General features: G+C 71.9%; 48 protein-coding genes and 1 pseudogene (1 of these 49 only partly in view). 13 read left to right on the top strand and 36 right to left on the bottom strand.

Annotated elements, in window-relative coordinates:
- From rimM to ABGB21_RS15165, 6 genes are all read right to left on the bottom strand, one after another.
- Positions 1-166: the start of a ribosome maturation factor RimM gene (rimM, locus tag ABGB21_RS15190; RefSeq protein ID WP_347653912.1), read on the bottom strand. 395 nt of this gene lie to the left of the window's left edge; 166 of the gene's 561 nt are visible here — the first part of the coding sequence; its start codon is at positions 164-166; the stop codon falls past the left edge of the window.
- Between the two features lie 9 nt (positions 167-175).
- Complete coding sequence (locus ABGB21_RS15185; RefSeq protein WP_199853371.1) at positions 176-436, bottom strand: RNA-binding protein; 261 nt, start codon at positions 434-436, stop codon at positions 176-178.
- On the bottom strand, positions 411-860 hold the full coding sequence (rpsP, locus tag ABGB21_RS15180) for a 30S ribosomal protein S16 (protein WP_331216055.1): 450 nt from the start codon (positions 858-860) through the stop codon (positions 411-413). Before rpsP ends, ABGB21_RS15185 begins: the two co-directional genes overlap by 26 nt.
- 418 nt (positions 861-1278) lie before the next feature.
- On the bottom strand, positions 1279-2145 hold the full coding sequence (locus ABGB21_RS15175; RefSeq protein WP_347653844.1) for a carbohydrate ABC transporter permease: 867 nt from the start codon (positions 2143-2145) through the stop codon (positions 1279-1281).
- Positions 2142-3140, bottom strand: a complete 999-nt coding sequence (locus ABGB21_RS15170) for a sugar ABC transporter permease (protein ID WP_347653843.1) — start codon at positions 3138-3140, stop codon at positions 2142-2144. Before ABGB21_RS15170 ends, ABGB21_RS15175 begins: the two co-directional genes overlap by 4 nt.
- A complete protein-coding gene (locus ABGB21_RS15165) occupies positions 3137-4324 on the bottom strand; it encodes an extracellular solute-binding protein (protein WP_347678233.1) in 1188 nt (395 codons plus the stop codon). The genes ABGB21_RS15170 and ABGB21_RS15165 overlap by 4 nt, the downstream gene beginning before the upstream one ends.
- A 265-nt stretch (positions 4325-4589) precedes the next feature.
- Here ABGB21_RS15165 and ABGB21_RS15160 point away from each other — a divergent pair, with 265 nt between their 5' ends.
- Positions 4590-5633 carry a LacI family DNA-binding transcriptional regulator gene (locus tag ABGB21_RS15160; protein WP_347678231.1) on the top strand — a complete coding sequence of 348 codons (1044 nt, stop codon included), beginning with the start codon at positions 4590-4592 and terminating at the stop codon, positions 5631-5633.
- 140 nt (positions 5634-5773) lie between these two features.
- On the opposite strand, the gene ABGB21_RS15155 is transcribed toward ABGB21_RS15160, so the two are convergent.
- Positions 5774-6430 carry a DUF402 domain-containing protein gene (locus ABGB21_RS15155; protein WP_347653911.1) on the bottom strand — a complete coding sequence of 219 codons (657 nt, stop codon included), beginning with the start codon at positions 6428-6430 and terminating at the stop codon, positions 5774-5776.
- Between the two features lie 82 nt (positions 6431-6512).
- Entirely contained in the window at positions 6513-7919 is a 1407-nt protein-coding gene (gene proS, locus ABGB21_RS15150) for a proline--tRNA ligase (RefSeq protein ID WP_347653840.1), read from the bottom strand.
- 80 nt (positions 7920-7999) lie between these two features.
- Here proS and ABGB21_RS15145 point away from each other — a divergent pair, with 80 nt between their 5' ends.
- On the top strand, positions 8000-8572 hold the full coding sequence (locus tag ABGB21_RS15145) for a hypothetical protein (protein WP_347678229.1): 573 nt from the start codon (positions 8000-8002) through the stop codon (positions 8570-8572).
- Between the two features lie 64 nt (positions 8573-8636).
- On the opposite strand, the gene ABGB21_RS15140 is transcribed toward ABGB21_RS15145, so the two are convergent.
- The 3 genes from ABGB21_RS15140 to ABGB21_RS15130 form a co-directional block, all read right to left on the bottom strand.
- A complete protein-coding gene (locus ABGB21_RS15140) occupies positions 8637-9719 on the bottom strand; it encodes an amidohydrolase family protein (protein ID WP_347653838.1) in 1083 nt (360 codons plus the stop codon).
- A 62-nt stretch (positions 9720-9781) separates the two neighbouring features.
- A complete protein-coding gene (gene ffh / locus ABGB21_RS15135) occupies positions 9782-11326 on the bottom strand; it encodes a signal recognition particle protein (RefSeq protein ID WP_347653837.1) in 1545 nt (514 codons plus the stop codon).
- A gap of 276 nt (positions 11327-11602) precedes the next feature.
- Positions 11603-15640, bottom strand: a complete 4038-nt coding sequence (locus tag ABGB21_RS15130; RefSeq protein ID WP_347678227.1) for a discoidin domain-containing protein — start codon at positions 15638-15640, stop codon at positions 11603-11605.
- A 109-nt stretch (positions 15641-15749) separates the two neighbouring features.
- Here ABGB21_RS15130 and ABGB21_RS15125 point away from each other — a divergent pair, with 109 nt between their 5' ends.
- A complete protein-coding gene (locus ABGB21_RS15125) occupies positions 15750-16772 on the top strand; it encodes a LacI family DNA-binding transcriptional regulator (RefSeq protein ID WP_347678225.1) in 1023 nt (340 codons plus the stop codon).
- A 120-nt stretch (positions 16773-16892) separates the two neighbouring features.
- On the opposite strand, the gene ABGB21_RS15120 is transcribed toward ABGB21_RS15125, so the two are convergent.
- The 8 genes and pseudogenes from ABGB21_RS15120 to ftsY all read right to left on the bottom strand — a co-directional run bounded on the left by ABGB21_RS15120 (position 16893) and on the right by ftsY (position 26494).
- Positions 16893-17984, bottom strand: coding sequence for a putative sulfate exporter family transporter (locus tag ABGB21_RS15120; protein WP_347678223.1), 1092 nt, complete (start codon positions 17982-17984; stop codon positions 16893-16895).
- 131 nt (positions 17985-18115) lie between these two features.
- Entirely contained in the window at positions 18116-18682 is a 567-nt protein-coding gene (locus tag ABGB21_RS15115; protein ID WP_347653833.1) for a cysteine dioxygenase family protein, read from the bottom strand.
- 126 nt (positions 18683-18808) lie between these two features.
- A complete protein-coding gene (locus ABGB21_RS15110; protein WP_347678221.1) occupies positions 18809-19720 on the bottom strand; it encodes a LysR substrate-binding domain-containing protein in 912 nt (303 codons plus the stop codon).
- 121 nt (positions 19721-19841) lie between these two features.
- Positions 19842-22244 (bottom strand): annotated as a pseudogene (locus ABGB21_RS15105) ([protein-PII] uridylyltransferase); the annotation flags it as partial.
- A gap of 75 nt (positions 22245-22319) precedes the next feature.
- Positions 22320-22658, bottom strand: a complete 339-nt coding sequence (locus tag ABGB21_RS15100; protein WP_331216035.1) for a P-II family nitrogen regulator — start codon at positions 22656-22658, stop codon at positions 22320-22322.
- A 24-nt stretch (positions 22659-22682) separates the two neighbouring features.
- Positions 22683-24086, bottom strand: a complete 1404-nt coding sequence (locus tag ABGB21_RS15095; RefSeq protein WP_347653831.1) for an ammonium transporter — start codon at positions 24084-24086, stop codon at positions 22683-22685.
- A 229-nt stretch (positions 24087-24315) separates the two neighbouring features.
- Positions 24316-25146 (bottom strand): aminoglycoside phosphotransferase family protein, encoded by an 831-nt coding sequence (locus tag ABGB21_RS15090; protein WP_347653830.1) that lies wholly within the window; start codon positions 25144-25146, stop codon positions 24316-24318.
- A gap of 121 nt (positions 25147-25267) precedes the next feature.
- Entirely contained in the window at positions 25268-26494 is a 1227-nt protein-coding gene (gene ftsY / locus ABGB21_RS15085; RefSeq protein ID WP_347653829.1) for a signal recognition particle-docking protein FtsY, read from the bottom strand.
- Positions 26495-26719: 225 nt separating this feature from the next.
- On the opposite strand from ftsY, the gene ABGB21_RS15080 reads away from it, so the two are divergent.
- Positions 26720-28456: an alkaline phosphatase D family protein gene (locus ABGB21_RS15080; protein ID WP_347653828.1), complete on the top strand. Its 1737-nt coding sequence runs from the start codon at positions 26720-26722 to the stop codon at positions 28454-28456.
- Between the two features lie 12 nt (positions 28457-28468).
- Here the strand turns inward: ABGB21_RS15080 and ABGB21_RS15075 are convergent, their stop codons facing one another.
- The 3 genes from ABGB21_RS15075 to ABGB21_RS15065 all read right to left on the bottom strand — a co-directional run bounded on the left by ABGB21_RS15075 (position 28469) and on the right by ABGB21_RS15065 (position 33475).
- Positions 28469-32245 carry a CHAT domain-containing protein gene (locus ABGB21_RS15075; protein WP_347678219.1) on the bottom strand — a complete coding sequence of 1259 codons (3777 nt, stop codon included), beginning with the start codon at positions 32243-32245 and terminating at the stop codon, positions 28469-28471.
- A 151-nt stretch (positions 32246-32396) separates the two neighbouring features.
- Complete coding sequence (locus tag ABGB21_RS15070; RefSeq protein ID WP_347653824.1) at positions 32397-32606, bottom strand: DUF397 domain-containing protein; 210 nt, start codon at positions 32604-32606, stop codon at positions 32397-32399.
- Positions 32606-33475 (bottom strand): helix-turn-helix transcriptional regulator, encoded by an 870-nt coding sequence (locus ABGB21_RS15065; protein WP_347678217.1) that lies wholly within the window; start codon positions 33473-33475, stop codon positions 32606-32608. The genes ABGB21_RS15070 and ABGB21_RS15065 overlap by 1 nt, the downstream gene beginning before the upstream one ends.
- A 305-nt stretch (positions 33476-33780) precedes the next feature.
- Here ABGB21_RS15065 and ABGB21_RS15060 point away from each other — a divergent pair, with 305 nt between their 5' ends.
- The 4 genes from ABGB21_RS15060 to ABGB21_RS15045 all read left to right on the top strand — a co-directional run bounded on the left by ABGB21_RS15060 (position 33781) and on the right by ABGB21_RS15045 (position 36641).
- Positions 33781-34311, top strand: a complete 531-nt coding sequence (locus tag ABGB21_RS15060) for a DinB family protein (protein WP_347653822.1) — start codon at positions 33781-33783, stop codon at positions 34309-34311.
- Positions 34312-34396: 85 nt separating this feature from the next.
- Positions 34397-34699 carry a type VII secretion target gene (locus tag ABGB21_RS15055; RefSeq protein ID WP_347653821.1) on the top strand — a complete coding sequence of 101 codons (303 nt, stop codon included), beginning with the start codon at positions 34397-34399 and terminating at the stop codon, positions 34697-34699.
- Positions 34696-36246, top strand: a complete 1551-nt coding sequence (locus tag ABGB21_RS15050) for a hypothetical protein (protein WP_347678215.1) — start codon at positions 34696-34698, stop codon at positions 36244-36246. The genes ABGB21_RS15055 and ABGB21_RS15050 overlap by 4 nt, the downstream gene beginning before the upstream one ends.
- Before the next feature lie 11 nt (positions 36247-36257).
- On the top strand, positions 36258-36641 hold the full coding sequence (locus ABGB21_RS15045; RefSeq protein WP_347653819.1) for a hypothetical protein: 384 nt from the start codon (positions 36258-36260) through the stop codon (positions 36639-36641).
- A 22-nt stretch (positions 36642-36663) separates the two neighbouring features.
- On the opposite strand, the gene ABGB21_RS15040 is transcribed toward ABGB21_RS15045, so the two are convergent.
- Complete coding sequence (locus tag ABGB21_RS15040; protein ID WP_347653818.1) at positions 36664-37110, bottom strand: protease inhibitor I42 family protein; 447 nt, start codon at positions 37108-37110, stop codon at positions 36664-36666.
- Positions 37111-37296: 186 nt separating this feature from the next.
- Between ABGB21_RS15040 and ABGB21_RS15035 the strand changes: the two genes are divergently transcribed.
- The 3 genes from ABGB21_RS15035 (at position 37297) to ABGB21_RS15025 (ending at position 40837) form a co-directional block, all read left to right on the top strand.
- Entirely contained in the window at positions 37297-38490 is a 1194-nt protein-coding gene (locus ABGB21_RS15035) for a phosphatidylinositol-specific phospholipase C1-like protein (RefSeq protein WP_347678213.1), read from the top strand.
- 545 nt (positions 38491-39035) lie between these two features.
- Positions 39036-40190 (top strand): histidine kinase, encoded by a 1155-nt coding sequence (locus ABGB21_RS15030; protein ID WP_347678211.1) that lies wholly within the window; start codon positions 39036-39038, stop codon positions 40188-40190.
- Positions 40178-40837 carry a response regulator transcription factor gene (locus ABGB21_RS15025; RefSeq protein ID WP_347653815.1) on the top strand — a complete coding sequence of 220 codons (660 nt, stop codon included), beginning with the start codon at positions 40178-40180 and terminating at the stop codon, positions 40835-40837. The genes ABGB21_RS15030 and ABGB21_RS15025 overlap by 13 nt, the downstream gene beginning before the upstream one ends.
- 23 nt (positions 40838-40860) lie before the next feature.
- Here the strand turns inward: ABGB21_RS15025 and ABGB21_RS15020 are convergent, their stop codons facing one another.
- From ABGB21_RS15020 to ABGB21_RS15000, 5 genes are all read right to left on the bottom strand, one after another.
- Positions 40861-43467, bottom strand: coding sequence for an FtsX-like permease family protein (locus ABGB21_RS15020; RefSeq protein WP_347678209.1), 2607 nt, complete (start codon positions 43465-43467; stop codon positions 40861-40863).
- Positions 43464-44210, bottom strand: coding sequence for an ABC transporter ATP-binding protein (locus tag ABGB21_RS15015; RefSeq protein WP_347653813.1), 747 nt, complete (start codon positions 44208-44210; stop codon positions 43464-43466). Before ABGB21_RS15015 ends, ABGB21_RS15020 begins: the two co-directional genes overlap by 4 nt.
- 310 nt (positions 44211-44520) lie before the next feature.
- A complete protein-coding gene (locus tag ABGB21_RS15010) occupies positions 44521-45141 on the bottom strand; it encodes an HAD-IA family hydrolase (protein WP_347653812.1) in 621 nt (206 codons plus the stop codon).
- Complete coding sequence (gene smc / locus ABGB21_RS15005; protein ID WP_347678207.1) at positions 45141-48719, bottom strand: chromosome segregation protein SMC; 3579 nt, start codon at positions 48717-48719, stop codon at positions 45141-45143. Before smc ends, ABGB21_RS15010 begins: the two co-directional genes overlap by 1 nt.
- Positions 48720-49020: 301 nt before the next feature.
- Entirely contained in the window at positions 49021-49215 is a 195-nt protein-coding gene (locus ABGB21_RS15000) for a hypothetical protein (protein WP_101370286.1), read from the bottom strand.
- Positions 49216-49692: 477 nt separating this feature from the next.
- On the opposite strand from ABGB21_RS15000, the gene ABGB21_RS14995 reads away from it, so the two are divergent.
- Both ABGB21_RS14995 and ABGB21_RS14990 read left to right on the top strand, forming a co-directional pair.
- Positions 49693-50817 carry a CAP domain-containing protein gene (locus tag ABGB21_RS14995; RefSeq protein WP_347678205.1) on the top strand — a complete coding sequence of 375 codons (1125 nt, stop codon included), beginning with the start codon at positions 49693-49695 and terminating at the stop codon, positions 50815-50817.
- Positions 50818-50932: 115 nt separating this feature from the next.
- Positions 50933-51829 carry an endo alpha-1,4 polygalactosaminidase gene (locus tag ABGB21_RS14990; protein ID WP_347653809.1) on the top strand — a complete coding sequence of 299 codons (897 nt, stop codon included), beginning with the start codon at positions 50933-50935 and terminating at the stop codon, positions 51827-51829.
- A gap of 46 nt (positions 51830-51875) precedes the next feature.
- Here ABGB21_RS14990 and mutM read toward each other — a convergent pair whose 3' ends face one another.
- The 8 genes from mutM to rsmD all read right to left on the bottom strand — a co-directional run bounded on the left by mutM (position 51876) and on the right by rsmD (position 57573).
- Complete coding sequence (gene mutM / locus ABGB21_RS14985; protein WP_347653808.1) at positions 51876-52742, bottom strand: bifunctional DNA-formamidopyrimidine glycosylase/DNA-(apurinic or apyrimidinic site) lyase; 867 nt, start codon at positions 52740-52742, stop codon at positions 51876-51878.
- Positions 52743-52828: 86 nt separating this feature from the next.
- Positions 52829-53773, bottom strand: a complete 945-nt coding sequence (gene rnc / locus ABGB21_RS14980) for a ribonuclease III (RefSeq protein WP_347678203.1) — start codon at positions 53771-53773, stop codon at positions 52829-52831.
- Positions 53770-54747, bottom strand: coding sequence for a phosphate acyltransferase PlsX (locus ABGB21_RS14975; protein WP_347678344.1), 978 nt, complete (start codon positions 54745-54747; stop codon positions 53770-53772). The genes rnc and ABGB21_RS14975 overlap by 4 nt, the downstream gene beginning before the upstream one ends.
- A 114-nt stretch (positions 54748-54861) precedes the next feature.
- Positions 54862-55035 carry a 50S ribosomal protein L32 gene (gene rpmF, locus ABGB21_RS14970; RefSeq protein ID WP_192767583.1) on the bottom strand — a complete coding sequence of 58 codons (174 nt, stop codon included), beginning with the start codon at positions 55033-55035 and terminating at the stop codon, positions 54862-54864.
- Positions 55036-55043: 8 nt separating this feature from the next.
- The gene (locus ABGB21_RS14965; RefSeq protein ID WP_347653806.1) at positions 55044-55607 is read right to left on the bottom strand and encodes a YceD family protein; all 564 of its coding nucleotides are present in this window, start codon (positions 55605-55607) and stop codon (positions 55044-55046) included.
- Positions 55608-55821: 214 nt separating this feature from the next.
- Positions 55822-56319, bottom strand: coding sequence for a hypothetical protein (locus tag ABGB21_RS14960; RefSeq protein ID WP_347653805.1), 498 nt, complete (start codon positions 56317-56319; stop codon positions 55822-55824).
- 193 nt (positions 56320-56512) lie between these two features.
- Entirely contained in the window at positions 56513-56998 is a 486-nt protein-coding gene (gene coaD, locus ABGB21_RS14955; protein ID WP_347653804.1) for a pantetheine-phosphate adenylyltransferase, read from the bottom strand.
- Positions 56995-57573: a 16S rRNA (guanine(966)-N(2))-methyltransferase RsmD gene (gene rsmD, locus ABGB21_RS14950; RefSeq protein ID WP_347678201.1), complete on the bottom strand. Its 579-nt coding sequence runs from the start codon at positions 57571-57573 to the stop codon at positions 56995-56997. The genes coaD and rsmD overlap by 4 nt, the downstream gene beginning before the upstream one ends.
- Positions 57574-57671 lie beyond the last annotated feature (98 nt).

The following is a 57671-nucleotide window of genomic DNA, read 5'->3' as shown; positions in this document are numbered from 1 at the left end:
CGCCGTGCGCGGTCACCGGTGGGACGTCGACGGACTCCGCCGTCGGATCGGTGCGTAACACCGATCCGACGGCGAACCGTGCTTCGGGATCATCGGTCCGCACCTCCACGGTCACCTCGCCGCGGATACCGTGCGGACGGCCGATCCGGCCGACGATCAGGAGCATCGTCACGGATCAGTACGAGTCGACGATGTCGACCCGTACACCACGTCCACCGATCGAACCGATGACCTGACGCAGTGCCTTCGCGGTCCGACCGGACCGGCCGATGACCGTACCGAGGTCCTCGGGGTGCACGCGGACCTCCAGGCGCTTGCCCCGCCGGGAGTCGACCATCCGGACCCGTACGTCGTCCGGGTGGTCGACGATGCCCTTGACCAGGTGCTCGAGCGCCGGCCGAAGGGCCACGTCAGGCCTGCTCGCCGGAGTCCGCACCGGCCTGCTCCTCGGTCTTCGCGGGGGCCTCGGCGGGGGCCGCCTTGGCTGCCTTCTTCGCCGGCTTAGCCGCCTCGGCCAGTCCGGCCGCCGCCCGCGCCTCAGCCTCGTAGGCCGCCTTGCGGTCGGCCCGCTCCGGTGCCACCAGCAGCGGCGGCGGAGCCGGCAGGCCCTTGAACTTCTGCCAGTCGCCGGTCTTCTCCAGCAGTCGCTGGACGGCCTCGCTCGGCTGGGCACCGACGGAGAGCCAGTACTGCACCCGGTCCGACTTGACCTCGATCACCGAAGGGTCTTCCTTCGGCTGGTAGATCCCGACGAACTCGATCGCCCGACCATCACGCTTCGTACGCGAGTCGGCGACGACGATACGGTATTGCGGGTTGCGGATCTTACCCATCCGCAGGAGCCGGATCTTTACGGCCACAGTGTGTTCGCTCCTGTTGCGATGTCCACCGGCCCGGAAACGGGCGGTGCGCGGGTGAGAGCCGACCGGCACAGTGGGGTTTGGGCCGGGGACTGCTCGATGGACTGGCGACACGCCCGGGGTAGAGGGCGCCGAACGTGCAGCCGGATACCAGCGACCCATTGTGCCAGACCCGGTCGGGGAATCTCACATCGGCCGGCGAAATCGCCCGTACCCCGCCAGGGCGATCACGACGATCATGACCCCTGGTCCCCCACGGGGCGGGGCCCGGCGCCGCCGACCGCAGCCGGGGTCGGGGCCGGAGCCCGCACCGCCGGGCGCCGGGCGCGGGGGCGGACCCGGCGATGCCACCGGGTCCGTACCCCGCGATCCTCGGTCGGTGCCCGCCGGGCCGGCGGTCAGTACCCACCGCTACCGGTCAGCCCTTGACCGCACCCTGCAGGCCACCCACGATCTGCTTCTCGGCGAAGGTGAAGAAGAGCAGTGCCGGCAGCATCGCCAGGGACGTGAAGGCGAGGATGCCCGCCGTGTCGGAGGTGTACTGGCTCGAGAAGTTCTGGACTCCCAGCGGCAGGGTGTGCAGGCTGGCGTCGCTGAGCACCAGCAGCGGCAGCAGGAACGCGTTCCAACTCGCCACGAACGCCAAGATCCCGACCGTGACGAGCGCGGGCCTCGACAGCGGCAGCACGATGAGCCAGAGGAAACCGAGCCGGCCCGTGCCGTCGATCGCGGCGGCGTCCTCCAGTTCGCGCGGAATGGCGGCGAGGAACGGACGCAGGATCACGATGGTGAGCGGCAACGCGAAGGCGACCTGCGGAAGGATCACCGCGTAGTACGAGTTGACCAGGTTCAGGTCGCGCAACATGAGGTAGAGCGGCAGGATCGCCGCTCCGGCCGGGAAGAGCAGGCCGAGCGTGAAGAAGGTGTAGAGCGCCTCGCGCCCCCGGAAGGTGTACCGGGCGAGCACGAACGCCGCACAGACACCGAGCACCACCACGCCGAGCGTCGTACCCAGGGAGATCACCGCGCTGTTGAACGCCTGCCCCCAGAAGTCGCTCTGCGTCAGCACCCGGATGTAGTTGTCCCAGACCCACGGGTCGGGCAGCCCTGCCGGGTTCGCCACGATCGACGGGGTGGTCCGGAAGCCACCGATGATCACGTAGACCACCGGGGCGATCGACACCGCCGCGACCGCGAGCGCCAACGCGTAGGTGAGCGGATTGCCCCAGGACACCGGGCGGCGCTTGGGCGGTGGGCGGAGGACACCGTTCGCGGCCACGGTCATTTCACCCTTCTGCTGGTGATGGCACCCTCGATGTCGCGACGGAGGAGGAAACGCTGGAACAGCAGCGCCGCGACGAAGGAGATGGCAAACAGGATCACGGCCACCGCGTTGCCGTAGCCCCAGAGCCGGGCGAAGAAGCCGTTGTCCACCATGTAGGTCGCCATGGTGGCGGACGCGCCGAGCGATCGCACCGCCGGTACCGAGGTCACCCAGATCACGTCGAAGACCTGCAGCGAGCCGATCATCGACAGGAACATCCAGATCCGGATCGTCGGGCCGAGCAGCGGCAGCGTGATGTGCCGCTGGACCTGCCACCAGCTCGCGCCGTCGATCGCGGCGGCCTCGGTCAGCTCGTGCGGCACGTTCGACAGGCCGGCGAGCAGGAGGATGATGGCGAAGCCGACGTACTTCCAGGTGAGGACGAACATCAGCGTCCAGATGACGATGTCGAGGTCGGCGAGCCACGCCTGGACCAGGCTGCCCAGTCCCAGTGACCGCAGCAGCGCGTCGACCGTGCCGCCGTCGGTCAGGATCAGCTTCCACATGATGCCGACGGTGACTTCGGCGAGCACGTACGGCACGAAGACCAGCAGCCGGAACACGGTCCGCCCGCGGAAGCGTCGGTTGAGCAGCAGGGCCACGCCCAGCGCGATGGGGCCCTGGATCAGCAGTGACCCGAAGACGATGATGGCGTTGTTGCGCAGCGCGTCGAGGAAGATCGGGTCCTCGAAGGCGAGGAAGTAGTTGTCGAGGCCGACGAACTCGGTGGGCGGCCCGACCCCGCGCCAGCGGAAGAGGCTGTAGTAGACCGCGAAGCCCATCGGCACGAGCACGAACATCACGTAGACGACGATCGCCGGCGTCGTGAGCCCGATGATCTCGTACCACTTGCGTCGCTTGTCGGCGCTGCGGGAGGACGGCCTCCGGCCGGGCCGAAGTCCCGCCGGCGGCGCGGACGCGCCGCCGGCGGGGTTCAGGGTTGGGTTGGTGGTCACTTGCGTGCGGCCGCCTTCATCGCGTCGACGACCTTCTGCGGGCTGCCGCTACCGGCGAAGATGGCGACGATCCCGTCGTTCATCGCGGCACCGACGGTGCTACCGAACGCCGTGTCCAGCCAGAGCTGCACGTAGGTGGCGTTGGCGGTGGCCTCCAGGACCGACTTCAGGGCGGGGTCCACGATGTCGGCGTCCGAGCCCTTGATCACGGGCAGCCCGATGTTGAGCGCGGCGTAGCCCTTCTGCACCTCGGGGCTGACGATGTACTTGAGGAACTCGACGCACTCGGCCGGGGCGTTCTTGGCGCAGGCGAATCCGTCGCCACCACCGAGGGCAGCCTTCGGGTCGCCCGCCGAACCGGCGATCGCCGGCACGGGGAACCAGCCCAGGAACTTCGCGAGGGCCGACTTGTCCTCCGCGACGGTCTCCAGGGTGCCCTTGTTCCAGTCGCCCATCAGCTCCATCGCGGCCTTGCCGTTGGCGAGCAGACCGTTGGCGCTGGTCGGGTCGTTCTGGCCCGGGGTGGCGATGAAGTTGTTCTGGAACGGCGTGGTGTCGATGAAGGCCTTCAGGTCCGCGCCGGCCTTGACGAAGCAGGGGTCGTCGAAGACCCTCTCGGTGGAGGCCTTCTTCAGGGTGTCGACCGAGCAGGCGCGCAGCGCGAAGTTGTACCACCAGTGCGCGGCGGGCCACTTGTCACCGGCACCGAGGGCGATCGGGATGACGTTGATCGCCTTGAGCTTGGTGACCGCGGCGTTGAGCTCGTCGAAGGTGGTCGGCGGAGCGGCGATGCCCGCCTGCGCGAACATCTCCTTGTTGTACCAGAATCCTTCGATGCCCATCTTGTACGGCAGGCCGTACTGCTTGCCGTCCACCGCCCAGATCTCGGCCACCGACGGGCTGATGTTGGCAACCTCGGTCTTGACCTGGTCGGTGATGTCCTTGAGGTAGTCGGCCTCCACCTGCTCGCGCATCTCGCCGCCGCCCCAGGCCTGGAAGATGTCCGGCGGATCGGTGGTGAGGAGGGCGGCAGGGAGCCGGGTGCGCTGAAGCTGGTTGGTCTCGATCGCCTCGATCTGGATCGTGACGGTCGGGTGGAGCGCGGAGAAGTCCTTGGCGACCTTCTCCCAGTAGGTCTTGCCGGGCCCGTCCTGGGAGGCGTTGTGCCACCAGGTCAGGGTCACCGGGTTCTTGTAGAGTTCGTCCTCATTGGGCGCTTCGCTTTCACCGCCGCTACATCCGGCAGCAAGGAGTGCGCTGGTCGTAAGCAGCGCTAGGACTGTTCCCGCGCGGCGCTTCATCGCCATCGATTGTCTCCTCGACTAGTCAGTCGCGGTACTCAGCTTCGAACGGCGAGTTTTACAGCCCCGTAACTCGGTGTCAACCGTTGTCGATAACGTTTTCGACTCCGCTGTCAGGGGGCGTCACAAGCCCTCTATCATCATCGACGTGGCGTTTCCGCAGCGTGTCAAGATGTCGGACGTGGCCCGTACGGCCGGCGTCTCGGTGGCGACTGTATCCAAAGTGGTGAATGGTCGGTACGGGGTCGCGCAGGCCACCGTCGAACGTGTCCAGCAGGTTATCCACCAACTCGGGTACGAAGCCAGCCTCGGCGCACAGAGCCTGCGCAGCCACCGCACCAACGTGCTGGGCATCCTGGTCGCCGAATTCGAGCCGTTCTCCACCGAACTACTCAAAGGGGCCTCCCGCGCGGTCACCGGCACCGGCTACCAACTGCTGGCGTACTCGGGGGGCGACGGCGAACGCGGCGCCATCGGCTGGGAACGGCGCTCGCTCGCCCGGCTCTCCGGAACGCTGATCGACGGGGCCGTGATCGTCACGCCGACCGTCGTCGAGACCAAGCAGGGTTTCCACGTGGTCGCCGTCGACCCGCACACCGGCCCGTCCGGCCTGCCCACCGTCGACTCGGACAACTTCGCCGGCGCCATGCTCGCGACCAACTACCTGTTGTCGCTCGGGCACCGCCGCATCGGACACATCAGCGGGCGCGCCGACCTCGAGTCGGCACGTCTGCGCGAGGCCGGTTTCCGCCAGGCCATGGCCGACGCCGGCATCGCGGTGGACGAGCGGCTGGTCCGTACCGGTGGGTTCCGGATCGAGAGCGCCGCCGGTACGGCCGCGGAACTGCTCACCCTCCCCGACCGCCCGTCCGCGGTCTTCGCGGGGAACGACCTCTCCGCGATCTCCACGCTCAGCGTCGCCCGGAGCCTCGGTCTCGCCGTGCCCGACGACCTGTCCGTGATCGGTTTCGACAACGTTCCGGAATCGGCGCTGGTCAATCCGCCACTGACGACGATCATGCAGCCGCTGCAGCGGATGGGCGCCGAGGCACTCCGCCTGCTCATCGACCTGATCGGCGGAGTCGAACGCGACACGCACATCCGGCTCCCCACCGAGCTGGTCATCCGCGCCTCCTGCCGCCCCTACGCCCCCGCCCGCCAGGACAACCGGCCGTTGACCACCGGCGCCTGAACCCGGGGCGGCGATCGCAGCCACCCCGCCGCCCAGGGCCAGCCGACCTGCCCGTCCCACCAGTCCCGCCGATCCGGTCCGGCTCGAGTGGGAGGACTCCCCCGACAAACCCTACGGACGGTGAGGGAAGAATCGCGGGGTCAGCGGACCGGCGGGCGATCCCAGCCGGGCGGCAGGGTCGGGGTCGACCAGTCGGGGTCGGGGACGAAGTCCGTCCAGGTGCCGTCGAACGGGAACTCGCCGGCCTCGGCCAGCTTGATCACCCGTTCCCCCTCGGCGCGTACCGCCGCCGGGTCCGGCACCCAGTAGTGCTCCGGGATCGCCAGCCGCTCGGCGAACTCGTCCTCGTCCTTCCAGGACCAGCTCAGGTCGGGGCGTACCACCACGTCGAGGTCCTGGTCCACCATGTCGACGCCGGCCACCTCGCCGTCGTCCCAGCGGATGCCGTGCTCCTCGAGGTTGACGTACCAGTTGGCGAACCGGCCGTCCCCGGTGCGGAAGAGCCAGACCGAGTGGTTGGCGCCGGTGGGCAGGAACTTCAGCACCGGCGGGCCGTTCCAGGGGCTGACCTTGAGACGGTACGAGTGGGTCAACCACTCGGCGAACGTCATCGCCCGCATGCCCCGGCCGTCCTCGGTGACCTCGTGCGCCACCGGGGTGTCCCGGGCGACCCAGAGCAGCAGGCCACGGTCGTCGTCACTGACCACCCGGCCGGGTCGGACCCAGCCGATCCGACCGTGCCGGACGTTGCGGTGCAGCACCACCCGACCCCGGGCGAACCGCGGGCCGGCCGCCACGTCGACCGGGCTGACGGCGCCGGCCGGCTCGGCGCCGCCGACCGGACCGACGGCGCCGGCCGGCCTGCCAGGCTCGACCACGTCAGTAGGAACGGGCGACGATGGCGACCAGCTCCGGCTCGTCCTCCGAGTCCGGCACCGAGCCGTCGGCCCGGCGCAGGCAGCGGACGGTGACGCCCTGGGCGTTCGCCTTCGCCTCGCCCTCGACGCCGACCACCGACCACGGCACCCGGGCCCAGCCGTTCGCCGCCGCCTCGATCGCCTCGTCCAGGGTCGTCACGTCGACGGTCCGGGACTCCCGCATCTGCAGCGCCTCGTCGTAGAGCGCCTGCTGGTCGGCGTCGAGGGCGGCGAGCACCGCCGAGACCACGTCGGCGACCGGGACCGGGGTCTTCGAGCCGTCAGTGCGGCGGACCAGCACCGCGTTGCCGGCGGCGAGGTCGCGGGGGCCGACCTCGATACGTACCGGATAGCCCTTGAGCTCGGCGTCGACGGCCCGGCGGCCGAACGGGGTGTCGACCCGGTCGTCGAGGCCGACCCGCACGCCGGCGTCGCGCAGCGCGTCGCGGAGCTTGACCGCGGCCTCGGTCACCCCGTCACCGGACTTGACGACCATGACGTACGCCTGCACCGGCGCCAGCCGGGGCGGCACCCGCAGCCCGTTGTCGTCGCCGTGGCACATGATCAGACCGCCGAGCATCCGGGTGGAGCTGCCCCACGAGGTGGTCCAGGCGTGCTCGACGCTGCGCTCGGCCGAGGTGTAGGTGATGTCGAAGGCCTTGGCGAAGTTCTGCCCGAGCTCGTGCGAGGTACCCATCTGCAGCGCCTTGCCGTCGCCCATCATGCCTTCGAGGGTGTAGGTGCGGATCGCACCGGCGAACCGCTCCCGGGCGGTCTTCAGCCCGGTCAGCACCGGGATGCCGAGCACTCCGACCATGAAGTCCTCGTAGACCTCGTGCAGGATCCTCCGGGCGTACGCCCGGGCGTCGGCCTCGTCGGCGTGCGCGGTGTGCCCCTCCTGCCAGAGGAACTCGCTGGTCCGGAGGAAGATCCGGGGCCGCAGCTCCCAGCGGACCACGTTCGCCCACTGGTTGAGCAGCAGCGGCAGGTCGCGGTACGAGTCGACCCACTTGGCCATGAACTCGCCGATCACCGTCTCACTGGTCGGCCGGACCACCACCGGCTCGGCGAGCTGCTTGCCGCCACCGTGGGTGACCACGGCCAGCTCCGGGGAGAAGCCCTCGACGTGCTGCGCCTCCCGGCGCAGGTAGCTCTCCGGGATGAAGAGCGGGAAGTACGCGTTCTCCGCCCCGGCGGTCTTGATCCGGGCGTCCATCTCGGCCTGCATCCGTTCCCAGATGGCGTAGCCGGCCGGTCGAATGACCATGGTCCCCCGCACCGGCCCGTTGTCGGCGAGCTGCGCCTTGGCGATCAGGTCCTGGTACCAGCGGGGGAAATCCTCCGCCCGGGGAGTGAGCACGCGTGCCATGAGGGCCAATCTTAGGCCTCGGCGCTGCGGCGGTGTCGCCGGGGCGAACCCGGTGGGACGGTCCCGCTACCATCCCGCGCATGTCTCTGCTTGCCCGTCTGTTCGGCCGCTCACCTGAACCGCGGCCGCTGGCGCTGCCGTACGACCCGATGTCCCCGGAAGGACTCGTCGCCCGTTGGGTCCGCTGGGTCGCCGACTCGTCGCAGCGGGAGTCCCCGATCGCCGACCCGACCGGCGAGTTCGCCGGCGTCGGGCAACCGGAGGACGTCTGGTTCCTCGCCGGTACGTTCGGCGGCGCGGTGACCCGCCGCTGTCAGGTGCCCGCCGGCCGCCCGATCTTCTTCCCGGCGTTCAACGTCTGGCAGTCCCGGGTCGATCCAGGTGACGTTCCGGTGATGGAGCAGGCCACCGGCCACGCCCACCTCGACGACGAGGAGGTTCCGCTGCGGCCGGTCGGCACCCCGGAGACGTTCCTGGTCCGGGGTCGGCTCGGCAATCCGGTGACCGGGCTGCCGCCCACCATGCGGGTGAGCTGCTGGGGGCTGTGGGGTCAGCTCGCTCCGCTGGCGCCGGGCAGATACCGGCTCGTCTTCGGCGGCGACGACGGACACGGCTTCTGGGTGGAGGCGAACTACCTGCTGGTGGTGAGCTGACCGTCGCGCCCGCCCGGTCGGGGGCCGGCGTACCACCCGGCCGGCGGCGCTGAGCGACCGGAGGTCAGCGGACCACCCGGCCGCGCAGCACGATCCGTCGGGGTGCCTGGACCACCCGCAGGTCGGCCCGGGGGTCGGCGTCGTAGACCACCAGGTCGGCGAGGCCGCCCTCGACCAGTCCGGGGAAGCCGAGCCACTCCCGGGCCCGCCACGAGGCGGCGGCCAAGACGTCGACGGTCGACATGCCGGCCCGCTCGTGCAGCAGCAGCATCTCCCGGGCGGCCAGCCCGTGGTCGATGCCGCCGCCCGCGTCGGTGCCGACGTAGATCGGCACCCCGGCCTCGTACGCCGCCCCGACCAGTGCGGGGAAGGTGTCCCGCAGGGTGAGCATGTGCGCTGCGTAGCCGGGGAACTTCTCCCGGGCCTGGTCGGCGATCCCGCCGAAGATGGTCTCGATGTTGATCATCGTGGGCACCAGCGCGGTCCCCCGCCGGGCCATCTCGTCGAGCAGGTCGACACTGAGCCCGGTGCCGTGCTCCACCGAGTCGACCCCGGCCCGGACCATCGTCGCGACGGCCGACTCGGAGAAGGTGTGCACGGCGGCCCGGGCCCCGGCGGCGTGCGCGGCCTCGACCGCGGCGGCCATGGTCTCCGGGTCCCAGGACGGTGCCAGGTCACCGGCGGTCCGGTCGAGCCAGTCACCGACCAGCTTGACCCAGCCGTTCCCGGCCCGGGCCTGCTCGGTCACCGTGGCCCGGACGTCGGCGGACTCCACCTCCACGGCGATACCCCGCAGGTAGCGCCGGGGCGACGCGATGTGCCGACCGGCGCGGGCCAGCCGGGGCAGGTCCGGCTCGTCCTCCAGCTCCGGGTACGGGTACGGCGAGCCGGCGTCCCGGATCGCCAGCACCCCGGCGTCCCGGTCGATGGTGGCGAGGTGGCGGGCCTGGTCCAGTGAGGTGATCGGCACCGCGCCCGGGGCGATGCCCGGGTGGCAGTGCGCGTCGACCAGACCGGGCAGGACGAAGCCCCGGTCGGCGACGGTCTGCGCCCCGGGGACCGGGGTGAAGGTGACCCGGTCCCCGACCAGCCACAGGTCCCGGACCTCGTCGTCAGGGAGGACGACTCCCCGTACGTGCAGCGCCATGGGGACATTCCTACCGGATCACGTCCGGTGGATCTCCGCGACCCACTGCCTCCTGCGGCGCGTCAGCGGTCCTTGTCGTCCCGCCTGGTGAGCTTGTTGAAGTCGAGCTTCGGCAGCTTGAAGCCGGGCGGCAGGCCCTGGCCGCCGGCCAGCGCGTTCGGGTCCAGCCCCGGCGGCAGCTGCGGCATGCCGCCCGGGAAGCCACCGGCCGGCCCGCCGACCCGGGGCCGGCCGCCGCCCTTGGTGCCCTTGCGCTTGTTCTTCGGTGACTTGGTCGCCTTGCGCCGGCCGCCGGGCAGGCCCATCATGCCGCCCATCTGCTTCATCATCTTCTGCGCCTCGGCGAAGCGGTTGAGCAGCTGGTTGACGTCCATCACGGTGACCCCGGAGCCGTTGGCGATCCGGGCCCGCCGGGAACCGTTGATGATCTTCGGGTTGGTCCGCTCGCCCGGGGTCATCGACCTGATGATCGCGGTGACCCGGTCGAAGTGCTTGTCGTCCAGCTCGGCCAGCTGGTCCTTCATCTGTCCCATTCCGGGCATCATCGCCAGTACGTTGGCGATCGGCCCCATCCGCCGTACCGCGATGAGCTGGTCGAGGAAGTCCTCCAGGGTGAACTGCTCGCCGCCCATCAGCTTGGCGGTCATCTTTTCTTTCTGATCGGCGTCGAACGCCTGTTCCGCCTGCTCGATCAGGGTCAGCACGTCGCCCATGCCGAGGATCCGGCTGGCCATCCGGTCCGGGTGGAAGACGTCGAAGTCGGTGAGCTTCTCACCGGTCGAGGCGAAGAGGATCGGCTGCCCGGTGACCTGCCGTACGGAGAGCGCGGCACCACCGCGGGCGTCGCCGTCGAGCTTGGAGAGGACCACACCGGTGATCCCGACACCGTCGCGGAACGCCTCGGCGGTGCGGACCGCGTCCTGGCCGACCATCGCGTCGATGACGAAGATGACCTCGTCCGGGTCGACCGCGTCCCGGATGTTGGCGGCCTGCGCCATCATCTCGGCGTCGATGCCGAGCCGGCCGGCGGTGTCGACGATGACGATGTCGCGGGCGGCCCGCCTCGCGTGGTCGATCGAGGCCCGGGCGACCTGGACCGGGTCGCCGACGCCGTTGCCCGGTTCCGGGGCGAAGACCTCGACCCCGGCCCGGCCGCCGAGCACCTGGAGCTGGTTGACCGCGTTGGGACGCTGCAGGTCGGCCGCGACGAGCAGCGGCTGGTGCCCCTGACCCTTGAGCCAGCCGGCCAGCTTGCCGGCCAGTGTCGTCTTACCGGAGCCCTGGAGGCCGGCGAGCATGATCACGGTGGGGGGCTGCTTGGCGAACTGCAGCCGGCGGCCCTCGCCGCCGAGCACGCCGACGAGTTCCTCGTGGACGATCTTGATGACCTGCTGGGCGGGGTTCAGCGCCTGGGAGACCTCGGCACCCCGGGCCCGCTCCTTCACGTTGGCGATGAAGGCCTTCACCACCGGCAGGGCGACGTCGGCCTCCAGCAGCGCCAGCCGGATCTCCCGGGCGGTGGCGTCGATGTCGGCGTCGGTGAGCCGACCCTTGCCCCGCAGCTTCGTGAAGATCCCGGAAAGACGGTCACTCAAAGTGTCAAACACGGCGCAACATCCCGTTTGTCGTATTTATCCGAGCAGGACGTGACCGGGACACGTGTGTCCGGCCACCGCAAGGGTAGCCGGCCGCCCCATCCGACGCGGCCAGCCCAACCACCTGCGGCCGCCCACCGACGACCGGCGGCGACCAGCAGCCGGGCCACGGATCTCGCGGCCCGGCGAGGGCACCGGATGGGTTGGCCCTTCCCGACCGACCCGACGACCGCACCGGGCGGGCCGGCCCTTCCCGACCGACCCGCCCGGCAGGTGCCGTCCCCGGCGTCAGCCGGCCGAGTTGTACGCCTCGGCCGTCACCCGGACACCGCGCGACACCTCCGGCCGGGACCGCCAGGAGACCGCCACCTGCCGCGTCTCCCCCGGCAGCAGCCAGAAGTAGTTGTCGTCGTACCGGGCCGGGAGGACCCGGTCGCCGTGCGCGTCGCGGACCGCCAGCCGGACCAGCGCGGCGACCGCGTCGCCCCGGTTGCGGACGGTCGCGCGGACCGTGTCGCGCCCGGCGGAGGCGCGTACGCCACCGGTGCTCACCTCCAGCCGGGTCCGGGGCAGGCTGTTGAGCACCCGCATCTCCTCGGCCCGGCCGTACCGCCAGTAGGTGTTCTCCGAGAGCAGCCGGTCCCGGCCGTCCCGCAGTTCCAGCCGGACCAGGTGCAGTCCGGCCCCGGCCGGCGCCGGCACGGTGAACGCGGCGGTGGTCGCCGAGCGGGCGACGTCCACCCGCTGCCGCTGGGGCGTGCCCAGCGGCCGGCCGGCGAGGTCGTACCGGCGGGCGGTGACGGTGGCCCCGGACAGTGGCGCGGCGGTGTGGTTGACCACCCGCACCAACCAGGTGCCGGGGTCGGCCTGGACGTGCAACGGCTCGCAGCCCTTGCGGGCACCGTAGTAGGCGCCGTTCACGTCGAGGTCGTAGTCGTACGTCTGCCAGACCGTGCTGTGCCACGCCGGGTGGGACATCCAGAGCAGCAGCCCGGTGGCGTCCTGCCACAGGTTGGCGTTCCACGCCTCGAACATGGCGCGGTGGTTCTCGTAGTTGACGAACTGCGCCCGGGTGGCGAACTCCGCCAGCGAGCCGGAGCCGCCGAGCCGGGCGTCGATCGCCTCGTGGTAGGTGCCGACCCGCTGGTTGCCGACCGTCGACCAGTCGTGGTGGTTCCAGACCACGCCCGGCGGCCACTCCGGCTCGTCACCGACCAGGTTGCGCATGCTCTCCACGACCGGGACGACCGGCATGCCGATCTCGGTGTGGAAGCCGAACGAGTCCGCCTCGTAGACGGTCCGGTCGACGTACGTCGCCGGGTCGACCCAGTGGTACGGGCCACGTCCGCTGACGATGCCGGCCGCCGAGTTGGGGATGTAGAGGATCTCCGGGTGCTCGGTGTCGACGGCCCGCTCGAGCCCGGCGTTGACGATCGGCGGCGGGTCCCCCTCGTTCGCCCCGCACCAGACCACGATGCACGGGTGGTGGCGGTAGCGCCGGATGGTGTCGGCGGCGATGTCGACGTAGCCGGGCGGGTCGGGCAGGAACTGGCCGGCCTGCCAGAAGTCGTTCCAGACCAGGATGCCCTGCTCGTCGCAGGCCCGGTACAACTCCTCCCGATTGCTGCTGCCGAGCCAGTTGCGGATCATCGTGAAGTTCATGTCGCGGTGCATCTCGACCGTGTCGGCGAGCCGGTCGGGCAGCACCCGGCGCAGCAGCTCGTCCCAGCCCCAGTTGCCGCCCCGGGCGAAGACCGGCACCCCGTTGACACTGATCTTCAACTCGGTGATCTTGTTGCTCACGGACTTCACGTCGGTCCAGGTGTCCCCGTCGGTCGAGACCTGGATGACGTACTCGCGGGCGTACGCCTGCTCCCAGACGATGGTGACCTGGTCGAACGCGGTCGGCTCGTCGAGGTCGACCTGGATCCACTGGTTGTCCTCGTGCTTCGAGGCCCACCTGGTACGCGGGTTGCCGTCCACGGCCCGCTCCGGCCCGGTCGAGTCGCTGTCCGCCGACGACGCGGTGGCGGTCCGGCCCCGGGCCAGGTCGAGATCCGGCTCGGCCTGCCGCCCGACCGAGAGCGTCCACATCGACACGCCCCAGGAGGTGGCCCGGGTTCCGGCCTGGATACGCAGGTAGCGGGCGGTCTGACTGGGGAAGGTCTCGACCTGGGTGGCCCGGTTGCCCAGCGGGGTCTCGTTGCTGACCGCCGTGACGTCGGTCCAGTCGTCGCCGTCGGCGGAGACCTGGACCCGGTAGTCGAGCGCGTACGCCTGCTCCCAGACGATGGTGACCTGGTCGAACGCGGTCGGCTCGTCGAGGTCGACCTGGATCCACTGGTTGTCCTCGTACTTCGAGGCCCACCGGGTGCCCGGGTCGCCGTCGACGGCGTTGCCGGGTCCGTTGCCGTCGTGCTCGGACGAGGAGGCGGTGGCGGTCCGGCCCCGGGCCAGGTCGGCGCCGCCGTCGCCGTCGGCCACCGACAGCGACCACATCGAGACGCCCCAGTCGGTCGCCCGCTGGCCGGCCTGGATGCGGACGTACTGGGCGTGCTGGCGGGCGAAGGTGACGGTCTGGGTGGCGGCCCCGTCGACGAACTCCAGCGGGGGCGTGCCGGGCGGGGAGACCAGCACCGGCTGGTGCCAGTCGTAGCCGAACTCGCGGATGCCGAACCGGACCTCCCGCCGGTCGCTGAGCCGGCCGCCGACGGTGGCGGTGACCGCCAGGTCGTACAGGTGGGGCTCGCCGTAGCCGTTGGGCCACCACAGCTTCGGGTCGCGCAGCCGCAGCGCCGGGAAGCGGTCCGGGGCGAAGGTCACGGTCTCGGTCGCGCCGGCGGCGACGGTCACCGTCCGGTCGAGCCGGACCTTGCCGAACTGCGCGCGTACGGTCACCGTGGTCGCGGTGTCGGCCGCGTTGCGCACCGGTACGGCGACGGTCACCTCGGCGGTGTCGGTGGCCGGCAGGTCCGGCAGGGTGGTCCGGACGTACGGATCGCCGACCACCACGGCGCCGGTGCTGCGCAGCCGGACGTGGTCCCAGAGGCCGGTGACCCGGTCCCGGACGGCCGGCATCCAGTCCCAGCCGGAGACCGCCAGGTACGTCGGCGCGTCGAGGTAGTGCCGCGCCGACTGGAGGAAGGTGCGCCCGTCGGTGCCCTTGTCGCCCGGGGTGCCCGGGTGCGGCATCGGGGTGACCCGCACCGCGACGACGTGCTCGGTCCGCCCGGCCAGCGCGGCGGTGATGTCGAGGGCGGCCCGGGCGAAGGGGTGTGTGACGGTGCCCACCTCGGTGCCGTTGACCCAGATGGTGGCCTCGTGGTTGATGCCGTCGAACTCGAGCCAGACCCGCCGGCCGGGCGAGGTGTCCAGTCCACGCGGCAGCCGCAGCACCCGCCGGTACCACCAGGAGTGCCGGGACAGCGCCTCCGGGATCCGCATGTTGTGGAAGCCGCTGACCGGGTCGGGCAGGTGTCCCCGCTCGACCAGGGTGCCGAGCACCGTCCCCGGTACGGTCGCCGGCAGCCAGTCGCGGACGTCCACCCCGGGCCCGGACAGCGCCGCGCCGTCGGCGGTGCCGGCGAAGTCGTCCATGGTCAGCGCCCAGCCGGACTCCAGGGGCACGGTGCCGTCGGCGGCGACCCGCAGTTCGGGCGCGGGTCGGGTGTTGCCTCCCGCCCAGCTCGTCCAGCCCTTCGCCGGCGGCCGGTGGCCGAGCGGGGTGCCGTAGACCTGGAAGCCGTTGAGGCCGACCGGGTTGCTGTTGGACCGCTTGGTGGCGGTGAGCCGGACGAACCGGGCGGTGACCGGTTCGGGGAGCCGGACGGTCTCGGTGCCGCCCTGGCCGTCGGTGGTTTCGTGGACCGACCGCCAGGTCTGCCCGTCGGAGGAGACCTCGAGCCGGTACGCGACCGCGACGCTGGAGAGGATCTCGTCCCCGTCGGTGTGGGTGTAGTCCCCGTCGAAGGGCCCGTCGGCGAGGGTGGCCTCGAAGACCAGGGTGACCGCCTCGATCCGGCACGGGGCCTGGAGGTCGACCGAGATCCACTGTGGATCGCCGGGTGCGGCCCGCCAGCCGCTGCCGCGTACGCCGGACTGTGGGAGTCCGTCCACGGCGAACGATCCGGGCGTCGGCGCGTAGTCCGTCGACGAGACGGCCACCGGCCGGTACACCGCGAGGTCGGGCGTGGGTGGCGTGTCGGCCGGTCGGACGGACGCGGCGCGGGCGACGTCCGGCAGGACCGCGGTCACGCCGAACGAGGCGAGCAGCGTGGCGCCCGTGGACAGAAGGGTGCGCCGCGATACGGACGGCGACTCGGACATCATGCCTCCCGAGGTCTGACAACGTTGTCAGATACTCGCCACCGTGATCATTTGTGTCAAGCTTCCGTTTCCGACGCGTGATCTCCGGGTTTCCCGGCCGGACGGTAGGGTGCTGCGCGTGACCAGCACGCCCGGCCGTACCCGGCGCCCCACCATGGTGGACGTGGCCGCCCGGGCCGGGGTCAGCGTGAAGACCGTCTCGCGGGTCGTCAACAACGCGCCCTACGTGCAGCCGGAGCTGGTCGAACGGGTCCTCGCCGCCGTCGCCGAACTCGGCTTCCGACGCAACCACCTGGCCAGCACGCTGCGCTCCGGCCAGGCCACCGCCACCATCGGGCTGCTCATCGAGGAGATCGCCAACCCGTTCTACGCCACCATCGCCGGCGCGGTCGCCGAGGTCGCCGCCGACCACGACACCATGCTCATCATCGCCAGCTCCGAGGAGGACCCGGCCCGGGAACAGCAGCTGCTACGCGACCTCTGCGCCCGACGGGTCGACGGGCTGCTCGTCGTACCTGCCGGCGAGGACCACACCTTCCTGGCCGGTGAGGTGGAACTCGGCACCCCGGCGGTCTTCCTGGACCGGCCGGCGGGCGGGCTGCGGGCCGACACGGTCCTGCTGGACAACCGCGGCGGCGCCCGGGCCGGCGTCCGGCGACTGACCGCGGACGGTCACCGCCGGATCGCGGTCCTGCTCGACTCGACAAGCGTCTACACCATGCGGGAACGGCTGGCCGGTGCCCGGGACGCGTTGACCGAGGCCGGTGCGGCGGACGACCCACTGCTGGTCCGGGACGGGATCCGGGACCCGGCCACCGCCGCCCGGGTCGTCGCGGAACTGCTCGACCAGCCCGACCCGCCGACCGCCTTCTTCAGCCTCAACAACCGGATCTCACTCGGCGCGGTGGAGGAACTGCACCGGCGGGACAGCGACGCCACCCTGCTGGGCTTCGACGACTTCGACTCGGCCCGACTGCTGCCGTACCCGCTCACGGTGATCGCGTACGACACCCGCACGCTCGCGCGTACCGCCGCCGAGCTGCTGTTCCGACGTATCCGGGGCGACCGTGACGCGCCCCGCGACGTGCTGGTCCCGACCGAACTGGTCGCCCGGGGGCTGCCCCGGCGCTGACCCGTCCCCGCCTCCCGACCGCCACGGCGCCACATCGGCGTTCGGCACCCGGCCGTCGCATCGGCGACCCGGGGGCTGCTTCCGTCCGGTCGCCCCCTCCGGCCGACTGCCGGGCTCGACTCAGGTGGTCACCAGCACGCCGGCGTACGACACGCCGGCGACCACCACCCACGCGCTGAGCCCCAACGCCGCGGCCCGCCCCCCGGTACGCGCCAGCGTCGGCAGGTGCACCGCGCTGCCGAGCGCGAACAGCGCCGCCGCGAGCAGGATCTCCTGGAGCAGGGCGGTCCCGGCGAGCAGGCTCTCCGGCAACCAGCCGGTGCTGCGCAGGGCGATCATGGTGAGGAAACCGACGACGAACAGCGGCACCACCGACGGCCGGCGTACCGGCCCGTCCGCGCCGGCCGCCGCACGCCGCCGGCCCAGCCCGAGCACCACCACGGCGACCAGCGGCGCGAGCAGCGCCACCCGCATCAGCTTCACCAGCACCGCGTCGCCGAGCGCCGCCGACCCGGCGGACTGGGCGGTGGCGACCACCTGCCCCACGTCGTGCACGCTCGCCCCGGCCCAGCGGCCGAACTGCACGTCGTCCAGGCCCAGCGGATGCTGCAACAGCGGCAGCACCGCGACGGCCAGCGTGCCGCAGAGGGTGACCAGCGCGACCGAGGCGGCGGCGTCCTCCTCGTCACTGCCGGTCGCCGCGCTGACCGCGCCGATCGCCGAGGCACCGCAGATCGAGTACCCGGCCGCGATCAGCAACGGCTGGTCACCGCGCAACCCGATCCTCCGCCCCAACCACCAGGTGCCGCCGAAGGTCGCGGCGACCACCGCGAACACCATCAGCGTCGTCGGCCAACCCAGTTCGCGTACGTCCTGCACGCTCAACTTCAGCCCGAGCAGCACGATGCCGATCCGCATCAGCCGTTTTGCCGCGAGGCTCAGCCCCGGGCGGGCCACGCCGCGTACCCGCTCCCGGATCCCGGGCAGGTGCGCCGCCGCGATGCCGAGCACCATGGCCACGGTCAGCGTCGGCACGGCGGGCAGCACCCGGTGCACGGCCCAGGCCGTGGCGGCGCCGAAGCCGGCGGCCAGCAGCCCGGGCAGCACGGCGAGGCGATTGGGCCGGGCCGGGGCGGTGACCCGGGTGCCGACCGGTCCCGGTGGCACGTCCTGCGTGCCGGCGCCGACGCGTACGTCCTCGTGAAGCGCCACACCGGTGCCACCGGCCGGGCGGGCACCGGCACCGTGCGGTGCACCGGCAACGGTGGGTGCGCGCCGGGCGCCCCGGCGGGACTCGCGACGGGCCGCCGTGGTCAGGGTCGTCCGGCCACCCGTGCGCCGGATCACGACTCGTCGGTCCGCTGCTCGTACACCCGGCGGACGCTCGACCCGAGCCGGGAGATGTCCGCGCCGTAGATGTGCAGGGAGATCGCCGTACCGGTGCCGCCGTTCCAGACCCGGTGGATGTCGCCGGGCGGGGCGAAGCCGCACACCTCGCCCTGCTTGTTGACCACGTCCTGGGTGGCGACGAGCCGCGCCCGGCTGCCGTCGGAGACCAGCCGGTACCGCCGCTCGTGCTCCTCCCCCTGGTGCACGCCGGTGACACACCAGGCGACGTGGTCGTGGATGGCGGTGCGCTGGCCGGGCAGCCAGACGAGCGCGACGATCGAGAAGCTGCCGTCACGCTCCGCGTGCAGCAGGTGCTGTCGGTAGTGGTCCAGATCACCCTCGCACTGGGCCGGGGTGAGCAGGTCGGTCGCGCCCAGGTGCGGGGCGAGCCGCTCCCCCACCAGGTACGCGGTCAGGTCCGGCGGCAGTCCCCGGTCCACCACGTCGCGTACCTCCTCGGCCAGCCGGGCGAGGCGGGGCGTACTGACGGTGACGGTAGGGGTGACGGCCGAGGTGCTCATGACGCCAGCCTGACCCCGACCGACCCATCACGTCCAACAACAGTTTCTTCGCCTGACCCAAACAAGCGCTTATGGATCGGGGCTCGCAGACCGGCTCCGCGGGTCAGGTCCGCAGCGCCGACCCGCTCAGTCCGGGCGGCCGGTACGCCGGCCGGCCACCGTCGCCAGCGCCTCCAGCACCCGGGCGGTCGCCGGGATGCGCAGGTGCTCCCGGAGGACGTACGCGGAGACCTGGCGGGTCGAGGCCGGTGCCAGTGGTCGGCCCCGGACCTTGTCCCGGCGCAGGAAGGAGAGGGTGAGCCCGGGCATCATCGCCACGCCGAGCCCCTGGGCGACAAGTGACTGCACGGCGAGGTTGTCGTCCGTGGTGAACACGATGTCGGGGGTGAAGCCGAGCTGGGCGCACTCGTGCAGGAAGTTGGTCCGGCAGCGCAGACAGCCGGCGATCCAGCGCTCCTCGGCCAGGTCGGCGAGCGCGACCGCCCGGCGCCGGGCCATCGGGTGCCCGGCCGGCAGCAGGACGGTGAGCTGGTCCTCCAGCAGCGGCACCTCGACCAGCTCCTCGGGCACCTCCTCCTGCAGCCCGGGATAGGTGAAGGCCAACGTCAGGTCGCTCTCGCCCTGGACCACCCGACGCAGCGAGTCGGGCGGCTCGTCCTCGAGTAGTTCCACCCGGATCCCCGGATGCCGACCGGCCAGCAGCGCCATCGCCTCGGGGACCAGCGTGGCGTTCGCGCTCGGGAAGGCACAGACCCGGACCAGCCCGGTACGGAGCCGGGCGATCGCGGCCATCTGCTGTCGGGCGACCGTCATGCTGCCGAGGATGTTCTCGGTGTGCCGGGCCAGCGTCTCCCCCGCCTCGGTCAGCCGCAGCCGCCGGCCGACCCGGGTGAACAGCGGCGTGCCGACCTCGCGTTCCAGGGCCTTCATCTGCTGGGTGATCGCCGGCTGGGTGTAGCCGAGGGCCTGCGCGGCCGCCGAGTACGACCTGGTCCGGACCACCTCGTGGAAGGTCCTGATATGCCGCGAATCGAACACCGTCGGATCATAGGCACGCCGATCCGGCATCGCCCACGGTCAGTGACGGGCGGCGCACGCCCCCGGACAGGCCGGAGCGGCGCCTAGCCGGCGGCCAGGACCGCCGGTCAACCGGTCGCGGTCACCCGGCGGCGGCCAGGACCGCGGCCTCGACCCGCTCCCGCTCGGCCTGGTCGGGCCAGCTACCGACCAGGTAGAACGCGTCGACCACGTCACCGCCGAGCGTGGAGATCCGGGCCGCCCGGACCTGGGCACCGGCCTCGTCGAGGGCGGTGGTGACCCGGTAGAGCAGGCCACCGGAGTCGGCGGCCCGCAGTTCCAGGACCACCGCGTCGGTGGCGGCGGCCCGGTGCCAGACCACCCGGGGCGGGGAACCGCCGCCCCGGGCGGCGAGGGCACGCCCCCGCAGCCGCTGGGTCACCGAGATGTCGCCGGTGACCGCCCGGCGCAGGTCGGCGGCGAGCGCCACCGGATCCGGCGGGGTGCCGTACCGGGGTTGGACGAGGAACTCGACCAGGGCGCGGTCCTCGACCATCGACGCGTCGGCGGCCAGCACCTCCAGTCGGTGCAGGGCCAGACACCCGGCGACCGCGGCGAGCAGCCCCTTCCGGTCGGCGGCGGCCACCGCCACCCGGTCCCCCTCCAGGTGTACGGCCGGCAGCGGTCCCGCCACCAGCGCCGGATCCGGCACCGGCGGCTCGGGGAGCAGACCGGTGTCGAGCCGGGTGTGCACCCGGCGGACGAGTTCGGCGATCAGCCGGGCCTTCCAGTCCGACCAGGCGGCCGGCCCGGTCGCCCGCGCGTCGGCCCGGGCCAGCGCGTGCAACAGGCCCAGGGTGGTGGTGTCCTGCACCGCCTCGGCGACCCCGGTGATGGTCACCGGGTCGCCGATGTCCCGTCGGGTCGCCACCTCCGGCAGCAGCAGGTGCAGCCGGACCAGTTTTCCGATCAGCTCCACCTCGGGCGGCGGCAGCCCGATCCGGGCGGCGATCCGGGCCGCGATCGGGGCACCGACCAGGCTGTGGTCCGCCGGAACGGCGGGCTGTTCCGACCGGCCCGGGCCCGCCTCGGCCCCGTCGCCGTCGAGGCCCTTGCCGACGTCGTGCAGGAAGGCGGCGAGCAGCAGCAGGTCGGGCCGGTCCACCTCCCGGGCGTATGCGGTCGCCTCGGCGGCGGCCTGCACCAGGTGCCGGTCGAGCGTGTACCGGTGCACCGGATTGTGCTGGGGCAGGCTGCGCATCCGGGTCCACTCCGGCAGCCAGCCGGCAACCAGCCCGTACCGGTCGCAGGTTTCCCAGGTGGGCACCAGCCCGGCACCGGCGCCGAGCAGGGTGATCAGCGCGGCGCGGGCCGCCGGGGGCCAGGGGGTCGGCAGCGGCGGGCAGTACGCGGCGAGCCACTCGCAGGTGGCCCGGGCGATCGGCAGTCGGGCGCTGGCGGCCGCGGCGGCGACCCGCAGCGACAGGCTCGGGTCGGGGCGGGCGCCGATGGCGGTCCGGGCGAGGACCAGTTCGCCGTCCTGTTCGACGACGTCCCGGGCGACCGGGCGGCGCAGCGGCCGGCCGTCGGCGCCGCGACGGCGGCCGGAGCGCAGCCGGTCGGCGGCCCGGAAGGCGTCGTCGAGGGCGTGGCTGACGGTCCGGGCGTCGCCGGCGACCCGGCGCAGCAGCGCGTCCCCGTCGCCGCTGGTGGGGTCGACGTCGCCGCCGGACGACGACAGCTGGCCACCCCCGGCTGACGACGGGCCGGCTCCGCCGGGTGACGACGGGCCGGACGGCTGGCGGAGTCCGAGCAGGGCCGCGACCGCAGCCCGCTCCTGGGCGAGCAGCCGGTCTACTCGTCGGCCGACCGACTGGTGCAGCGCGTCGCGGGTGTCCAGCAGACGTACGTGGGCGGCCCGGACCGCCGGGCGGAGCGCGTCGCTGATCCCGGCGAAGGAGATCGCCCGGAGCAGCCCGACGTCCCGTAGTCCGCCGGCGGCCTCCTTGAGGTCCCCCTCCAGCAGGAACGCCAGCTCGCCGTGGGCCGACCAGCGGGTCGTGGTGATCTCCCGCAGCCCGGGCAGCACCCGGACGGCGGTGCGCCGCCACTGGTCGGCGGCGGCGGTGACGAGCTGGTCGGCGAGTGCCCGGTCGCCGGCGACGTACCGGGCGTCGAGCAGCCCGAGCGCGACCTTCACGTCGTCGTGGGCGACGGAGAGTGCCTCGGGGATGGTCCGTACCGAGTGGTCGAGCCCGAGCCGGGCGTCCCAGATCGGATACCAGAGGGCGGCGGCCAGCTCGTCCATTCCGGGCACCCCGGCGTGCAGCAGGACCAGGTCCAGGTCGCCGCAGGGGGCGCACTGCCGCCGGCCGAGGCCGCCGACCGCGACCAGGGCGATTCCGCGTACGTCGGCGGGGTCACCGTGATCGCCGGTGGTGCCGGCCGCGCCGGGACCGGCCTCGGCGAGTCCCTTGTTCAGCAGCCCGGCCAGCCAGACGTCGAGCGCCGCCGAACGCTGTTCGCGTGCGGCGGCGCCGATGCCGGCGATGAGCGGGGGCCGGGGGTCGACGTGACCGGCGGTCACCGGCGCGGGTCCCCTGCTCATCGAGTTGGTCTCCTACAGCGCGTCGAGGCCGCGTTCACCGGTACGGACCCGGATGACGTCCTCGACGGCGGTCACCCACACCTTCCCGTCACCGATCTTGCCGGTACGGGCGGCCGTCACGACCGCGTCGACCACCTTGTCGACGTCGATCTCGTCGGTCAGCACCTCGACCCGGATCTTCGGCAGGAACTCCACGGTGTACTCGGCACCCCGGTACACCTCGGTGTGGCCCTTCTGCCGTCCGTACCCCTGGACCTCGCTGACGGTCAGGCCGGCCACGCCGAGGGCGTGCAGGGCCTCCTTCACCGCGTCCAGCTGGTACGGCTTGATGACCGCAGTCACCAGCTTCATGTCCAACCCCTCCATCGGAGAAACTTAACCGGCGACCTTCTCGCTGACCGGAGCGGCCGGCTCCTCGGCCGGCGTGCTGCTGTTCGGGGTACCGATTCCGGCCATGGCGAAGGCGCCGCCGCTGCCGGAGGCCGTGGAGAGGTCGTAGCCGCTCTCGGCGTGTTCCGCGATGTCGATGCTGTCAACCTCGGCCTCCTTCGACACCCGGAAGCCGATGGTCTTCTCGATGATGAAGGCCAGCAGCCAGGCGATGGCGAAGGACCAGACGGTGACGATCAGACCCGCCAGGGCCTGCCGGCCGAGCTGGGTCGCGCCGCCGCCGTAGAAGAGCCCGTCGGAGGCGCCGATCACGTCGCCGATGGCGGCGTTCACGCTGTTGGTGGCGAAGAGGCCGAGCCAGAGCGAGCCGATCCAGCCGCCGACGAAGTGCACCCCGACCACGTCGAGCGAGTCGTCGTAGCCGAGCTTGTACTTGAGGCTGACCGCGAGCGCGCAGACCGCACCGGCGACCAGGCCGAGCAGGACCGCGGCCCAGGGGGCGATGAAGCCACAGGCCGGGGTGATCGCGACCAGACCGGCGACGGCGCCGGAGGAGGCGCCGACCAGGGTCGGCTTACCACCCTTGATCCACTCGACGAAGATCCAGCCCAGCACCGCGGCGGCGGTGGCGAGCTGGGTGTTGATGAAGGCCAGGCCGGCGACCGAGTCGACGGTGAGTTCCGAACCGGCGTTGAAGCCGAACCAGCCGAACCACAGCAGGCCGGCGCCGAGCGCGACCAGCGGGATGTTGTGCGGCTTCATGACCTCCTTGGGCCAGCCCAGCCGCTTGCCGAGCACCAGCGCCACGCCGAGCGCGGCGGCACCGGCGTTGATGTGCACGGCGGTACCACCGGCGAAGTCCAGCGCCTTGATGTTGCCGTCACCGCCACCGATCAGGCCGCCGCCCCAGACCATGTGCGCCACCGGGAAGTAGACCAGGGTGGCCCAGCCGAAGGCGAAGAGCAGCCAGCCGGCGAACTTGGCCCGGTCGGAGATGGCGCCACTGATCAGTGCGACGGTGATCACCGCGAAGACCATCTGGAAGGCCATGAAGACGTAGAGCGGAACGCCGATCCCGCTCGGGTTCTCCGCGGTCGCGCCCCAGAGGTCCGTCTCGGCCAGGAAGGTCTTGGTGCCGAGGTACTGCGAAATGTTGCCCCAGAAACCGTTCACGTCCGAACCGAACGCGACGCTGAATCCGTAGAACCACCACAGAACAGAGATGAGCCCGATCGCGGAGAAGCTCATCATCATCATGTTGAGCACGCCCTTGGACCGGTTCAGGCCGCCGTAGAACAGCGCCAGACCGGGCGTCATGAGCAACACGAGAGCCGTCGACACCAGCAGCCATACTGTGTTGCCGGGGTGGACGGTCGGTGCTTCAGGCACGCTGGCCTCCTAAGGTTGGTTACCCTCCTTCCCGGCCCACCGAGGCAGCATCGCCCGTACGCCGGTTGCGCGGAAGCTTCGTGCGTGGCTGTTTCACCCGTGGTGCCCGCTCGGTTTCTTCCGGGTGACGGGTTGTTTCCAACGTGTGAAGAAGTCCGCACTGTCGGTGGAACGGACAGGGGCATACCAGCCGAATAGTCCACCACTCATGTACGGACAGCGACGCGGCTCACCGCAACGCGTACTCCAGGGTGTGGCGCTCGTAGTCCAGCAGTCGGAGGTCCCGCATCGGCCGCCGCAGGTGCCCCTTGTGCACGATCCGGACGAACGCCGGGTCGCCGGCCGCCGCCATCCGCCGGATCCCCTCCACGTGGTCGACGATCCGCTTGCGGATGGTCCGGACCAGCCGGTGCCGGTCCCGGGGGATCAGCCCGTACGCGTCGGCGAACAGCCGCAGCCGACGCGGCCGGTTCGGCCGTTTCCAGCCGAGCGTGTAGGAGTCCCGGTCGGAGAAGAGCGGCACCCAGGTCCAGGCCGCGTACGCCACGTCGTAGATCCGCGCCCCGGGCGAGGCCAGGTCGAAGTCGATCAGCGCCAGGGTGCCGTCCGGACGCCAGATCACGTTGTGCGGCGCCGCGTCGTGGTGACAGATCACCTCGGTGTCCGGCGGCGGCGGGCCGAACGAGCGCCACACCGCGTTCGGCGGCGGCTGGAAGCCGTACTGGGCGTCGTGGAACATCCGCAGCATGGTGGCGACGGTCACCAGCGCCTCGTCGGTGACCCAGTGCGGGGCGAGCGGGTACTCCCCGCACTCCCCCTCCAGGTACGACAGCACCTCCCGGTTACGGGAGTCCATTCCCAGGGCGCGCGGCGACCCGGTGAAGCCGACGTACTCGAGGTGGCGCAGCAGGGCGTGCACCGACGGCGTCCACGGTCCGACGTTGCGCCGGACCGTGTCGCCCACCCGCACGACAGTGCTGACGTTCCCGCCGTGCAGCGGGATCTCCTGCGATGTCACGTACGTCTCTCCCGAGGAGCGGCGCTGGTTCCCACCCACCACGGTCCCGCCTGGCGGCAGGAAGCGGCAAGTGCACTGACCACGGTCCCGCCCGGGGCGGGCGGGTGTTCACTCGCCACCCGCCGGCCCGGAGCCGGCGCGTGGCTTGTGGAGTCCCCCGAGACTACGCGTCGACGCCAAGCGGCTCGGTGCCGAGGAGCGCGTCGACGAACTGGGTCGGATCGAAGGGGGCGAGATCGTCCGGGCCCTCGCCGAGGCCGACCAGCTTGACCGGGATGCCGAGCTTGCGCTGTACGGCGATCACGATGCCGCCCTTGGCGGTGCCGTCGAGCTTGGTCAGCACGACGCCGGTGACGTCCACCACCTCGGTGAAGACCCGGGCCTGCTCCAGGCCGTTCTGCCCGGTGGTGGCGTCCAGCACCAGCAGGGTCTCGTCCACCGGCCCGTGCCGGGAGACCACCCGCTTGATCTTGCCCAGCTCGTCCATCAGGCCGACCTTGTTCTGCAGCCGGCCGGCGGTGTCGATCAGCACCGTGTCGACCGACGTCTCGATGCCGCGCTGGACCGCGTCGAAGGCGACGCTCGCCGGGTCGGCCCCCTCCGGGCCCCGGACCACCTCGGCGCCGACCCGGCCGGCCCAGGTGGTGAGCTGCTCGGCGGCGGCGGCCCGGAACGTGTCGGCGGCGCCCAGCAGCACGGTACGACCGTCCGCGATCAGGACCCGGGCGACCTTGCCGCAGGTGGTGGTCTTGCCGGCGCCGTTCACCCCGACGACCAGCAGCACGGCCGGGGTGCCACCGTCCCGGGTCGCCCGCAGGCTCCGGTCCAGGCTCGGGTCGAGCACGGTGACCAGCTCGTCGGCGAGCAGGGTACGCAGTTCGGTGGCGGTCCGGGTGCCGAGCACGGCGACCCGTTCCCGCAGCCGGTCCACGATCTCCCGGGTCGCCTCCACCCCGACGTCGGCGCCGATCAGGCTGTCCTCGATCTCCTCCCAGACGTCCTCGTCGAGGTGGTCGCGGGCGAGCAGGCTGAGCAGCCCCTTGCCGAAGACGTTCTGGGACCGGGACAACCGGGCCCGCAACCGGACCATCCGGCCCGCGGTCGGCTCCGGCCGCTCCCGTACCGGAGGCGCGGGAGCCGGCGGGGCCTCGACCGTCGGTACCTCGACCGGCGGGGCCGTGGGCGCCTCGACCGGGGGCGCGTGCGCCTCGGCCGGCGGGGCCGCCGTCTCGCTCGGCGGTACCGGCGGCACCGGCGGCGCCGGGGGAATCGGCGGCAGCGGCGGAGCCGCCCGGCGGCCACGCCGGGTCACCACCGCGCCGACCGTCAGGCCCACCGCGAGGATCACCAGTACGGCGATCACGATCGACATGACGAGGAGGTTGTCCATACGGCCGATCCTGTCAGATCCGGTCCGGCGCCGAACGTCCGGGCGCGATCGCCGTACCCGTCCGGTGCCGATCCGCCGCCGGTAGGCTGACCGGCGGTGCCGTGCCGTGGTTCCCGGGCGGCGCCGCCGGTGGCGACGTAGATCACCAGTTGATCACCGGTAGCGCCACGGGCGGGCCGGGTAGGAGGATGCGTCCACCACTCCTCGTCCGCTCGGAGGTCGTCGATGTCCAGCTCCCGGCCAGCTCCCCGGTTGCTGATCGGCCCGGTGCTGCGCAGGGTCGTCGGTACCCGGGCCACCGTCTGGGTGGAGACCAGCGCACCGACCGTGGTCCGGGTCAGTACCCCGGACGGGGCGGCCGGTGCGGCGACCACCTTCTCCGCCTTCGACCACCACTACGCGATCGTGGTGGTGGACGGTCTGCGCCCCGGTACGACCAGCACGTACCAGGTGCTCCTCGACGACGAGCCGGTCTGGCCGGAGCCGGAGTCCCGCTTTCCGCCGAGTGTGATCCGGACCCGTGCCGAGGACGACCCGCCGGTGCGGCTGGTCTTCGGCTCCTGCCGGGAGACCACCCAGCACGCCACCGCGCGCCGGCTGCCGCCGGACGCGCTCGACGCGTACGCCCGGCGGATGATGGCCGCGCCCGACGAGACCGCCGACTGGCCCGACCTGCTGGTGCTGCTCGGCGACCAGGTGTACGCGGACCAGACCTCGCCGACGGTGCGCAAGCTGCTACGGCGGCGGCGCAACCGGAGTACGGACGCCCCGGCCGACCAGGTGGTCAGCTTCGACGAGTACACGAAGCTGTACCTGGAGTCGTGGCGGGATCCGGAGATCCGCTGGCTCCTCTCCACCGTGCCGAGCGTGATGATCTTCGACGACCACGAGATCATCGACGACTGGAACACCTCCGCGCCGTGGCGCACCGAGGTGCACCGGCAGCCCTGGTGGTCGGAGCGGATCGCCAGCGGACTGGCGTCGTACTGGGTCTACCAGCACCTCGGCAACCTCGAACCGGAGGAGATCACCGCCGACCCGGTCTACGCCAAGGTGGTCGCCGCCGGCGACGCCACCGAGGTGCTGCGGGCGTTCGGCGAGCAGGTCGACGCCGAGGCGCTCGGCTACGACGCCGCGCTCGGCCGGGGCGAACGGCCGGACGAGCGTACGCAGGCCGGGCGCTACCAGTGGAGCTACTCGCTGGACGTCGGCCGGACCCGGCTGGTGGTGCTGGACAACCGGGGCAGCCGGGTACTGGACCGCACGCACCGGGCGATGCTGCCGCCGGCTGAGTGGGCCTGGTTCACCAACCAGGTGCAGGGCGACTACGACCACCTGGTGGTCGGCTCGTCGCTGCCGTGGCTGCTCCCGCCCGGCATCCACCACCTGGAGTCGTGGAACGAGCGACTCGCCGACTCGTCCCGCCCCCGGGTGGCGGCGCTTTCCGAACGGCTGCGCCGGGCCCTCGACCTGGAGCACTGGGCCGCGTTCCGCCGGTCGTTCGACGCCCTCGCGATGGTTTTCGCCCGGCTCGGCGCGGGCGAGCCGGGCCGAGCCGGTGACCGGGTCGGCACCGGTCCGGCGTACCCGCCGCCGGCGTCGATCAGCGTGCTCTCCGGCGACGTGCACCACTCGTACGTGGCCCGGGCCCGGTTCCCCGGCGGACTGGCCACCCCGGTGCACCAGTTGACCTGTTCGCCGATCCACAACCAGATCCCGGCGCTGATGCGTCCGCTGCTGCGGGTCGGCTGGTGGCGGGGAGTGTCGGTGGTGGCCCAGGCACTGGCCCGGACCGCCGGGGTACGTCGTCCGCCGGTCCGGTGGCGCAGGCTCGACGGGCCGTACTTCGGCAACGCGGTGAGCACCCTGTGTCACGACGGGCGGAACGCCGAGGTGACCATCGAGGGGACCCGGGCCGACGGCACGCTGCTGACCGTGGCCCGGCGCACCCTCACCCGCTGACCGCCCCCGCCGTCAGCCTGACGTCCCGGACTCCCCGGCCAGGTCGTCGACCACCTCGGCGAAGAGCGCGTCCCGCCGCTGCGGCTCGGGTACGAGCGCGGCGAACACCGCACCGAACCGCACGCCCGGTACCTCCTCGACCCGCCGGGTCAGTTCCGTCAGGTCCGCCGGCAGCACCGCCCCGCCGTCCGTGACCAGAGCCTGGCGGAGCTTGCGCACGCTGCCCTGGTAGCCGCCGGACCGGCCACTGGCCCGGTCGAGCAGCGCGGAGGCGAGATGGTGCGCCACCGTCCCGGTTGCCGGCTGCCCGGCGTCGTCCAGATAGCTGGCCAGGTTGTCGTGTCCGATCGCCAGGTGATTCGGCTCCGGACGCCGGTAGAACAGGCGTAGCGCGGTGTGGGCCTTGGTCACCGCCTCGCCGGGGCGACCCCGCAGGTGTTCGAGTGCGGCCCGGGCCACTGCCACCTTGCCCAGTTCGTAACTGTCGTGGGCCGCCTCGAACACCGCCGCGCAGTGCTGCAACAACCACTCGGCCTCGGTCAACCGGCCGAGCTCCAACAGCGGGCCGTATCCGTTCAACGCCATCTGGGCCAGCTCGTGCGGGCCCGCACCCCGGGCCCGCATGCTCGCCATCCGCCGCTGGTGGAAGTCGAGGGCCCGTTCCCAGTCCTGGAGACCGACGGCGGCCTGGGCCGCGATGGACAGCGACGCCTCCCGGACGTTGAACGGGTGCACATGCTCGGTGTGGTCCAGCTCGACGGGCAGGGTGTCCAGCCGGGCGATCAGCGCCTCGGTCTGTTCGAGTACCTCCTGGTACCGGCCCGACTGGCCCAGCACCTGTAGTCGCCGGCCCTCGCACGCCGCCTGGGTCCAGGGCCCGAGCCCGGCGCGCCGGGTCAGCTCCGCCGACTCGGCGACCACCTCCAGAGCCGCCGGAAGCTGGCCGGTCTTGCGCAGCAGGTCGACCAGGTCGCTGGCGAACGTGGCGGCGGTCGCGAGGTCGCCGGCAGCCCGGGCCCTGTCGATCACGCGACGCAGTTGTACCCGTGCGGCCGGCGTATCGACCCGGGCCAGCAGCTTGGCGTAGATTCCGTCGTTGGCCAGTCGCTGGTCGGGATCGGTGTCCCCGTCCAGAATCTCGCGCAGGTAACCGAGCCCACGGCGGGTGATGGCCGGCGACCTGTCCCGTTCACCAACCTGCTCGACCATCCGTCCTGCTTCGGACCAGCGCCCCCGGCGCAGCAGATAGGGGGTGGCGGCGAGCCCGGCCCGCGCCACCAGTGCGCTGGCCTGCTCACCTCGGTGCTCGCGCCGGACGGCGTGCTGGAACACCTCGGTCCAGAAGTCCGCGAGCAGGTTGTCCACCAGTGGCCGGACCCCGTCGTCGGCATCGGCGCGGATCGCCTCGGCCACCCCCGGGTGCAGCCGGTATCCGGTCGCCGGCTCCGAATCGTCGGTCGGGTGCTGCTCGCCGGCCACGGTTCCGGGCTCGTCTGCTTCGATCGCCACGATCGCGGCTCCGATCAGCGCCGTCAGCGCCTCGTCCAGCGGAACCGCCGCGCCGCCGTCGCGCCGCCGCCAGAAGCTCGACCAGACCGACCCGACAACCGGGGACAGCCGGTCCTCGTCCTCGACCAGGGCCAGCAGCTCGGCGAGGCCACGGGCCGGCGGCGGCAGGTCGGCGAGCACCGACCGGGTCCAGGCACCGAGCAGGTTGACGTACTCGTCCCCGCCCAGCTCACTGCTGCCGCTGCCGAAGAAGGCGGCCACCGGCGCGTCCCGGCCGGCGGCCTCGGTGGCGACGAGCCGCGCCGCCAGCCCTGCCGGGTCGGCGGCCGCCGCGTCGGCGAGTTCGAGCAACTTCGGGTGCCCCTGCACCACGTCGAGCACTCGGCGGGCCAGACTCCGGTCCGCCGCCACCTCGGCGGCCGACCGGTCCGGCACCGGCTCCTCGTGCAGCAGCCGACCGAGGTGCGGCAACTCCCGGGCCAGCAGCACCGACTCGGCCAGGGTGAGCGCGTGGGTCGGCAACCCCAGCAGGCGGTCGGTACCGTCCAGGCCCGCCGGTACGACCCGGCTGGTGAGCACCACCCGGGAGAGCCCACCGTGCCCGAGCAGCGTCTCGACCAGCGGCGCCCAGTTCGGGTCCCGCCAGGTGCGGGCCTCGGAGAGCAGGGTCTCCAGGTTGTCCAACACCAGCAGCAGGGCGTTGTCCCGCAGCAACGTCCGCAGCCGGGGCAGGTATCGGCGCAGTTCGGTGTCGCTGCCGACCGCCGACATCATCGGGATACCCAACTGGCTCTCGACCGCGTACGCGAGACTGCTGAGCGCCTGGCCGAACGCGTCCGGCTGGCTGGGCGCCTGCCACCAGGCCAGCCGCTGGAACCGGTCCCGGTGCTGGTGGGCCAGTTCCAGGGCACACGAGGTCTTACCCGCTCCGGCCATGCCGAGGAAGAGCACTCCGGTCCGACCGCTGCGTGGGGCGAGCACCCCGCTGGCCGCGATCAGTGCCGGTGTACGACCGACGAACCGCTCCGGCTCGTCCGGAAAGCCCGCCATCCGCTCGGAGTACGGGTCGAGGTGCACCTCGCCTGCGGGTGGCGCCACCCGCAGGCCGACCGCGGTGGCGCCGAACAGGGCCGGAATGCCGATCGAGAGCGGTGGCCGTACGAGGGAAGGGGTCTGTCCGGCGGCCCTCGGGATGGCGATCGCCGTGGCCCGGTCCATCGGTTGCCCGGCACCGAGCAGCCGGGGATACAGCTCGCGGCTCAGTTCGACCGCGAACGTGTCGGCGACCGGATAACGCATCGCCAGCACCGCGACCCCGAGCTGCTCGACCAGCCCTCGGGCGAGTCCGACCGCGACCGTCCGCCCCCGCCCGTTGCCGACAGCCCCACCCGCTGTTTCCGCCTGGTCGGCGGTGCCCGCCTCCTCGACCTGGTCGGCGGCGGCGTCAAGGTCCAGCATCCGCAGCGTGCTCGCCGCGACGTCCGCCCCGGAACTGCACGCGGCGAGTACGGCGAGTTTCAACCGCTCCCGGGCCGGGCGGAGCAGTTCCACCAGCTCGGCGGTGCTGATCTCGTCTGGGCTGCCGTCCGCCTGCTCCAAGGCCAGGGTGCCGAGCGCGCCGTGGCCGGAGACGTGCAGGATGTCCCAACCCGGGTACTCCTCGACCGTCTCGGCGAGCCGGTCCCGGGTGACGCCGTACTGCAGCACCCGCAACTCGATCGCTTTCCTGGACCGGCTCGCGATCTCCCGGACGGTACGGGCCAGTTCGTGGCGCTCGCGGCGCAGGGCGAGCACCGCGTGCCGGCTCGGCAGCGAGAAGAGCGCGAGTATCCGCAGCGTCTCCCCGACCGGCTGTCTGCCGACCGCCACCGGGGGCTCACCACCCGGCAGTTCGAAGACCAGACTGACTCCGCGCCGGGCGAGTGGCCGACCCTCGACCTCGGCCAGTTCCAGCGGTCGGGTCAGCAGGAAGTCCGCCTCGGGCGGGACCACCACCCGGACGGTGCCGGTCAGCAGGCGCCCGAGCCCGGCGCCGAGCACCTGCTCGCCGATCCAGCGACTGATCCGGGAGACGATCGCCGTCTCGCTGCCGATCCGGTCGTCTGGCAGTCGGTTGCGGCGCAGGTAGCCGGCCAGGTCGGTAAAGGCCTCGTACTCCGTAGCGTGTGGGTCGAGTTTGACTTGGTGGTCGGCGAGGGACCGGCCGGTGTTGGTGTCGACCAGCAGCCAGCGCCAGCGGGTCGGTCCGGCGACGTCCGTCGCGCGCAGCGTCAGCGACACCCGATCAGCCCTTCCCGGGATCGGTTGGCTCAGCGTCCTGTCGTCCAGGCGCCCCACAGCCGGGGATACCCGACGGGACCGGCCTGCGCCGCCTCCCGTCGGGTATCCGACTCGACGTCGAGCGGGATCAGAGACTGACCGTCGATCGGGGTCAGAAGTCGAACTCGCCGTCCTTGGCGCCGGCCAGGAAGGCGTCCCACTCGGCCCGGGTGTAGACGATCACCGCACCGTCCCGGTCCCGGCTGTGCCGGACCGCCACCCGGCCAGTGCCGTCCGGCAGTGGACCGGCCTCGACGCAGTTGCCGCCGGCGCCGCTGCTGCGGGTGCTGATGTGCCACTTCACCCCGGTCAGGTCGTCCATCAGATCTCCTCCGCGATCGCCGCGATCAGCTCGGTGGACTCGCGCTCGGGGAGCGCGACCTCACGGAGCCGATCGTACGCCTGAACGAACTTGGTCGATTTTGGCCATTCCAGGAAGAGTCGGCCTCCCAAATGCTCTACATAGGCCACCGGCGGGAACGGGTTGGGCAGTTCGAAGAGCTGGAACGGACCGAATGCCCCGGCGTCACCGCCTAGCGCGAGCGGCAGCACCCGGACCTCGACGTTGCGCTGCCGGCCCAGGTGGCGCAGGTGGTCGAGCTGGCCCCGGGTCACCTGGTCGCCGCCGATCCGGGCCCGGAGCACCGCCTCGGCGACCACCGCCGTCAGCGTTGTCGGCTTCGGCCCGGTGAGCACGGTCTGCCGGGCCAGCCGCATCGCCACCCAGCGGTCGATCTGCGTATCGGTCGGCTGGTCGCCCTCCACCACGCGGAGGATCGCGGCGGCGTACGCCGGAGTCTGGAGCAGGCCCGGCAGGTAGCTGACGTCAAAGGTCCGGATTGCCTTCGCCCGTTCCTCCAGCCACGGCAGGTCCACAAAACTCCGGTCGTAGATCGCGTCGTCGAACTCGGTCTCCCACTCGTGACGTCGGCCGACCTCCTCACTGAGCCGGATGAAGTGCTCCCGGATCTCCCGGTCCACCACGCCGTAGAAGTCGAGCAGCAGCCGGACGTCCGGACGCGGGAACGGCCACTCGGCCCGCTCGAAGCGGCCGAGCGCCGACCGGTCGCGGTTGAGATAACTGGCGGCCTCCTCCATGGTCAGCCCGATCTCCTCCCGTAGCGCCCGTAACTGCTGGCCGAGAAGCTGTCCGCGCAGCGTGGAGACCTTGCTCGGATGTGATGAGTGCATGGGTCACTCCTGTCCGCTGGGCGCCCCGGGGAACCGTTGCTCCCATCTCGGGGCGCGGGCGAGTGTGGTCGCGTGATCGCCGTACGTCACATCGCGACCAGGACAGGCTTGTCTATGAAGCCCACAGGTGAAGGTGTCCGGACTCTGTCCCGGAACCGGGCCTCATCTGCGGGTCGGACCGGACCCGCCTTACCGGCCTGCCACAGAACTATCACAAACCGGATGCTCCGCGCGACCCCGTCCGGACAACCGCCCACAGTCGACAGTCGATTGCGGTCCGAAAGGTCAGCCGCCATCATGGCCGGATGACCTGGACCGCACCGGCCATCACCCGCACCAGCCCTCCGTACGTCGGCAACGAGCGCGCCATGCTCGACGGCTGGCTCGACTACCACCGACAGACGCTGCTGCTCAAGTGCGCCGGCCTCACCGCCGAGCAACTGAAGACCGCGAGCGTCGAACCCGCCAACCTGACCCTGCTCGGACTGGTCCGACACATGGCCGAGGTGGAACGCTGGTGGTTCCGGATCCACTTCGCCGGCGAGCCGATCGACACCCTCTACTGGTCGGACGACAACCCGGACGGCGACTTCGACGACGTGCCGGGGGCCGATCCGGAGGCGGACTTCGCCACCTTCCTGGCCGAGGTCGAGGCGAGCCGCCGGACGACCGCCGACCGCGACCTCGACGAGACCTTCCACCGCACCCGGGACGACGGCAGCACCGTCGTGCTGAGCCTGCGCTGGGCCTACGTCCACATGATCGAGGAGTACGCCCGGCACAACGGCCACGCCGACCTGATCCGGGAACGGATCGACGGGACAACCGGCCAATAGGTTTCCCGTCCCGCAGACATCTGCGGGGCCCCACCGGAGTGCCGTCGGGCGCTATCGTGCTCACCGGACGAGGGGAGGCGGCCGGATGGTCAGGGTGGATACGACCGAGTTGCGGGCGGCGGCGCAACGGCTACGGGACGAAGCGGCGGGTGGTGTCCTCGAGGCGATCGAGAACAGCCTGGCCACCCAGTCCAGCAGCCAGCCCCTCGGCTTCGACCAGTACGGCAGCTTCGACGGCTACGTCGCCGTCTCCCGGGACTGGTGGGCGGAACTGGGCGACTTCGTCGAGGTCCTCCGGCAACTCGCCGACGCGATGGACAAGGCGGCCGCCAACTACGAGCGGTCCGACCAGAACGCCGATGACCGGTTCGGTGGAGGCCCGCGATGACGGACGACACCCCGCTGCCCCGACTCAAGCAACTCCAGGACGACATCGCCGACCAGAACGGCATGTGGAACGCGGGCGCCCTGCACTATTCGCTGCGCAACGCGATCCAGGTGCCGGGGCCGAGCGGCCACCCGTCCGGTCTGGAGTCACTTGCCGGCGACTTCAGTCGGGCCGAGAAGAGCCTCGACGCGGCGCTGATGGTGGTCGGTGAGATCCGGCGGCAGCGGCTGCCCGCGGTCTGGGCCGGCGAGACCCAGGTCGCCGCGACCGATGCGCTCGCCGCCGCCGAACGCGGACTGGAGCGTGGCGTCGGCGCACTGGGCCGGATCGCCAAGGAGCTGTTCAGGCTCGCCGACGCCCTGGAGGTCGCGCAGAAACGGGACGGCGACGGGATACCGCCGCTGCAGGAGGCGTACGGGCTGACCGAGGAGATCACCGCCGGCCCGTTCATCGACCCGTTGAACTACGACGGCGACAAGATGCACCGGGCGCAGCAGCTCGCCATCGGCGGGATCGGCGACCGGGTCGCCGCCCACAGCGCCCTCGCCGAGACGTCCCGCGAGGTCGCCAGTACCTTCCACGACCTCGCCTCGCAGGCCCGGTTGCAGCGGTTGTCCGACGCTCCGCTCTCCCCCCTGGACGAGCTGGTGCTCGCCGACGCCGGCAGCACCGGCGACAGCGTGGACTCGGCCATCCTCTCCGCCTCGATGGCCGACCGGGCGGCCGACAATCTCGCCGGGCTCAGCGAGGCGGACCGGGCCCGGATGACGCAACTGCTCGCCGCTGCGGGCAGCCCCGAACACCGCGCGTACCTGATGCGGGCGCTGGCCGCCGGACACGACATCAACAAGATCACCGAGTTCAACCAGTTGATCGGCCCGTACGGCGACGACCCGGCCTGGCTCGCCGCACACCTGAACCCGTTGGGTGGCGGCCCGATGGCCCCGGGGCAGCAGAGCACCACGTTCGACGGCCAGGAGTGGACGCAGGGACAGTATCCGACCTGCGTGGCCTCCTCGACCGTCACCGCCCGGGCCCAGGTCGACCCGTTGTACGCGCTGCAACTCACCACCGGCGGCCACCCGGGCGACCCCGCGTACGACAACGGCCAGGCCTTCGCCGACCGGCTCCGGGACGAACAGGTCCGGGTCTACGACGGCGGCCGCTCCTGGTATCAGGACCTGCCGTTGATCGGCAGTGACGGGATGCGGAACGACCAGTCGGCCACCATCGCCGACGAGGAGATCGGCGCGTACACCGGCGCGAACTACGAGAACCGGGCGGTCGACAACGCCGACGAGCGGCGCGCGGTGCTCCCGGAGATCGAGCGGGCCGTGGACGAGGGCCATGCGGTGCCGTTCTCCACGCACGACGACGACGGCGGCCACCAGATGATGGTCATCGGGCACGACGGCGACCGGCTCCAGGTCTACAACCCGTGGGGCTACACCGTCTGGGTCAACGAGGACGACTTCGTCAACGGCCGGCTCGACTCGATCGGCAACGGCGTGCCGAACGAGCTCACCAGCGTCCGGCTGCCCGAGTGAGGAGGGATCCGATGACGTCGGAACGGCTGGACGAGGACCAGCTCCGGACGATCGACGTGCCGGCGGCGCTCGTCGCCGGACTGACGGCGGGTGGCAGCCCGGCCGGGGAGACGACCGTGGCCGCCGCACTGGCGGCGGACCGGGTCGGCACCCTGCCCCGGTCGCTGACCTTCCTGGCCGAGGTGGTCCGGAGAGGCGGGATCGGCTACGCGGTCACCCTGCCGGAGCCGCTGCCGACGCCGGAACAGGCCGCCCTCGCCTCGACCTGGCTGCTCGCGGCGGCCTCGGTCGAGGATCCCGGCCCGGACCACGACGAGACGGTGGCCCGCTGGCTGGAGAACGTCGCGATGGTGCTGGCCGCCCGCCGACAGGCGGGAGCGGGCAGGCCGGGCTGAGCCTCAGCACCCGGGCTGAGCCTCAGGAGACCGTCACCGTCCAGGTGAGCGTCTCCGACGCCGCCCTGGTCCGCTCGGTCTGGCAGCCACGGACACAGTTGGTCAGGGTGATCGTCACCTGTCCGGCCCGTTCCGCGTCGAACCGGAAGTAGTGCTGGCCGGCCCCGCCGCCATCGTTCGCCCCGAAAATCCGGTCAATCGGGCTGTCCGAAATCAGCTCGTCACCGACCAGCGTCACCACGTCGCCGGGCTCGGTCGTCGCCGACCAGCTGTCCCCCACCGACGGTCCACGGTCCCGCACCTTGAGCGTGAACCGGTCGCCGACCTCCACGGTGGCAGACGTCGACGAGCGGTCAAGGACGGTTCCGTAGACCACCTGCCGCCGGATCAGCACCGCACCCACCACGGCGGCGACAGCCAGCACCACCACCACGACAACAATGGACACCACACGCCTGACGGAGGTCACGGCCGACCACGATACCGCCGGGGCGCCAGGTGCGCGGCCCCGTCGCGCGACGATCGGGGACGATGGTCAGAGCGCTTGGGCAGACCCGGCGGACGCTGCCGCTCACCGTCCAAGGTTCATGAGGTGTCCGGTCGACCTGTGGTTACCGGTCACTATGGAGACACCGAAATCACCCAGTCTGGGCCGATGAGTCACTGGAAACAACGTCTGACGTCCGTGGGCCGACTGGGTGCCGTCGCCGCCGCCGTCGTGGCCGCCGCCGTCACCGCGAGTGCCCTGACCGGGGTCGTACAGGGGGCGGGCTCCGCCTCCGCCGCCGCGAAGGCCGGCGACGTCAGAATGAACGAGCTCCAGTTCATGGGGGCCCACAACGCGTACCACCGGGAGATGCAGGACGCGGAGCTGGCCTCGTCGGTTGCCATGGACCCGACGTATCCGACCTGGGGTTTCTACTCGCACGCGGCCATCCCGGACCTGCTCGGTGCGCAGCACATGCGTGGCCTCGAACTGGACCTGCTGCCCGACCCGCAGGGCGGGCTCTACCGTCACCCGCTCGCCCGGAAGCTCGCCGGGCTCGGCCCCATCGACGACCCGGCGATGGCCGCACCAGGCATGAAGGTGCTGCACGTTGCCGACATCGACTACAACACGACCTGCCGGACGTTCGTCGCCTGCCTCCAGCAGGTACGCCAGTGGTCCAGGGCCAACCCCGACCACTCGCCGATCCTGCTCCAGCTCGAACTGAAGCAGACCGACGACCGGCTGGAGCAGGCCGGCGGCGCGGTCAGCCCGGCGTGGACCCCCGCCCTCCTCGACGACCTGGACCGGGAGATCCGTTCCGTTTTCACCGAGAACGCGCTGATCACCGCCGACGACCTGCGCCGGCCGGGCCTCACGCTGGAGCAGTCGGTGCTGCGGTACGGCTGGCCCACCCTGGACTGGGCGCGGGGCAAGGTGATGTTCTTCCTCGACAACGGTGGACCCGGCCCGATCCGGGACATGTACCTGGCCGGACACCCCAACCTGGCGGGACGGGCCGTCTTCACCCGGGGCAACCCCGGCGACCCGGACGCGGCGATCACCATGGTGAACGACCCGCGCGGCGCCAACGAGGCCGTCATCCGCGATCTGGTCAGTCGGGGTTACCTGGTGCGTACCCGGTCGGACGAGCCGCTGAGCACGGTCAAGAACGAGGAGTTCGGTCGCCTGGACACCGCGCTGGCCAGCGGTGCGCAACTGGTGACCACCGACTTCCCGTCGGTCGGCATGGCCGCCCGCTACGACAGCGACTTCGTCGCCCAACTGCCCGGCGGGAACGCGGTACGGTGCAACCCGGTCTCCGCCCCGCGCAAATGCCGGGACGACCGGCTGGAGGACTGAGCCGCCACCGCGCGCGACCGCTGTGGCGCCCGACCGTCGCCGGCTCGGGCACCACAGCGGCACCGCGACGGTCAGAGGGCCAGCGCCGCCCGCAGGTACCGCAGGTCGTCCGGTTGTCGGCGTACGGTTCCCGGTGCGGGGCCAGGTACGCCAGACGCACACGCGTCAGAGCGTCAACCGCGCCGATATCCTGCGGCGAACGCCCGCGCCGTTTCGTTTCCGATGCTCACGGTGAGTCATCGGTAGGGTCGGTCGGGCACCGGATCGCGACAGAAAGGACGAGCTGATCTTGGCAGCGGGGCTCGCCTGCTCGCGTTTGGCTGGCGCTGTGGGTTATCGCGGTGGATGATGCCGAACCAATTGAGCTGCGATCTTCGTTACATCGCTCACCGATCTGCTGTGTCGCTGACTGACTGTCATGGCATCGGCGGTGCCCGCCGGGCAAACTCGACGCCGTGTGGGCAAGGCGAGCTTCCTCGGCGGGTACAGGGAAACGACATCCTGTGACGTCGGGTCGACGGTTGGTGCAGGTGCGGCGGAGCGGGGTGTACCTGCTGGGCTCGCTACTCTCCGGGGTCGCGACGGTGCTCGCGCTGCCCCTGCTGTGGATCCCGCGGCTCGCCCGGCGCTGGGCGAACTGGCACCGTGAGCGCGCCGGCCGGCTGCTCGGTGCGCCGTTGGCGTCGCGTCCTGCTCTGCGCGCGACGGGAGGCGGGGCATGGGCCGATCCGGCCACGGTCCGTACCTCCCGCGCCCTGCTGTGGCTGCCGGTGAACGTGATGACCGGGGTGGTGCTTGGCCTGCCCGCGCTGCTGTGCGTGGGCAACATCGTCGTCGCCGTGATCGCCACGCCGCTATGGTGGGTGTTCAGGCTGGAGGATCGACCACGGCTGTTTATCGACGTTCCGGTGGCCGGCTGGACGACTGCCCTCACCCTCGGTTCACTGCAGATCCTCCTGCTCACCGCGTTGGCGTACGTGGGCTTCCCGCCGATCGCTCGCGCGCATGCCCGGATCTGCCTGGTGGTGTTGTCGCACTCGACGAGCGAACAGCTTGCCGAACGTGTAGCTGTGTTGACTCGCACCCGCGCGGACGTGCTCGACGCTCACGGCGCGGAGCTGCGCCGGATCGAACGCGATCTGCACGACGGCACCCAGGCCCGGCTGGTGGCCATCGCGATGCGGCTGGCCGTGGCCCGGCAGGCGTTCTCCGACCATCCGCGAGACGAGCAGTTCGTGGAAGGACTTCTTCGGGACGCACACGAAGGAACCGAAGAGGCGATGACCGAACTGCGCGAGGTGATCCGATCCGTCTATCCGCCTATTCTCGCCGACCGGGGCCTGGACGGAGCCCTGACCGCCGTGACCACCGGCTGCGGGGTGCCAACTCGGCTGGACATCGGCGAACTCGAACGGGTGCCGCCCGCCGTGGAGGCCGTCGTCTACTTCGCTGTCGCGGAGGCACTCACCAACGTCACCAAACACAGCCAGGCGACCGCGGCCGGCGTACGGGTCAGCCGCACCGCGGACCGGTTGTCGGTGCTGGTCACTGACAACGGCACCGGCGGCGCCGACGATCGGCGGGGCACCGGCATAGCTGGCATTCGTCGCCGGGTACTGGCGCTTGACGGCACCGTCGAGGTCGACAGCCCGGCCGGCGGGCCGACGGCCATCACCGTGGAGCTGCCGTGCGGGTGGTGATCGCCGAAGACAACGTGCTGCTGTCCACCGGGTTGGAACTGCTGCTGGGCCGCGTGGGCTTCCAGATAGTCGCCGTCGCCGAGGATGCGGCGGGTTTCCTCGCCGCCGTGCGGGAGCACCGGCCGGACGTCACGATCGTCGATGTACGGCTGCCGCCCTCGTTTCGCGACGAGGGCATCCGAGCCGCCCTGCAGGCCCGCCGGGAGCATCCCGGCCTGCCAGTCCTGGTGTTGTCGCAGTACGTCGAGCAGCAGTACGCCGCCGAGCTGCTCTCCACCGCCGGAGGTGGCGTCGGCTATCTCCTGAAGGACCGGGTCAGCCGGGTGGACGGGTTCGTCGACGCGCTACGCCGTGTTGCGGCCGGTGGTACCGCAATGGATGCCGAGGTCATCGCGCAGCTCGTCCAACGCGCCGGCAACCCGATCGCCGCTCTCACCCCCCGCGAACGCGAGGTGCTCGCGTTGATGGCACAGGGTCACGACAACAACGCGATCGCTACGCAGCTGGTCATCACTGACAACGCTGTCCACAAACACATCGGCAACATCTTCGCCAAGCTCGGCCTCGCCGTGACCGACAGCGGCCATCGCCGCGTCCTCGCCGTCCTTGCCTACCTCAACGCCGCGGGCCAGATGAGCGGTCGCTGATCTGACCCCGTCTCCGTCGTCGATCACTCGCGGACGCCGATCGCGTCGACCGGCGCGGGTCGCATCGCGTACCGGGTGGCTATCCTGATCGCACCCCAGGAGAGTGCGATGGTGAGCGTCACGATCGCGATGAGCCCGGCGAGGGAGATGTTGGGAACGGGCGACTTCGTCAATCCGAGGCTGATGCCGATCAGCGGCGGGATCGCCGCGAGCAAGCCGAACAGCAGTGCCGAAAAGACCACGAGTCTGGCCTCGCCGTTCATCATTGCGCGGACCTGGTCTCGGCGGGCGCCGACGAGTTGCAGCATCGCGAACTCGCGGACCCGCGCCGTCGTGGCCATCACGAGAGTGTTCACCACGGCGATGGCGATGTAGCCCAGCAGTACCGTCTGGAACAGCAGGTTCAGCGCCCAGTCACCCGAGCCGCCGGACCCGGGTGCGGCCAGGAACGTCTGCCGGTCGCCGATCTGGACCGTCGGGTAACGCGCGACGGCGCCACGCAGCGCGCCGGCAAGCGCCTCCGGGTCGGTCCCGTCCACCGATCTGATCAGCACCGCGGTGTCCACCCGCGCGGTGGTGTGGGCGACGACGAGGTCGTTGGGCAGGGTGACATCTCCGAAGCCCAAACCGTTTTCGTAGATCGCCACCACCCGTGGCTTGACCACCGTGCCGTCGCCGAGCCGCAGCTCGATCGTCCCGCCGACCTTCGCCCGGACGGTCTGCGCGACGACCCGGCTCAGCGCCACCGCCTCGCCCCGCAGTTCCGCGATGTCGCCCTGGTCGACCGCGAGGTCCATGGTTTCGGAGAGCCGTTCGGGCGCCACGCCCTGGGCGGCGAAGACCTTGGTCGCGGTGCTGTCCTCGGACGGGAAGGTCAACAGCACCTGCATCCGTGCCACCGGCGTCGCCACGGTGACGCCGGGCACGTCGTGCACGGCGTCCACGACCTCCGGGGACACTCCGGCTCCGGACGACGCGGTCAGCACGTGGTCGGCCCGCAGGCCGTCCTCGAGTTGGTGCTGCGCCCCCGCGATCGTCGTGGAGGCGCCGAACACCTGCACAGCGGCCAGGGTCACGCCCATGGCCAGCGGCATGGTGGCCGAACTGAGCCGCTGCGAGTTGGCCCGCGCGTTGGCCTGGGCGAGGAAGCCGCTGGCCGTGGACTGCCGGTTCAGGCGCGAGCCGAACAGCACGATGGCGCCTCGAAACAGCAGGGGTCCAAGACACCCGAGCGCTACGACAAACAGCAGGACCGCGCTCCCCGCGGTGTCGGCGGCCGAGTCGCCTGGCGACGCGACGTTGCCCAAGGTCAACAGCAGCCCGAGCGGGATGAGTAGGACGCCGATGGTCAACCGGACCCAGCCGAGCCTCTTGGGCTCGACCGCGGCGTCTCCGAGCGCCTCGACCGGGCTGACCTTGGCCACCCGTCGCGCCACCAGCCAGCCGGCAAGCCGGGCGCTGGTCATACACAGCACCAGCGAGGCCAGGACGGGCAACAACCCCACCCGCATCTGAAAGTCCGGGGGCATCGCGTCCGCGAGGACGAACACGCCGCGCATCACGAACGCGATCGCGACACCGGGAACCGCACCGACCACGGCGCCCACCGACGACACCAGGGTCATCTCAGCACCGATCATCCAGTGGATCTGCTTAGGCGTCGCGCCGATGGCGCGCAGCAGGGCCAGTTCGCGCCTGCGCTGCCGCACCGACAGGGCGAGGGTGCTGGCCACCACGAACACCACGATCAGCACCATGGTGCCGCCGAACGACGCCGCCGTCTCGACTACCAGGCTGCGGGCGTCGCCCACGTCCAGGAACTCCACGTCGCCGCGTCCCACGCCGGTGTGGGCCACCACGCCCGGCACAGCGATCATGATGCGCTCGGCCAACTGATCCGGTGTGACACCGGGCGCGGCGAGCACACCGATGGCGTCCACCCGGTCCGGACGGCCGGACAGCTTGGTCGCCTGGGCATCGGTGACGAACACGGCGGACTGCCGGTCCAACCCATCTCCCGGCGCGACGGTGATGCCCACCACGCGGTAGGACGACGGGATCGAGCCGACCACGAGGCGCACCGTCGCGTCGAGCGACACCTCGCCGCGCGCGGCGAGGTCGGCGTCGAGCACGACTTCGTCGGGCGCGGCGGGTGCGCGGCCCTCGCGGACCAGGAACGGCGCGAGCGCCGCTGCGGACCAGCCGTGCCCGAACACCGGGAAGCCGTCCGGGCCAGCCACCGCGTCGCCGTCCGAGGTCAGCACGCTGACCTCGACGTTGACGTCTCCGATGGCCGACTGCACACCGGGCACCGCGGCGACGGCGGCGACCTTGTCGGCGGGCAGCGTGACGCGCTCGCTGTAGCGGACCTCGGCGGACTCGTCCAGCCAGAACGACTGCTGAGCGCCGAGGACCACCGCCGTCCCCGAGTAGCGCTCGGGGGTCACCCCGGTGCCTAGCCCGGACACCAGCAGCGTCCCGCAGGCGGTGATCACCGCCGAGCCCGCGGCGATCGCGATGAACGAGCCGACAAAGCCGCCCTTGCGCCCCTTGATCGTGCTCCACGCCAGCGACAGATCTTTGCGGTACGGCACCACAAGGTGGACCAGCCGCCGGATGCGCCGGATCACCACTCCCCCAGGTGCGTCATGTGCGACGCCACCTGCTCCGGAGTGGGTCGGGTCAGCTCGCCCGCGATCCTGCCGTCGGCGAGGAACACGACCGAGTCGGCGAAGGAGGCGGCGACCGGGTCGTGGGTGACCATCAGCACCGTCTGGCCCATGTCGTTCACGACGTGTCGCAGCAGTTCCAGAACCTGCCTGCTGGACCGGGTATCCAGCGCTCCGGTCGGCTCGTCCGCGACCACTACCTCCGGGCGGGTGATCAGTGCACGGGCGACCGCGACTCGCTGCTGCTGACCGCCGGACAGTTCGCTCGGCCGCCGCGTGACGTGCTCGCCGAGGCCGACCGCGGTGAGCACTTCTCGCAGGAACGCCTGGTCGGTCTTCCGGTCCGCCAGCCGCAGCGGCAGCGTGACGTTCTCCTCGACGGTCAGCGCCCCCAGCAGGTTGTACGCCTGGAAGACGAACCCGACCCGGTCCCGTCGCAGCTCGGTCAACTCGGTCTCCGACCGGCTGGACAGCTCCGTGTCACCCAGCATGACCCGGCCCGACGTCGGCCGGTCCAGACCGGCCGCGCAGTTCAGAAATGTGCTCTTGCCGGACCCGGACGGGCCCATGACGGCGGTGAACGTACCGTGCGGGAAGTCGGCTGTCACCGCGTCGAGAGCCCGTACCGCGTTCTTGCCCGACCCGTACTCCTTCGATACCGACTCCAAACGCACCGCGTAGGGTGATACCCCAACTGCCGGCATCGCCGGATTCTGCAGCGAGCCGGTCGCGGTGGTCCCAGCGTGCGGGCCGCGCCGTCTCGACCGGGCCCTCTTGGATCTCATGCCGTCCGATGCTAGGAACGGCGGCAGCCTGGGCCGATACCGCCTACCACCGGAGATGAGGTACAGCTAGCTGTAGTGCCGGTGAAGCAGCATGACGCTCAGGACGGCGCTTCGAGTCACACGTTGATCTAATCGGGAAGCCCACGCTGGAGGACTGAGCCGCCATCGCGCGCGACCGCTGTGCTGCCCGACCGTCGCCGGCTCGGGCATCACAGCGGCACCGCGTCGGTCAGAGCGCCAGCGCCGCCCGCAGGTAACGCAGGTCGTCCGGCCCGTTCCACCGGTACGCCGACAGCCCGGCGGCCCGGGCCCCGCGTACCGACCGGTCGTCGTCGTCCACGAGGAGCACCCGGGCCGGCGGGGCGCCGACCGCCAGGCACGCCTGCGGGAAGTACTCCTTCGCCGGCTTGTGCACGCCGAGCCTCGACGAGTTGACCACCGCGTCGACCTCGTCGGTCAGCCCGAGCAGTTTGAGGTCGGCGTCGAGCAGGTCGGTGGCGTTGGTGGCGAGTCCGACGCGTACGCCGGCCGCCCGGGCGTCCCGGGCCAGCGCCAGTACGTCCGGGTCCACCTCGCCCCGGTACGCCTGCCACTCGTCAACCGCCGCCTGGGCGCTCTCCCGGCCACCGGCCCGCTCGGTGAGCCGGTCGACCACGGCGGTCATCCACTCGGCGTGGCTGAGCTGCCCGGTGACCGCCGCCCGCAGCAGTGGCCAGTCGAACGCGACCTCGACCAGCGCGCCGACCGGCAGGCCGTGCCGGCGTTCCGCCTCGGCGGCCACCTCCGGATCCCAGCGTCGCAGTACGCCGTCCAGGTCGACCAGCAGTGCCGTCGGCCGTTCCCGCCGCATCAGTCCTCCTCGTTGCCGAGCCGCTGGCTGATCACCTGGGTGACGCCGTTGCGCATGGTCACGCCGTACAAGGCGTCGGCCACCTCCATCGTCCGCTTCTGGTGGGTAATGATGATCAACTGGCTCTTCGCCCGCAACTGGGCCATCAGGGTGATCAGCCGGCCGAGGTTCACGTCGTCGAGCGCCGCCTCCACCTCGTCCATGATGTAGAACGGGCTGGGTCGGGCCCGGAAGATCGCGACCAGCATGGCGACCGCGGTCAGCGACCGCTCGCCGCCGGAGAGCAGCGACAGGCGCTTGATCTTCTTGCCCGGTGGGCGGGCCTCGACCTCGACCCCGGTGGTGAGCAGGTCGTCCGGGTCGGTCAGCACCAGCCGCCCCTCCCCGCCGGGGAAGAGCACGGTGAAGACCTGCTCGAACTCCTTCGCGGTGTCGGCGTACGCGCTGGCGAAGACCTCCAGGATCCGGTCGTCGACGTCCTTGACCACGGTGAGCAGGTCCCGCCGGGTCGCCTTGAGGTCCTCCAGCTGTTCGGAGAGGAACTTGTAGCGCTCCTCCAGCGCGGCGAACTCCTCCAGGGCCAGCGGGTTCACCTTGCCGAGCAGCGCCAGTTCGCGTTCCGCCTTCGCCGCCCGTTTCTCCTGCACCGGCCGTTCGAACGGCACCGGTTCCGGCGCCGGTCGGCCGTCCCGTTCGGCGGCGGCGACCTCCGCCTGGGTCGGCGGGACCGGCTGCCGCGGGCCGTACTCGGCGATCAGCGTCTCCACGTCCAGCGCGAAGTCCTCGGCGGCCTTCGCCTCCAACTGCTCGATCCGCATCCGCTGCTCGGCCCGGGCCACCTCGTCCCGGTGCACCGCGCTGGTCAGCCGGTCCAGGTCGGCGCCGAGCCGCTTGGCCGCGCCGCGTACCTCCTGCAACTCGGCCTCGCGGGCGGACCGCGCCTTCGCCAGCTCGTCGCGGTGCTGTTCGGCGGCGGCGAGCGAGACAGCGAGCCGGGTCAGCGCCGCCCGGGCGCCGAGCTCGACGGCCCGGGCGATGGTCGCGCCCCGGGCGCGGGCGGCGCGCCGGGCGGCGGCCCGCTCCCGGGCCGCCCGTTCGGCCCGGGCCTGCCGGGCCAGCGAGTCGGCCCGGCCGGCGATCGAGGCGACCCGCTCCTCCGCGGTACGGACCGCGAGCCGGACCTCCATCTCGTTCTGCCGGGCCTGTGGCAGGTAGGCGGCGATCTCGTCGCGCTCCTCGGTGGAGGGTTCGGCGTCGATCGGGGTCGCCTCGGCGAGCCGCAGCCGCTCCTCCAGCTCGGCGAGGCTGGTCAGGTCACGTTCCCGGGCCTGTTCGGCGCGGTCCCGGGACTCGGCGAGCCGGTCCGTCTCGGCCTTCGCCGAGCGGGCCGCGGCGCCGAGTTCGGCGAGCCGCCGGGCGGCGGCGTTGCGCTGCCCCTCCGCCTCCCGCTTGACCGCCGCCGCGGCGGTGACCGCCGCCTTCCGGTCGGCCACCTCCTCGCGGGCGGCGGCAAGCTGGTCCCGCAGCTCGGCGCTGGTCTGCTCGGCGGCGGACCGGTTCGCCCGGGCCTCCTCGACGGCGGCCTGCACCTCCAGATAGCTGGGCGCCTTCGCGGACCCGCCGGCCGCGACGTAGCCGCCGACCACGTCACCGTCCGGGGTGACCGCCCGCAGCTCGGGGTTGGTCGCCGCCACCCGGGTCGCCGCCGCCAGGTCGTCGACAAGGACCACGTCGCGCAGCGCCCGGTGCACCGCCGGACGTACCTCGTCGGAACAGCCGACCAGATCGGGTGCCCAGCGGGCGCCGGCGGGCAGCGCCGGGCGGAGCGTGTCGGCGCTGCCGATCATGCCCGGCCCGGCCTGGCCGCCGACCAGGAACTCGGCCCGTCCGGCGTCGGAGATCCGCAGCCAGCGCATCGCCTCGGCCGCCTCATCGACCCCGGCGACCGCGACCGCGTCGGCGAGGCCGCCGAGCGCGGCGGCCAGCGCCGCCTCGTGGCCGGGCGCGACGGTGAGCATCCCGGCCAGGCCGCCGAGCAGCCCCGGGACCTGGTCGGCGCGGGCCAGCAGGGCGCCGGCCCCGTCCTTGCGGCGCAGGCCCATGGCCAGCGCCTCCTCGCGGGCCTTCCAGGTGGCCGCGTCCTTCTCCGCCGCCCGTTCCGCGTCGGAGAGGGTACGCACCGTCGCCGCCGCCGCCTCCTGGGCGGCGACCGCCTCGGCGTGCCGGGCGTCCAGTTCCGCGTTGTCCCGGTCCGCCTCGCTGGACTGCTCCGCGACCGCGTCGAGTTCGGCCTGGGCCGCCTCGGCTCGCAGTTGGGCGTCGGCGTGCGCGGCGGCGAGCCGTTCGATCTCCTCGGCGGCCGAACCGGTACGCGCCCGCGCCGAGTTGACCTGGCCGGTCAGCTTGGCCAGCCCCTCCCGCCGGTCGGCGATCGCCTTCGCGGCGGCGACCAGGGCCCGTTCCGCCTCGGCGAGCTGCCGTTCGAGCTGCTGGCGGCTCTCCACCGCCTCGGCGAGCCGGATCTGGTCCTCGGTGAGCGCGGCGCGCAGCTCCTCCTCCTGCTCGCGTACCTCCTCGGCCTCCGCCTCGAGCTGCTCCGGGTCGCGGCCGGGCCGCTCGTCGTCCGGGGTGGCGCTGAGGTGCCGCAGCCGTTCCCGGGCGAGCTGTTCGGTGGAGCGGAACCGTTCGGTGAGCGCGGAGAGCTGGTACCAGGTGTCCTGGGCCCGGGCCAGCAGCGGGGCGTCCTCGGCGAGTTCGGCCTCCAGCTCGGCGAGCCGGGTCTGCACCTCGGTGTGTTCCCGCTCGACCTCCTCCCGCCGCTGCCGCAGCGCCGCCTCGTCGGCGATCTCCTTGTCCAGCGTGGTGCGGAGCGTGTGCAGGTCGTCGGCGAGCAGCCGCAGCCGGGCGTCGCGCAGGTCGGACTGGATGCCCTGGGCCCGCCGGGCCACCTCGGCCTGCCGGCCCAGCGGCTTGAGCTGGCGGCGCAGCTCGGCGGTCAGGTCGGTCAGCCGGTTGAGGTTGACCTGCATCGCGTCGAGCTTGCGCAGCGCCTTCTCCTTGCGCTTGCGGTGCTTCAGTACGCCGGCCGCCTCCTCGATGAACGCCCGCCGGTCCTCCGGCTTGGCGTGCAGTACGGCGTCCAGCTGGCCCTGGCCGACGATGACGTGCATCTCGCGCCCGATGCCGGAGTCGGAGAGGAGTTCCTGGATGTCGAGGAGTCGGCAGGAGTCGCCGTTGATCTCGTACTCGCTCTCGCCGGAACGGAACATCCGGCGGGTGATCGACACCTCGGTGTAGTCGATCGGCAGCGCGCCGTCGGTGTTGTCGATGGTGAGCGTGACCTCGGCCCGGCCGAGCGGGGCCCGGCCGGCGGTGCCGGCGAAGATCACGTCCTCCATCTTGCCGCCCCGCAGCGCCTTGGCGCTGTGCTCGCCGAGCACCCAGGCGATGGCGTCCACGACGTTCGACTTGCCCGAGCCGTTCGGCCCCACCACGCAGGTGATCCCCGGCTCGAGCCGGAACGTCGTGCTGGAGGCGAAGGACTTGAAGCCCTTCACCGTCAGGCTCTTGAGATACACGCTCGTTATCCTCGTCCGACGTGCCGTACCCGGATGGTCGGCCCGCGGTGTCCGCTCCCCGCCGTGGTCCGCTGCCTGCGGTGGGCCCCTGGTCAACCCGCAGGGTAACCCGGGTCGGAGCCGGCCACGACCCGGCGCGCGCCGACCAGCGTATCGGATCACCCCGGACGGTTCGGCCTGCTGGACCGCCTCCGACCTGGCCCGGGACAAAACTGCGCGCCGCCACGGATGTGTCGGCGCGCGATTTCTGGGTGCGATTCAGTTGTTCAGGCGGGGCGCCGGTCGCCCGGCGCCCGGGAGGTCAGGTCAGCGCGGGCTCGGCCAGCCGCAGCAGATCGTCTGCCTCGGCGACCGCCGCCGCGAGCCGATCGTTCTCGGCACGCAACCGCGTTGTCTCGAACTCCAGTGCCTGTACCCTGGCACGCAGTCGGGTGACCTCGTCGAGAAGACGCCGGTCTGGCGCCGCGCCGACGTGGCCGTAGAGGGCCTTCGCCATATCGTCTCCTTGTAATGCGCTGCCGGAAAGGCCGGCCAACGCGCGCCCAACTCGTACGCGACTGCCTGCCCGCAAACAGAACGGGGGCATGGTCGGGCGCGACTGGCGACACTTACATAGTGTGCCGATGTCCCGGCTGAGTCAAGCTCCACCGGGTATCCGGCATGTGTGTCGTCGGCCGCTCGCCGGACCGGAGGCTGTCATGGGCACGAACCAGGTCGCTGTCCGGCCCTGGCCGAGTGTATCGACAGTCGATGTCCGTTCGGGTATCGCCCCTGGCCAACGGCCAGGTGACCCTGGTCGCACCCCGTCTTATATCTTCCTTAGCCGCGTTGCCCCAGGCCAGAGCCCCCGCGTAGCGTCCGGACGACGGCGATCGCGGGTGACTGTCGAAGGCCCGGGTCGGCCAGGGGACCGCGAGGGTCCGACGGACGACGTCCGGAATCCGACGAATGACAGCCCTGATCGACCCGATCGGTGACCGGGGCTGTGTGGGAGGCGTGGAACGTGCACGGGTGGAACGACCCGATCGACCGGGACGAGGACGCCGGCTGGCCCGGCCCGCCGGATCAGGGGCACCCGTCCTCGTGGGAAGAGCACCCACCCTCCCGCGCCGGGCAGCCGTCCTCGCGGGGAGAGCACCCGGCGGAGCTGGGCTTCTTCGAACTGGGCCCGGAGTGGGACGACGACGTACCGTCCCGACGGGTCCGGGCAGGCGCGACCGCGGAACCGACCCGGAGCCGACCGGACAGCCGGAGCACGGATCGTCGGCGCCCGGGCGGCGCCCGGACGGGAAGCCGGAACAGCGGACGAGGGGGAGGCCGGAACGGCGACGGGGCGGACAACCGGCACAGCGGCCGGCACCGCCGGCAGGGCGGGCTGCGGGGTCCGATCGGCCTGGGTCTCGCCGTCACCGCGCTGCTGGGCCTGCTCGGGGTCGGCGCGGCCCTACTTCCACCGGCCCTGACCAGCGCGCCCCGCGTCGGCGCGGAACAGCCGGCCCCGGACACGGCCGTCGAGCCGTCGGACGGAACGACGGTCCCGGAGACGTCACCCACCGGGGTTGACGCGGAGACCACCACACCCAGCCCGGTTCCCAGCACCACCCGGCCCAGCCCGAAACCCCGGGCCACCCCCAGCACCACCCGGCCCCGGACCACCAGCCCGACCCCGCGCCGCACCGCCACGAAGACGCCGACCAGGGCGAATCCGGGCGCGGACAGCCGGGAGGCCCAGGTGCTGGAGATCGTCAACCGGGAGCGCACCGCGAACGGCTGCGACCCGGTGGTGATGAACAGCCAGCTCGCCGAGGCGGCCCGGCTGCACAGCCAGGACCAGGGCGAACACACCAACATGTCGCACACCGGCAGCGACGGCAGCGACTTCGTCGAGCGGGCCCGGGAGGCCGGCTACGCCAGCCCGATCGGCGAGAATGTGGCGATGGGCTATCCGACCGCCGCCGCGGTGATGGACGGCTGGATGAACAGCTCCGGACACCGCGCCAACATCCTCAACTGCGACGCGAAGGCGATGGGGGTCGGGGTGGCCACCGGCGCCGACGGGCGACTGTACTGGACCCAGGTCTTCGGTTCCACCGCCTGACCCGGCACGGCACGCGGTGGTACCCGGGCCGGACCAGGGCCGTTCCTCCGCCGCCGGCTGCCTCGTTTTCCAGGACGAGGAGGTGCGCGGCCGGTGACCACCGCAGCCCACTGACGTGCCGGGCCGAGGCGGCCCGATCCGATGGCCCCGTGTCCGGCGCCGACCCCCGGCCGACCGCGGACCGGTCACCGGCCGGCCACGTCGCGCCCTCGGCCTGCTCCTCGTCCTCGGCCTGCTGGTCCCCGGCGCCGGATGCCGGTACCTGCCGAACCGGTCGGCACCGGTCCCACCCTGGCCAGGCGGCCCCGCCCCGAGCTGGCAGTGGCAGCTGACCGGTCCGCTCGACCCGGGCGTCGAGGCCCAGGTGTACGCGCTCGACGTCTTCCGGACCGCGCTGGACGAGGCCCGACGGCTCCGGGCCGCCGACCGACGGCTGATGTGCCACGTCGAGGTCGGCATCCACCAGGAGTCGCGTCCCGACGCCGGACGGTTCCCGGCCGACGTACTCGGTGGACGGGTCCGGGTGCCCGGACAGTCGGGTGGCGCCCCGGGTGGACGCTGGCTGGACATCCGACGCTGGTCGGTGCTGGAACCGGTGCTGGCCGACCGGTTCCGACTGTGCCGGGGCAAGGGTTTCGTCGCCCTGCTGCCGGTCGGGATGGACGGCTACCGGCACCGGTCCGGGTTCCCGTTGACCTTCGACGACCAGCTCACCTTCAACCGCCGGGTGGCCGCGCTGGCCCGCGAGCACCAGCTCGCCCCCGGACTGACCAACGACGTCGAGCAGGCGTTGGCCCTGGAGCCGTACTTCGACTTCGCGGTCACCGAGGAGTGCTTCCGGCGTACGGAGTGCCAGCGGCTGCTGCCGTTCGTCGAGGCGGGTAAGACGGTGTTCCACGTCGAGTACGACTCGACCACCGACGAGTTCTGCACCACGACGCTCGGCTACGGCTTCACCTCGATCCGCAAGGATCGTGGTCTCGACGCCGGGCGGGAGGTCTGCCCGACCTGACCGGGCCGGCGGATCAGCCGGTCAGCCGGTCAGGTCGATCAGCCGATCAGGGGGTCGGTGGGCGTACCGCCCGCGGGCGCGGCTGGCAGCGCGGGCAGCTGTACGACGACCGGTTCATGAACGGCTCCCGGCGGATCGGGGCTCCGCAGCGGCGGCACGGCAGCCCCTCCCGGCCGTACACGTTCAGTTCCCGGTCGAAGTAGCCGCTCTCCCCGTTGACGTTCACGTACAGCGCGTCGAAGCTGGTGCCGCCCTGGGCGATCGCCTCGCCGAGCACGTCCCGGACGTGTCCGAGCAGCCGGGTGATCGCCGGCCCGGTGAGTGCCTCGGTCGGCCGGGCCCCGTGCAGCTTCGCCCGCCACAGCGCCTCGTCGGCGTAGATGTTGCCGACCCCGGAGATCAGGGTCTGGTCGAGCAGCGCCCGCTTGATCTCGGTACGCCGTCGGCGTACCGCGGTGACGAAGTCGGAGTCGGAGAACTCCGGGTCCATCGGGTCCCGGGCGATGTGCGCGATCTCGGCGGGCAGCACCGCCCCGCCCTCGGAGACGGAGAGGCCGCCGAAGGTGCGCTGGTCGACGAAGCGCAGCTGCGAACCGCCCTCGTCGTCGAGGGTGAACCGGACCCGCAGGTGTGTCTCGTCGGCGGCCCCGGCCGGTTGGACCAGCAGCTGCCCGGACATCCCGAGGTGCCCGACGAGTGCGTCACCGCTGTCCAGCGGCAGCCAGAGGTACTTGCCCCGGCGCCGGGCGCCCAGGATCGTCCGCCCGGTCAGTACGGCGGCGAAGTGCTCCGGTCCGGCGATGTGCCGGCGGACGGCACGCGGATGACGTACCTCGACGGCACCGATCCGCCGGCCGGTCACCCAGCGGGCCAGACCGTCCCGGACCGTCTCCACCTCGGGCAGTTCGGGCATACGTGCCTCCTGTCAGCGTCGGTCGGCCGGTCGGCCGGCCCGCGACGCGGTCCGCCGGTCGACGGTGGATTCGGTTCCTGACCGGCTCAGCCGGCCGGCCGCGGGTCGCCGTCGGGTCCGGTGCCGGCCTCCGGTCCGGTGCCGCCGTCGACCGCCGGCTCCGCGTCCGGGTCGACGGTCGATACCGCTGTCGGGTCCGTGGTGGCGTCGACGGTCGATACCACTGTCGGGTCCGTGGTCGGGTCGACGGTCGGGTCCGTCGGCGAGGCTGCGGTCCGGTCCGGGCCCGGTTCGGCGCCCTGCTCCGCGTCCTGGTCCGTGGCCGGCTCCGAGAGGGTCCGCCAGGCCGCCTCGGCGGCCCGCTGCTCGGCCTCCTTCTTGCTGCGGCCGTCGGCGCCGCCGTACTTGCGGCCGGCCACCACCACCCAGGCGGTGAAGGTCTTGGCGTGGTCCGGCCCCGCCTCGTCGATCCGGTACTCCGGCACGCCGAGCCCGAACGCCGCGGTCAACTCCTGCAGGCTGGTCTTCCAGTCCAGCGCGGCGCCCCGGCCGGCCGACTCCGCCATCAACGGGTCGAAGAGCCGGTGGATGACGATCGCGGCGGTGTCCAGCCCGTACTGCAGGTAGATCGCGCCGAGCAGCGCCTCCAGGGTGTCGGCGAGGATGCTCGCCTTGTCCCGGCCCCCGGTGCTCTCCTCGCCCTTGCCGAGCAGCAGGTACGGCCCGAGCCCGAGCGGTCCGAGCCGGCGGGCCACGTCGGCCAGCGCCCGCATGTTGACCACACTGGCCCGCAGTTTGGCCAGCTGCCCCTCCGGCAGGTCCGGATGGTTGTGGAAGAGGGCACTCGTGATCACGACACCGAGTACCGAGTCGCCGAGGAACTCCAGCCGCTCGTTGGTCGGCAGGCCACCGTTCTCGTACGCGAACGACCGGTGGGTGAGGGCTCTCTCCAGCAGCTCCGGGTCGAAGGCGACTCCGAACGCCGCCTCCAGGTGGGTCACCGGCGGTCGCCGCCGCTTGTCCTTGGTCATGCCGTTACCTCGGTGTCGGTGATGTGGCTGTTGGCGGTCGACCCGGTCAGCAGCGCGGAGATCGCCGGAACCGCCCGGCGGCGGTGGAGATGGGCGGCGAGTGCGATGCCCGAGGCGACGTCGTCGTCCCGGGCGGCGCCGTGGCCGACCACCACGGTGCCGGCCACCCCCAGCAGGGCGGCGGCCCGGGGCGCACCGCCGCTGGCCGGTGGCCCACCGGCCATCATGTACGCGGCCTCGATCCCCTTGAGCAGGACGTTGCCGGTGAAACCGTCGGTGACGACGACGTCCGCGCGGGCACCGGTGGCGACGTCGTACCCCTCGACGAGGCCGACGTAGCGGGCGCCGGCCGGCAGCGCCTGCTCAGCCAGGACGGGGTCGGCGGCACGGCGGGCCCGGTCGCCCTTACCGGTCTCGGTGCCGATGGAGAGCAGGCCGACCCGGGGCCGGAGCAGCCCGTGGGTGACCGCGACGTACGCCGCCCCGAGCACCGCGTGCCGGGCCAGGGTCGCCGGTCTGGCCTCCAACGAGCCGCCGACGTCGAGCAGCGCCACCGGGCCGGTGAGCGCCGGCAGGGTGGCGACCAGCGCCGGGCGACGTACGCCGGGCCAGCGGCCCAGGCCGAGCACGGCGGCGGTCACGGTCGCGGCGGTCGACCCGGCGGAGACGACGGCGTCGGCGGCGCCCTCGACCACGGCGGCGACCGCCGCGGAGACGGTGCTGTCGGCCCGGGCGAGGGTCGCCGGGTTCGCGGTCAGCGCCGCGGCGGCGCGGACCGGCCGGACCGCGACCCGGTCGTGGTCGGCCGGACGGAGCACAGCGACCAACTCGTCGGCCACCTCGGGGGGACCGACGAGCAGGAGAGAGAGATCGGGGTCGGCGCCGAGCGCCCGCAGAGCGCCGTCAACCACGACGGCGGGAGCATCGTCCCCGCCGAGGAGGTCGACGGCGATCCGCACGGTGCCCGGCTCCACGGGAACGTCGACCGTCGAAGAGCGGTCGGCGTCGGCGGGAGCCGGTGCACCGGGCAGTCGCCAGGGCGGGTGCGCCGCCCGACCGGAGGCCGGGGGCGTCACGCGAGATCCGGGTCAGACCTCGATGACCTGGCGGCCGTTGTACGTGCCGCAGACGCTGCAGGCCGCGTGCGGCAGCTTCGGCGACTTGCACTGCGGGCAGGCCACGGTCGCGACCGCCGTGGTCTTCCAGTTCGCCCGGCGAGACCGGGTGTTGCTGCGCGACATCTTGCGCTTGGGGACGGCCACGGTACTTCCTACTCTTCTTGACGGGTCAGTTGCGACAGGCCCGACCAGCGGGGGTCGACCTGCTGGTGGCTGTGGTCAGCCGGCAGTTCGTCCCACTGCACCCCACACTCGGGGCACAGGCCTGGGCAGTCCTGGCGGCACACCGGGTTCGTCGGCAGTGCGAGCACCACCGCGTCCCGGAGCGCCGGCTCCAGGTTGATCAGGTCGCCCTCCATCCGGCCGACCTCGAACTCGTCGGCGGTCTCGTCCGTGGCGCTGTGCTGGTAGGCGTACAGCTCCTGGATCGGGACGACCACCGAGTCCGTGATCGGGCGCAAACAGCGGCCACACTCGCCCTCGACGGGACCGGAGGCGGTCCCGGTGACGAGTACACCCTCGGACACCGACTCGAGCCTCAGGTCGAGGCTCAGGTCCGCGCCCTCCGGCACGCCGATCAGCTCCACGCCGAGGTCCGCCGGTGCCGGCACCGTCCGTTCGACCGTACGCAGAACACCAGGTCGGCGCGGCAGGTCCGTCGTGTCGAGGACCAGGGGCGACCTGGGATCGAGGTGGGTCGGCAGATGTTTGGGCATAGTCAGACTCCGGCCTGTGCGCGGCCGACAAAGCAGGTTACCTGAGCAGCAGGCTTACCGTCGAACCGGGGGCGTACGGGTGGGTTGTTCCGGGCGGGACGAAGGTGTCGACCGGGACGTTCCGGCGCACTCGCCGGGGACGTCCCGGGCATCCCCGGGGACATCCGGCGGATCCGGCCGGGGCGTCCGGCGGCGGCGAACCGGACGGGCGGGGTCAGAACGGCAACGGTCGTTCGTTCTCCTCCCCCACGAACGTACCGATCTCCCGCAGGGCGTGCATCTTGTCCCGGCCGCGCTCGATGGAGGCGAGCGCCCGGGTCAGGAACTGCTCGAAGTTGGCCAGCGCGGTGTCGACGTAGTCGTCGACCTCCTCCCGGAGCCGCTGGGCCTCGGCCCGGGCCTCGGCGATGATCCGGGCACCCTCGTGCTCGGCGGAAACCGTGATCTCGTTCACCGAGACCAGCCGGGCGTGCTCCGCCTCGCCCTCGCTGATGATCCGGTCCGCCTCGCGCTTGCCGGCGTCCACGATCTTGTCGCGCTCCTCCAGCAGCGCCGCCGCCCGGCGCAGGTCAACCGGAAGTTCGACGCGCAGTTCCTCAAGGGCACCGATCATCTCGGCGCGGTCGACCATGGCGTTGTTGCGGGACATCGGGACGGAACGCGCCGTCTCCACCATGGCGATGATCTCGTCTATGCGATCGAGCGGGTCCACCGGTACCTCACTCCCGTCGTTGCTTCGGTCGACATACATGATGGGGTGTCGGACCGGGTTGTTGCTCAACCCATGATGCGGTGCGGGCGCGAACCGGGGTCTGATCACCCCGGGCACGGCGCGTCGCCGTACCCGAACCGCTGGTCACCGCGTCGGGAGCCCGCCGGTTCACCCGGCGGGTCGGCGCCGGGGGTCAGGACCCCGGTCGGACCAGCCGCTCCCGCAGCCGCTCCCGGACCACGTCCGGTACGTGCGGCGAGACGTCGCCACCCCACTTCGCCACGTCCTTGATCAGGCTCGAGGAGAGGAACGAGTACGCCGGACTGGTCGGCATGAAGAGGGTCTCCACCCCGGCCAGCCCGATGTTCATCTGGGCCATCTGCAGCTCGTAGTCGAAGTCGCTGACCGCGCGCAGGCCCCGGACCACCACCATGGCCTCCTGCGCCCTGCAGAAGTCGACCAGCAGCCCCTGGAACGAGGCGACCCGTACGTTGCCGTAGCCGGCGGTCACCTCGCGGAGCATGTCGATCCGCTCGTCGACGGTGAACAGTCCACGCTTGGACTCATTGATCAGCACGCCGACGATCACCTCGTCGGCCAACCGGCTCGTCCGACCGATGATGTCGAGGTGGCCGTTGGTGACGGGATCGAACGAGCCAGGGCAGACCGCGCGTCTCATGATCGGCGACCGTACCAAAGAGTGGTCTCACCGTAACGGCGACATCGCTGTGCAGTGAGTCCCCGCACCCAGGTGACCGGGTCGGTCCGACTCGACCGCTCCAGCACGACCAGGGCGTCCCCGGTCAGCCAGCCGTTGTCGACCAGCGCCTCCTGCACCGCGACAAGCTCCGCGTCCGGTACGGCGTACGGCGGATCGGCGAAGATCACGTCGTACGGGCCGTCCTCGGGCGAGGTGGCGAGGACCTGGGAGACCTTGCCGGTCACCAGTCGGGCGGTGCCGGTCGCCGGGTCGGTGGGGTGGCGCAGTGCGCGGAGGTTCTCCCGGATCACCCGGGCGGCCCGGGCGTCGGACTCGACGAGCAGCACCTGGGCGGCGCCCCGGGACAGCGCCTCCAGGCCGATCGCGCCGGAACCGGCGTAGAGGTCGGCGAAGCGGGCCCCGTCGAGGTCGAAACTCGCCTCGATCGCGTTGAACAACGCCTCCCGGACCCGGTCACTGGTCGGCCGGGTCGACGAGCCGGGCGGCGCGGAGATCCGTCGACCTCCGAACACCCCGGCGACGATCCGGGTCATTTCCCCTCCCCACGCACGCCCCGACGCTACGCGACGGTTCCCCGGCCGCTCCGGGCCGGTCAGGAAACGGCCGGGCCAGGCGGATAACCGGCCGGCCA

This window comes from Plantactinospora sp. B24E8 (genome assembly GCF_039871735.1).
GTDB lineage: Bacteria > Actinomycetota > Actinomycetes > Mycobacteriales > Micromonosporaceae > Plantactinospora.
The sequence above is the reverse complement of the archived record's forward strand: the minus strand, read 5'-3'. Positions and strand labels throughout refer to the sequence as shown.

Coding starts and splice junctions, on each gene's coding strand:
- ABGB21_RS15175 (WP_347653844.1), bottom strand. CDS start 2,145: ATGACCGTGGCCGCGAACGGTGTCCTCCGCCCACCGCCCAAGCGCCGC.
- proS (WP_347653840.1), bottom strand. CDS start 7,919: ATGGCACGCGTGCTCACTCCCCGGGCGGAGGATTTCCCCCGCTGGTAC.
- ABGB21_RS15145 (WP_347678229.1), top strand. CDS start 8,000: ATGTCTCTGCTTGCCCGTCTGTTCGGCCGCTCACCTGAACCGCGGCCG.
- ABGB21_RS15140 (WP_347653838.1), bottom strand. CDS start 9,719: ATGGCGCTGCACGTACGGGGAGTCGTCCTCCCTGACGACGAGGTCCGG.
- ABGB21_RS15130 (WP_347678227.1), bottom strand. CDS start 15,640: ATGTCCGAGTCGCCGTCCGTATCGCGGCGCACCCTTCTGTCCACGGGC.
- ABGB21_RS15115 (WP_347653833.1), bottom strand. CDS start 18,682: ATGAGCACCTCGGCCGTCACCCCTACCGTCACCGTCAGTACGCCCCGC.
- ABGB21_RS15100 (WP_331216035.1), bottom strand. CDS start 22,658: ATGAAGCTGGTGACTGCGGTCATCAAGCCGTACCAGCTGGACGCGGTG.
- ftsY (WP_347653829.1), bottom strand. CDS start 26,494: ATGGACAACCTCCTCGTCATGTCGATCGTGATCGCCGTACTGGTGATC.
- ABGB21_RS15080 (WP_347653828.1), top strand. CDS start 26,720: ATGTCCAGCTCCCGGCCAGCTCCCCGGTTGCTGATCGGCCCGGTGCTG.
- ABGB21_RS15070 (WP_347653824.1), bottom strand. CDS start 32,606: ATGGACGACCTGACCGGGGTGAAGTGGCACATCAGCACCCGCAGCAGC.
- ABGB21_RS15065 (WP_347678217.1), bottom strand. CDS start 33,475: ATGCACTCATCACATCCGAGCAAGGTCTCCACGCTGCGCGGACAGCTT.
- ABGB21_RS15060 (WP_347653822.1), top strand. CDS start 33,781: ATGACCTGGACCGCACCGGCCATCACCCGCACCAGCCCTCCGTACGTC.
- ABGB21_RS15055 (WP_347653821.1), top strand. CDS start 34,397: ATGGTCAGGGTGGATACGACCGAGTTGCGGGCGGCGGCGCAACGGCTA.
- ABGB21_RS15050 (WP_347678215.1), top strand. CDS start 34,696: ATGACGGACGACACCCCGCTGCCCCGACTCAAGCAACTCCAGGACGAC.
- ABGB21_RS15045 (WP_347653819.1), top strand. CDS start 36,258: ATGACGTCGGAACGGCTGGACGAGGACCAGCTCCGGACGATCGACGTG.
- ABGB21_RS15035 (WP_347678213.1), top strand. CDS start 37,297: ATGAGTCACTGGAAACAACGTCTGACGTCCGTGGGCCGACTGGGTGCC.
- ABGB21_RS15015 (WP_347653813.1), bottom strand. CDS start 44,210: ATGCCGGCAGTTGGGGTATCACCCTACGCGGTGCGTTTGGAGTCGGTA.
- ABGB21_RS15010 (WP_347653812.1), bottom strand. CDS start 45,141: ATGCGGCGGGAACGGCCGACGGCACTGCTGGTCGACCTGGACGGCGTA.
- ABGB21_RS15000 (WP_101370286.1), bottom strand. CDS start 49,215: ATGGCGAAGGCCCTCTACGGCCACGTCGGCGCGGCGCCAGACCGGCGT.
- mutM (WP_347653808.1), bottom strand. CDS start 52,742: ATGCCCGAACTGCCCGAGGTGGAGACGGTCCGGGACGGTCTGGCCCGC.
- rnc (WP_347678203.1), bottom strand. CDS start 53,773: ATGACCAAGGACAAGCGGCGGCGACCGCCGGTGACCCACCTGGAGGCG.
- ABGB21_RS14965 (WP_347653806.1), bottom strand. CDS start 55,607: ATGCCCAAACATCTGCCGACCCACCTCGATCCCAGGTCGCCCCTGGTC.
- coaD (WP_347653804.1), bottom strand. CDS start 56,998: ATGAGACGCGCGGTCTGCCCTGGCTCGTTCGATCCCGTCACCAACGGC.
- rsmD (WP_347678201.1), bottom strand. CDS start 57,573: ATGACCCGGATCGTCGCCGGGGTGTTCGGAGGTCGACGGATCTCCGCG.